The sequence below is a fragment of the Caulobacter sp. FV2ye17ST genome, from assembly GCF_058680955.1.
The window spans coordinates 390,999-444,268 of sequence record NZ_CM178727.1 but is presented as its reverse complement, the minus strand read 5'-3'; the positions used below and the strand labels follow the sequence as shown (position 1 = coordinate 444,268).

61 protein-coding genes and 1 pseudogene (2 of these 62 cut by a window edge) are annotated in these 53,270 nt (G+C 67.1%); 29 read left to right on the top strand and 33 right to left on the bottom strand.

Going from position 1 to position 53,270, the window contains the following annotated elements; all coding sequences use genetic code 11:
* Positions 1-1,787, bottom strand: partial view of an ABC transporter transmembrane domain-containing protein gene (locus tag ACW17V_RS02210; RefSeq protein ID WP_492107267.1) — the 5' portion only. It extends 64 nt beyond the left edge of the window; the window shows 1,787 of its 1,851 coding nt (coding positions 1-1,787); the start codon lies at positions 1,785-1,787; its stop codon lies beyond the left edge, outside the window.
* A gap of 113 nt (positions 1,788-1,900) precedes the next feature.
* Here ACW17V_RS02210 and rpmE point away from each other — a divergent pair, with 113 nt between their 5' ends.
* Complete coding sequence (gene rpmE, locus ACW17V_RS02205; protein ID WP_421739259.1) at positions 1,901-2,125, top strand: 50S ribosomal protein L31; 225 nt, start codon at positions 1,901-1,903, stop codon at positions 2,123-2,125.
* A gap of 136 nt (positions 2,126-2,261) precedes the next feature.
* Here the strand turns inward: rpmE and rcdA are convergent, their stop codons facing one another.
* Both rcdA and ACW17V_RS02195 read right to left on the bottom strand, forming a co-directional pair.
* Positions 2,262-2,771, bottom strand: coding sequence for a protease adaptor protein RcdA (gene rcdA / locus ACW17V_RS02200; protein ID WP_492107266.1), 510 nt, complete (start codon positions 2,769-2,771; stop codon positions 2,262-2,264).
* A 173-nt stretch (positions 2,772-2,944) separates the two neighbouring features.
* Positions 2,945-3,151 carry a DUF1192 domain-containing protein gene (locus ACW17V_RS02195; protein ID WP_492107265.1) on the bottom strand — a complete coding sequence of 69 codons (207 nt, stop codon included), beginning with the start codon at positions 3,149-3,151 and terminating at the stop codon, positions 2,945-2,947.
* Between the two features lie 91 nt (positions 3,152-3,242).
* On the opposite strand from ACW17V_RS02195, the gene ACW17V_RS02190 reads away from it, so the two are divergent.
* The 4 genes from ACW17V_RS02190 to ACW17V_RS02175 all read left to right on the top strand — a co-directional run bounded on the left by ACW17V_RS02190 (position 3,243) and on the right by ACW17V_RS02175 (position 8,094).
* The gene (locus ACW17V_RS02190; RefSeq protein WP_492107264.1) at positions 3,243-4,217 is read left to right on the top strand and encodes an NAD(P)H-quinone oxidoreductase; all 975 of its coding nucleotides are present in this window, start codon (positions 3,243-3,245) and stop codon (positions 4,215-4,217) included.
* 204 nt (positions 4,218-4,421) lie between these two features.
* Complete coding sequence (locus ACW17V_RS02185) at positions 4,422-4,784, top strand: response regulator (protein WP_492107263.1); 363 nt, start codon at positions 4,422-4,424, stop codon at positions 4,782-4,784.
* A gap of 55 nt (positions 4,785-4,839) precedes the next feature.
* Positions 4,840-7,206, top strand: coding sequence for a hybrid sensor histidine kinase/response regulator (locus tag ACW17V_RS02180; RefSeq protein WP_492107262.1), 2,367 nt, complete (start codon positions 4,840-4,842; stop codon positions 7,204-7,206).
* 168 nt (positions 7,207-7,374) lie between these two features.
* Complete coding sequence (locus ACW17V_RS02175) at positions 7,375-8,094, top strand: DUF1013 domain-containing protein (protein ID WP_492107261.1); 720 nt, start codon at positions 7,375-7,377, stop codon at positions 8,092-8,094.
* Positions 8,095-8,179: 85 nt separating this feature from the next.
* On the opposite strand, the gene ACW17V_RS02170 is transcribed toward ACW17V_RS02175, so the two are convergent.
* The gene (locus ACW17V_RS02170; protein WP_492107260.1) at positions 8,180-8,353 is read right to left on the bottom strand and encodes a YdcH family protein; all 174 of its coding nucleotides are present in this window, start codon (positions 8,351-8,353) and stop codon (positions 8,180-8,182) included.
* A gap of 129 nt (positions 8,354-8,482) precedes the next feature.
* On the opposite strand from ACW17V_RS02170, the gene ACW17V_RS02165 reads away from it, so the two are divergent.
* The 3 genes from ACW17V_RS02165 (at position 8,483) to ACW17V_RS02155 (ending at position 9,861) form a co-directional block, all read left to right on the top strand.
* Positions 8,483-9,094, top strand: coding sequence for a UbiX family flavin prenyltransferase (locus ACW17V_RS02165; protein ID WP_492107259.1), 612 nt, complete (start codon positions 8,483-8,485; stop codon positions 9,092-9,094).
* Positions 9,095-9,105: 11 nt separating this feature from the next.
* On the top strand, positions 9,106-9,555 hold the full coding sequence (locus ACW17V_RS02160) for a TIGR02444 family protein (protein ID WP_492107258.1): 450 nt from the start codon (positions 9,106-9,108) through the stop codon (positions 9,553-9,555).
* 66 nt (positions 9,556-9,621) lie between these two features.
* A complete protein-coding gene (locus ACW17V_RS02155) occupies positions 9,622-9,861 on the top strand; it encodes a YdcH family protein (protein WP_492107257.1) in 240 nt (79 codons plus the stop codon).
* A gap of 21 nt (positions 9,862-9,882) precedes the next feature.
* On the opposite strand, the gene ACW17V_RS02150 is transcribed toward ACW17V_RS02155, so the two are convergent.
* The 4 genes from ACW17V_RS02150 to ACW17V_RS02135 form a co-directional block, all read right to left on the bottom strand.
* Positions 9,883-10,413: a YcxB family protein gene (locus ACW17V_RS02150; RefSeq protein WP_492107256.1), complete on the bottom strand. Its 531-nt coding sequence runs from the start codon at positions 10,411-10,413 to the stop codon at positions 9,883-9,885.
* 152 nt (positions 10,414-10,565) lie between these two features.
* Positions 10,566-11,186: a methyltransferase domain-containing protein gene (locus ACW17V_RS02145; protein WP_492107255.1), complete on the bottom strand. Its 621-nt coding sequence runs from the start codon at positions 11,184-11,186 to the stop codon at positions 10,566-10,568.
* 76 nt (positions 11,187-11,262) lie between these two features.
* Positions 11,263-11,625 carry a response regulator gene (locus tag ACW17V_RS02140; RefSeq protein WP_492107254.1) on the bottom strand — a complete coding sequence of 121 codons (363 nt, stop codon included), beginning with the start codon at positions 11,623-11,625 and terminating at the stop codon, positions 11,263-11,265.
* Positions 11,626-11,866: 241 nt separating this feature from the next.
* On the bottom strand, positions 11,867-12,580 hold the full coding sequence (locus ACW17V_RS02135) for a GGDEF domain-containing protein (RefSeq protein ID WP_492107253.1): 714 nt from the start codon (positions 12,578-12,580) through the stop codon (positions 11,867-11,869).
* A gap of 239 nt (positions 12,581-12,819) precedes the next feature.
* Between ACW17V_RS02135 and purE the strand changes: the two genes are divergently transcribed.
* From purE to ACW17V_RS02095, 8 genes are all read left to right on the top strand, one after another.
* On the top strand, positions 12,820-13,329 hold the full coding sequence (purE, locus tag ACW17V_RS02130) for a 5-(carboxyamino)imidazole ribonucleotide mutase (protein ID WP_492107252.1): 510 nt from the start codon (positions 12,820-12,822) through the stop codon (positions 13,327-13,329).
* A gap of 7 nt (positions 13,330-13,336) precedes the next feature.
* Complete coding sequence (locus ACW17V_RS02125; protein ID WP_492107251.1) at positions 13,337-14,428, top strand: 5-(carboxyamino)imidazole ribonucleotide synthase; 1,092 nt, start codon at positions 13,337-13,339, stop codon at positions 14,426-14,428.
* A 49-nt stretch (positions 14,429-14,477) separates the two neighbouring features.
* Entirely contained in the window at positions 14,478-15,020 is a 543-nt protein-coding gene (locus ACW17V_RS02120) for a GNAT family N-acetyltransferase (protein WP_492107250.1), read from the top strand.
* A 63-nt stretch (positions 15,021-15,083) separates the two neighbouring features.
* The gene (locus tag ACW17V_RS02115; RefSeq protein WP_492107249.1) at positions 15,084-15,809 is read left to right on the top strand and encodes an aspartate/glutamate racemase family protein; all 726 of its coding nucleotides are present in this window, start codon (positions 15,084-15,086) and stop codon (positions 15,807-15,809) included.
* 200 nt (positions 15,810-16,009) lie between these two features.
* A complete protein-coding gene (locus tag ACW17V_RS02110; protein WP_492107248.1) occupies positions 16,010-16,324 on the top strand; it encodes an EthD family reductase in 315 nt (104 codons plus the stop codon).
* A gap of 4 nt (positions 16,325-16,328) precedes the next feature.
* Positions 16,329-17,195, top strand: a complete 867-nt coding sequence (locus ACW17V_RS02105; RefSeq protein WP_492107247.1) for an alpha/beta fold hydrolase — start codon at positions 16,329-16,331, stop codon at positions 17,193-17,195.
* On the top strand, positions 17,192-18,055 hold the full coding sequence (locus ACW17V_RS02100; RefSeq protein WP_492107246.1) for a sigma-70 family RNA polymerase sigma factor: 864 nt from the start codon (positions 17,192-17,194) through the stop codon (positions 18,053-18,055). The genes ACW17V_RS02105 and ACW17V_RS02100 overlap by 4 nt, the downstream gene beginning before the upstream one ends.
* A gap of 425 nt (positions 18,056-18,480) precedes the next feature.
* Positions 18,481-19,656: an IS481 family transposase gene (locus ACW17V_RS02095; protein ID WP_492107245.1), complete on the top strand. Its 1,176-nt coding sequence runs from the start codon at positions 18,481-18,483 to the stop codon at positions 19,654-19,656.
* 714 nt (positions 19,657-20,370) lie between these two features.
* Here ACW17V_RS02095 and ACW17V_RS02090 read toward each other — a convergent pair.
* The gene (locus ACW17V_RS02090) at positions 20,371-21,039 is read right to left on the bottom strand and encodes a COQ9 family protein (RefSeq protein ID WP_492107244.1); all 669 of its coding nucleotides are present in this window, start codon (positions 21,037-21,039) and stop codon (positions 20,371-20,373) included.
* 181 nt (positions 21,040-21,220) lie between these two features.
* On the opposite strand from ACW17V_RS02090, the gene rpsU reads away from it, so the two are divergent.
* A complete protein-coding gene (gene rpsU / locus ACW17V_RS02085; protein ID WP_085953736.1) occupies positions 21,221-21,460 on the top strand; it encodes a 30S ribosomal protein S21 in 240 nt (79 codons plus the stop codon).
* Between the two features lie 71 nt (positions 21,461-21,531).
* On the opposite strand, the gene ACW17V_RS02080 is transcribed toward rpsU, so the two are convergent.
* Together ACW17V_RS02080 and ACW17V_RS02075 are read right to left on the bottom strand one after the other, a co-directional pair.
* Complete coding sequence (locus ACW17V_RS02080; RefSeq protein WP_492107243.1) at positions 21,532-22,491, bottom strand: alpha/beta hydrolase; 960 nt, start codon at positions 22,489-22,491, stop codon at positions 21,532-21,534.
* A gap of 45 nt (positions 22,492-22,536) precedes the next feature.
* On the bottom strand, positions 22,537-23,289 hold the full coding sequence (locus ACW17V_RS02075) for a M23 family metallopeptidase (protein ID WP_492107242.1): 753 nt from the start codon (positions 23,287-23,289) through the stop codon (positions 22,537-22,539).
* A gap of 663 nt (positions 23,290-23,952) precedes the next feature.
* Between ACW17V_RS02075 and ACW17V_RS02070 the strand changes: the two genes are divergently transcribed.
* Positions 23,953-24,300 carry a UrcA family protein gene (locus ACW17V_RS02070; RefSeq protein ID WP_492107241.1) on the top strand — a complete coding sequence of 116 codons (348 nt, stop codon included), beginning with the start codon at positions 23,953-23,955 and terminating at the stop codon, positions 24,298-24,300.
* Positions 24,301-24,385: 85 nt separating this feature from the next.
* On the opposite strand, the gene ACW17V_RS02065 is transcribed toward ACW17V_RS02070, so the two are convergent.
* The 8 genes from ACW17V_RS02065 to ACW17V_RS02030 form a co-directional block, all read right to left on the bottom strand.
* Positions 24,386-25,804 carry an NAD(P)(+) transhydrogenase (Re/Si-specific) subunit beta gene (locus ACW17V_RS02065; protein WP_492107240.1) on the bottom strand — a complete coding sequence of 473 codons (1,419 nt, stop codon included), beginning with the start codon at positions 25,802-25,804 and terminating at the stop codon, positions 24,386-24,388.
* The gene (locus ACW17V_RS02060; RefSeq protein WP_492107239.1) at positions 25,801-26,100 is read right to left on the bottom strand and encodes a hypothetical protein; all 300 of its coding nucleotides are present in this window, start codon (positions 26,098-26,100) and stop codon (positions 25,801-25,803) included. The genes ACW17V_RS02065 and ACW17V_RS02060 overlap by 4 nt, the downstream gene beginning before the upstream one ends.
* The gene (locus tag ACW17V_RS02055) at positions 26,097-26,423 is read right to left on the bottom strand and encodes a proton-translocating transhydrogenase family protein (RefSeq protein ID WP_492107238.1); all 327 of its coding nucleotides are present in this window, start codon (positions 26,421-26,423) and stop codon (positions 26,097-26,099) included. Before ACW17V_RS02055 ends, ACW17V_RS02060 begins: the two co-directional genes overlap by 4 nt.
* 22 nt (positions 26,424-26,445) lie before the next feature.
* On the bottom strand, positions 26,446-27,588 hold the full coding sequence (locus ACW17V_RS02050; protein ID WP_492107237.1) for a Re/Si-specific NAD(P)(+) transhydrogenase subunit alpha: 1,143 nt from the start codon (positions 27,586-27,588) through the stop codon (positions 26,446-26,448).
* A gap of 118 nt (positions 27,589-27,706) precedes the next feature.
* The gene (locus ACW17V_RS02045; protein WP_492107236.1) at positions 27,707-27,937 is read right to left on the bottom strand and encodes an aa3-type cytochrome c oxidase subunit IV; all 231 of its coding nucleotides are present in this window, start codon (positions 27,935-27,937) and stop codon (positions 27,707-27,709) included.
* A 53-nt stretch (positions 27,938-27,990) separates the two neighbouring features.
* Positions 27,991-28,941: a glycosyltransferase family 9 protein gene (locus ACW17V_RS02040; RefSeq protein ID WP_492107235.1), complete on the bottom strand. Its 951-nt coding sequence runs from the start codon at positions 28,939-28,941 to the stop codon at positions 27,991-27,993.
* Positions 28,942-28,973: 32 nt separating this feature from the next.
* Positions 28,974-29,918, bottom strand: coding sequence for an alpha/beta fold hydrolase (locus ACW17V_RS02035; RefSeq protein ID WP_492107234.1), 945 nt, complete (start codon positions 29,916-29,918; stop codon positions 28,974-28,976).
* A gap of 2 nt (positions 29,919-29,920) precedes the next feature.
* Positions 29,921-30,394 (bottom strand): PaaI family thioesterase, encoded by a 474-nt coding sequence (locus ACW17V_RS02030; protein ID WP_492107233.1) that lies wholly within the window; start codon positions 30,392-30,394, stop codon positions 29,921-29,923.
* A gap of 106 nt (positions 30,395-30,500) precedes the next feature.
* Between ACW17V_RS02030 and ACW17V_RS02025 the strand changes: the two genes are divergently transcribed.
* Together ACW17V_RS02025 and ACW17V_RS02020 are read left to right on the top strand one after the other, a co-directional pair.
* Positions 30,501-31,028 (top strand): RNA polymerase sigma factor, encoded by a 528-nt coding sequence (locus ACW17V_RS02025; RefSeq protein WP_492107232.1) that lies wholly within the window; start codon positions 30,501-30,503, stop codon positions 31,026-31,028.
* Positions 31,018-31,602 carry a hypothetical protein gene (locus tag ACW17V_RS02020; RefSeq protein WP_492107231.1) on the top strand — a complete coding sequence of 195 codons (585 nt, stop codon included), beginning with the start codon at positions 31,018-31,020 and terminating at the stop codon, positions 31,600-31,602. Before ACW17V_RS02025 ends, ACW17V_RS02020 begins: the two co-directional genes overlap by 11 nt.
* On the opposite strand, the gene ACW17V_RS02015 is transcribed toward ACW17V_RS02020, so the two are convergent.
* The 5 genes and pseudogenes from ACW17V_RS02015 to ACW17V_RS01995 form a co-directional block, all read right to left on the bottom strand.
* The gene (locus ACW17V_RS02015; RefSeq protein WP_492107230.1) at positions 31,599-32,039 is read right to left on the bottom strand and encodes an SRPBCC domain-containing protein; all 441 of its coding nucleotides are present in this window, start codon (positions 32,037-32,039) and stop codon (positions 31,599-31,601) included. The two genes, ACW17V_RS02020 and ACW17V_RS02015, sit on opposite strands and share 4 nt — an antisense overlap.
* 47 nt (positions 32,040-32,086) lie before the next feature.
* Positions 32,087-33,457 carry an ABC1 kinase family protein gene (locus tag ACW17V_RS02010; protein ID WP_492107229.1) on the bottom strand — a complete coding sequence of 457 codons (1,371 nt, stop codon included), beginning with the start codon at positions 33,455-33,457 and terminating at the stop codon, positions 32,087-32,089.
* A complete protein-coding gene (locus ACW17V_RS02005) occupies positions 33,457-35,250 on the bottom strand; it encodes a M3 family oligoendopeptidase (protein WP_492107228.1) in 1,794 nt (597 codons plus the stop codon). Before ACW17V_RS02005 ends, ACW17V_RS02010 begins: the two co-directional genes overlap by 1 nt.
* Before the next feature lie 700 nt (positions 35,251-35,950).
* Positions 35,951-36,072: pseudogene (locus ACW17V_RS02000) on the bottom strand (hypothetical protein); the annotation flags it as partial.
* A 490-nt stretch (positions 36,073-36,562) separates the two neighbouring features.
* Positions 36,563-36,931 (bottom strand): MmcQ/YjbR family DNA-binding protein, encoded by a 369-nt coding sequence (locus tag ACW17V_RS01995; RefSeq protein WP_492107227.1) that lies wholly within the window; start codon positions 36,929-36,931, stop codon positions 36,563-36,565.
* 156 nt (positions 36,932-37,087) lie between these two features.
* On the opposite strand from ACW17V_RS01995, the gene ACW17V_RS01990 reads away from it, so the two are divergent.
* Positions 37,088-38,560: a sigma-54-dependent transcriptional regulator gene (locus ACW17V_RS01990; RefSeq protein ID WP_492107226.1), complete on the top strand. Its 1,473-nt coding sequence runs from the start codon at positions 37,088-37,090 to the stop codon at positions 38,558-38,560.
* Between the two features lie 98 nt (positions 38,561-38,658).
* Here ACW17V_RS01990 and ACW17V_RS01985 read toward each other — a convergent pair whose 3' ends face one another.
* The 6 genes from ACW17V_RS01985 to ykgO all read right to left on the bottom strand — a co-directional run bounded on the left by ACW17V_RS01985 (position 38,659) and on the right by ykgO (position 41,477).
* Complete coding sequence (locus ACW17V_RS01985; RefSeq protein ID WP_492107225.1) at positions 38,659-39,069, bottom strand: hypothetical protein; 411 nt, start codon at positions 39,067-39,069, stop codon at positions 38,659-38,661.
* 341 nt (positions 39,070-39,410) lie between these two features.
* On the bottom strand, positions 39,411-39,887 hold the full coding sequence (locus ACW17V_RS01980) for a hypothetical protein (RefSeq protein WP_492107224.1): 477 nt from the start codon (positions 39,885-39,887) through the stop codon (positions 39,411-39,413).
* A 74-nt stretch (positions 39,888-39,961) separates the two neighbouring features.
* Positions 39,962-40,318 carry a hypothetical protein gene (locus ACW17V_RS01975; RefSeq protein ID WP_492107223.1) on the bottom strand — a complete coding sequence of 119 codons (357 nt, stop codon included), beginning with the start codon at positions 40,316-40,318 and terminating at the stop codon, positions 39,962-39,964.
* Positions 40,319-40,405: 87 nt separating this feature from the next.
* The gene (gapR, locus tag ACW17V_RS01970) at positions 40,406-40,672 is read right to left on the bottom strand and encodes a nucleoid-associated protein GapR (RefSeq protein WP_035047451.1); all 267 of its coding nucleotides are present in this window, start codon (positions 40,670-40,672) and stop codon (positions 40,406-40,408) included.
* Between the two features lie 62 nt (positions 40,673-40,734).
* Positions 40,735-41,352 (bottom strand): HAD-IA family hydrolase, encoded by a 618-nt coding sequence (locus ACW17V_RS01965; RefSeq protein WP_492107222.1) that lies wholly within the window; start codon positions 41,350-41,352, stop codon positions 40,735-40,737.
* On the bottom strand, positions 41,352-41,477 hold the full coding sequence (gene ykgO, locus ACW17V_RS01960) for a type B 50S ribosomal protein L36 (RefSeq protein WP_018061125.1): 126 nt from the start codon (positions 41,475-41,477) through the stop codon (positions 41,352-41,354). Before ykgO ends, ACW17V_RS01965 begins: the two co-directional genes overlap by 1 nt.
* Positions 41,478-41,694: 217 nt before the next feature.
* Between ykgO and ACW17V_RS01955 the strand changes: the two genes are divergently transcribed.
* Positions 41,695-42,987, top strand: a complete 1,293-nt coding sequence (locus tag ACW17V_RS01955) for a lytic murein transglycosylase (protein ID WP_492107221.1) — start codon at positions 41,695-41,697, stop codon at positions 42,985-42,987.
* Between the two features lie 10 nt (positions 42,988-42,997).
* Here ACW17V_RS01955 and ACW17V_RS01950 read toward each other — a convergent pair whose 3' ends face one another.
* Positions 42,998-43,846, bottom strand: a complete 849-nt coding sequence (locus ACW17V_RS01950; protein WP_492107220.1) for an aldose 1-epimerase — start codon at positions 43,844-43,846, stop codon at positions 42,998-43,000.
* A 104-nt stretch (positions 43,847-43,950) separates the two neighbouring features.
* Between ACW17V_RS01950 and ACW17V_RS01945 the strand changes: the two genes are divergently transcribed.
* From ACW17V_RS01945 to ACW17V_RS01925, 5 genes are all read left to right on the top strand, one after another.
* Positions 43,951-45,156, top strand: coding sequence for a winged helix-turn-helix domain-containing protein (locus tag ACW17V_RS01945; RefSeq protein WP_492107219.1), 1,206 nt, complete (start codon positions 43,951-43,953; stop codon positions 45,154-45,156).
* An 82-nt stretch (positions 45,157-45,238) separates the two neighbouring features.
* On the top strand, positions 45,239-46,267 hold the full coding sequence (locus tag ACW17V_RS01940) for an aldo/keto reductase (protein ID WP_492107218.1): 1,029 nt from the start codon (positions 45,239-45,241) through the stop codon (positions 46,265-46,267).
* The gene (locus tag ACW17V_RS01935) at positions 46,264-46,560 is read left to right on the top strand and encodes a UxaA family hydrolase (RefSeq protein WP_492107217.1); all 297 of its coding nucleotides are present in this window, start codon (positions 46,264-46,266) and stop codon (positions 46,558-46,560) included. The genes ACW17V_RS01940 and ACW17V_RS01935 overlap by 4 nt, the downstream gene beginning before the upstream one ends.
* A gap of 3 nt (positions 46,561-46,563) precedes the next feature.
* A complete protein-coding gene (locus ACW17V_RS01930; RefSeq protein WP_492107216.1) occupies positions 46,564-47,763 on the top strand; it encodes a UxaA family hydrolase in 1,200 nt (399 codons plus the stop codon).
* The gene (locus tag ACW17V_RS01925) at positions 47,763-48,491 is read left to right on the top strand and encodes an SDR family oxidoreductase (protein WP_492107215.1); all 729 of its coding nucleotides are present in this window, start codon (positions 47,763-47,765) and stop codon (positions 48,489-48,491) included. Before ACW17V_RS01930 ends, ACW17V_RS01925 begins: the two co-directional genes overlap by 1 nt.
* 22 nt (positions 48,492-48,513) lie before the next feature.
* On the opposite strand, the gene ACW17V_RS01920 is transcribed toward ACW17V_RS01925, so the two are convergent.
* Both ACW17V_RS01920 and ACW17V_RS01915 read right to left on the bottom strand, forming a co-directional pair.
* The gene (locus ACW17V_RS01920; protein WP_492107214.1) at positions 48,514-48,651 is read right to left on the bottom strand and encodes a hypothetical protein; all 138 of its coding nucleotides are present in this window, start codon (positions 48,649-48,651) and stop codon (positions 48,514-48,516) included.
* A 90-nt stretch (positions 48,652-48,741) separates the two neighbouring features.
* Complete coding sequence (locus ACW17V_RS01915) at positions 48,742-50,190, bottom strand: protein adenylyltransferase SelO (protein WP_492107213.1); 1,449 nt, start codon at positions 50,188-50,190, stop codon at positions 48,742-48,744.
* Between the two features lie 259 nt (positions 50,191-50,449).
* Here ACW17V_RS01915 and ACW17V_RS01910 point away from each other — a divergent pair, with 259 nt between their 5' ends.
* Positions 50,450-52,966: a TonB-dependent receptor gene (locus tag ACW17V_RS01910; RefSeq protein ID WP_492107212.1), complete on the top strand. Its 2,517-nt coding sequence runs from the start codon at positions 50,450-50,452 to the stop codon at positions 52,964-52,966.
* 163 nt (positions 52,967-53,129) lie between these two features.
* Positions 53,130-53,270 carry the beginning of a M20/M25/M40 family metallo-hydrolase gene (locus ACW17V_RS01905; protein WP_492107211.1) on the top strand. It continues 2,277 nt past the right edge of the window, so the window shows 141 of its 2,418 coding nt (coding positions 1-141); it begins with the start codon at positions 53,130-53,132; the stop codon falls past the right edge of the window.

Sequence of the window (53,270 nt, the reverse complement as noted above, 5' to 3'; positions counted from 1 at the left end):
AGTTCGGCGTGGGTGCCCTGTTCGACCACGCGGCCGTCTTCCATGACCACGATGCGATCGGCCTTCAGCACTGTGGCCAGGCGGTGGGCGATGACCAGGGTGGTGCGGCCGGCCATGGCGGCGTGCAGGGCCTGCTGGACCAGGCGTTCGTTCTCGGCGTCCAGGGCGCTGGTGGCCTCATCGAGCAGCAGGATGGGGGCCTGGCGCACCAGGGCCCGGGCGATGGCCAGACGCTGGCGCTGGCCGCCCGACAGGGTCTTGGCGCGTTCACCCACCGGGGTGTCGAAACCCTGCGGCAGGGCTTCCAGGAAGCCGGTGGCCTGGGCGGCGGCGGCGGCTTCGCGGGCCTCGGCTTCGGTTGCGTCCTCGCGGCCAAAACGGATGTTGTCCAGGGCCGAGCCCGAGAACAGCGGCGAGTCCTGGGCCACCAGGGCCATGCGCTGACGCACCTCGGAAGGATCCGCGTCGCGCAGATCGACGCCGTCGAGGCGGATGACGCCCTCCTGCGGGTCGTAGAAGCGCAGGAGAAGGCGCAGGACGGTGCTCTTGCCCGCCCCCGAGGGTCCGACCAGGGCGACGGTCTCGCCGGGCCTGACGGTCAAATCAAAGCCTCGCAGCGCCGGCAGGTCCGGGCGGCCAGGATAGGCGAAGGTGACGTTGTCGAAGGACACGGCGCCGGTGGCGGGGGTCGGGAGGGTCCTGGGCGTCTGCGGCGCGGCGATGCCGGGCTCGGAGCTCAGCAGTTCGGCGATGCGCTCCATGGCGCCGGCGGCCTTCTGGACATCGCCCCAGACCTCGCCCAGAGCGCCGATCGAGCCGGCGGCCATGATGGCCAGCAGGGCGAACTGGGCCAGGGTGCCGGGGGTCATCTCGCCCGACAGCACCAGGTGCGCGCCGGACCACAGCAGCAGGGTGATGCCGCCAAAGGCCAGGACGATGACCACGGCGGTCATGCCGGCCCGGGCGGTGATGCGCCGCACCGAGGCCTGATAGGCCATCTCGACCGCCTCGCCGAAGCGGTTGTCCGAGGCCTTTTCGCGCCCGAAGGCCTGGACGGTGTCCAGCGCGTCCAGGCTCTCGCCGGCATAGCCCACGGCGTCGGCGAAGCGGTCCTGGGCCGTCACCGACAGCTTGCGCACCCTGCGGCCCATCAGGAACATCGGGGCCAGGATCACGGGGACCATCAGCACAATGAAGCCGGCCAGCTTGGGGCTGACCACGGCCATGTAGCCTAGGCCACCCACGAGGCTCAGAATGTTGCGAACCGCCACCGAGGCCGAGGTGCCGACCAGCTGCTCAATGATGGTGACGTCGGTGGTCAGGCGCGACAAAACCTCGCCGGTGCGGGTTTTCAGGAAATAGGCCGGATCTAGGGTCAGGGTGTGGCCATAGAGCGCCCGGCGTAGGTCGGCGACGACCCGCTCGCCCAGCCGCGTGATGAAGAAGAACCGCAGCGAGGTGGCGACGGCCAGCACCAGGGCCACGGCCCCCAGGCCGATGAAGGCGCCATTGACGGCCGAGGCCGCGCCGGTGGCGAATCCCTTGTCGATAACGGTCTTGAAGGCCGCGGTCAGGCCCAGGGTGGCGCTGGTGGAGAACAGCAGGAAGAAGCCGGCGGCCAGGGCGTCGCCGATGTGGGCGCGCACGAAGGGTAGCAGATGGGCCAGGGGGCGGATGTCTTTTCGGCGCGGTCGCCGGGCGGCCGCCTCGGCCATGCCCTGAGCCAGTTCAGCACCTGCGCCGGGGCGTCCCTCGACCGAAATCTCTCCGCCCTGTACGTCGGTCATCAACTGTCCCTTGCCAAATTCGCGCGTGTTCTTTATAGCCGCGCCTCTTCGAGGGCCACCCGCAAGGGCGTCCGCTCACCAACTTTCACACCGCCAGTCGGTTGGACCGCCCGATGAAACAAGACATTCACCCCGACTATCACTTCATCACCGTCACCATGACCGATGGCACCAGCTATCCGACCCGTTCGACCTACGGGAAGGAAGGCGCCGTGCTCGCGCTGGATATCGATCCGCGCGTTCACCCGGCCTGGACCGGCGGCAACGCCCACATGCTGGACCGTGGCGGCCGCGTCTCGCGCTTCAACGCCAAGTTCGCCGGCTTCACCAAGAAGTAAGCACTCTCGCCGCAAGGGCGACGAAAAGCCGGCTCCGCGTTCGCGGACCGGCTTTTTCTGTGTCTGGTGTTCAGGCGTCAAAAAAGCCCGCCCTCTCGGCCGAGAGGGCGGGCTTTTTGTGGGATGGGCGAGCGGTCTATCCCCCGAACGCCGCCGCCAGCCGGTCGAACTGGGCCTGCACGGGACGCGGGGCGTCCTCGGCGGCGATCTCGACATACATGCGCTTGTCCAGATGGCGCACGCGCTCGTACAGGCGCTCGGAGCGCTGCAGCAGATTGACCAGGCCGTAGGGCAGTTCCTCGACCGCGGCGCCGGCCACGGCGACCTCCTCGGCCAGGCGATAGCTTTCGGCGCAGGCGGCCTCGGCGGCCATCTCGCCTTCCTTGACCGCGCGCTGCACCAGCAGCCACGAGGCCACCTGCATCAGCCGGGTGGTCAGGCGCATGCTTTCGGTGGCGTAGGCCAGGGCGGCGTTGCGCGAGAGGATCTTGCTGTCATGCCGGCCGGCGCCGTCGAGATAGCCGGCGGTCTCTTCGACCAGCATCATGCCTTCTTCGAACGTGCGGTCGAACAGCTCCGATTTCGCGAAGTCCTGGATGACCCCCGCGCGCCAGGGTGTCGACGCGGATGCGTTCAGATCGGTCATAGGTACTCAATGCCCCTTCGAAAGGCCGCGAGAACGTCTCGCCTGAAGCGGGGACTGCAACCCCCGTGCCAACCGACGCCGTCCCGTTTCGCGACCCGCCCGCCTCGAACCTCGACACATACGCTACGAAGGCGGCTGACCGCCTTTAGACATTGATTAGGGTAAATGAATTCCTAGTCGAGGCGACCAAACAGCGCATTGGCCGCGTCGCGCCCCGCGCGCTTCTTGTCCAGCTGGGCCCGGGTGCGCGCGATCTCGGCCTGCAGCGCCTCGATGCGCTCCTCGAGCTCGGCGACGCCATAGATCTCGAGGTCCTCGTGCGTCGTTTCATTCAGGGCGCGACCACTGAAAGCGCGTGGCTCGACGGGTTCCTCGAACATCGACTGGCTCCCTAAGACCTATGAACGTCCTTTTCGATCGTTCATCTGACGCCTACCTAGGGCGCAAGGCAAGCTTGAGGGATCAGAGACCATGTCGGAAACGATGACCGCGATCGCCATCGAAGGCGGCAAGGGCCCCGCGCAGGCGCTGGTTCCGACCACGCTGGCGCGCCCCGTTCCCGGTCCCGGAGAGATCCTGATCAAGGTCGCGGCGGCGGGGGTCAATCGCCCCGACATCATCCAGCGCCTGGGCTATTACCCGCCCCCGCCGGGCGCGCCGGTCACCCTGGGCCTGGAGGTCGCGGGCGAAGTCATGGCGGCTGCGGGCCGCTGGAACGTCGGCGACAAGGTCTGCGCCCTGCTGGGCGGCGGCGGCTATGCGCAATATGCCGTGGTCGACGCCCGCCACGCCCTGCCCGTGCCCGCCGGCTTCGACATGGTCCACGCCGCCGCCCTGCCCGAGACGGTTTTCACCGTGTACGCGAATGTGTTCGAGCATGGCGCGCTGAAGGTTGGCGAGACCCTGCTGGTTCACGGCGGAACGTCCGGAATCGGAACAACCGCCATCGCCATGGCCAAGGCCGCCGGCGCCCGGGTGATCGCCACCGGACGCGGCGCCGACAAGAAGGCCAGGGCCCTTGAGCTGGGCGCGGATATCGCCGTCGACACCAAGACCGAAGACTTCGCCGAGATCGCCAAGGCGGCCGGCGGCGTCGACGTGGTGCTCGACATGGTCGGGGCCAGCTATTTCGACAAGAACCTGAGCGCCCTCAATATCAGCGGCCGCATCGTCTATATCGCCGCCCTGGCCGGCCCGGTGCTGGAGGTTCCGGTCATGGCGATCATGCAGAAGCGCGCCACGATCACCGGCTCGACCCTGCGCCCCCGCTCGGCCGACGAGAAAGCCCGTCTGGCCTCCGAGATCGAACGGGTCGTCTGGCCCTGGATCGCGGCGGGCAAGCTGAAGCCGATCGTCGACGCGACCTTCCCGCTGGAAGATGCGGCCCAGGCGCATGCGCATCTCGAGGCTGGAGAGCATGTCGGCAAGGTTGTGCTGGTGACCTAGGAAGAACTGTTCCAGCGCACGGCCGAAGGCAAATAATAATTTCGCATGCCAAACGGCGTCTTCATGGATGCTATGAGAGACAAATCTGAACCAGATTCAATAATTCTGCGGCAAACACGCTCATCTGGAACGCCTTGAAATCGCTGACTAGCGCCGATTTCGAGGATGATATTTAATCTTGCAACCGGGATTTATGTCGACCTTATGGCCACTATTCTTGTCGTCGAAGATGAACTGTTCATCCGTCAGGCGGTGGAATGGACCATCGAGGATCTGGGGCATACGCCGCTGATGGCCGAAGATCTGGCCGGCGCGCTGACGCACCTGTCAGCGGCCGGCGGCATCGACTTGCTGTTCGTCGACATCCGGCTCAGCGCCCTGCCGCTGGGGGGCTACGACGTCGCCAATCAAGCCCGGGACCTGCGACCGGGCCTGCGCGTTCTCTACACGTCCGGAAGTCCGCTGACGGCCGACATGTCCGAGCAGTTCGTCGGTGGCGGCCAGTTCCTCCAGAAGCCCTATTCGCCAGAGCAGCTGGAAGCCTCGGTCGGAAAGCTCCTGCACTAGACCGTGGATCCGGACTCAACTGGCGCCCGATCCTGCGCCACGCCCGCTGCATGAATTGGGAAGCGCCATAACCAGCTCGACGACGGCCACGACGCCCGGTCAGACCGAAGAATCCATCGTCAAGGCCGGCGCCCTGCAGAGCGCCATCTTCAACAGCGCCAACTTTTCCAGCATCGCCACCGACGCCAAGGGCGTGATCCAGATCTTCAATGTCGGGGCCGAGCGCATGCTGGGCTACACGGCCGCCGAGGTGATGAACACCATCACGCCGGCCGATATCTCCGACCCCCAGGAACTGATCGCCCGGGCCCGCGCCCTGAGCGCCGAGCTGGCCACCCCGATCGAGCCGGGCTTCGAGGCCCTGGTCTTCAAGGCCTCGCGCGGCATCGAGGACATCTATGAGCTGACCTACATCCGCAAGGACGGCACCCGGTTTCCCGCCGTGGTCTCGGTCACCGCCCTGCGCGACGATCAGGACGGCATCATCGGCTACCTGCTGATCGGCACCGACAACACCGCGCGCAAGCTGGTGGAAGAGGAACAGAAAAAGTCCGACCAGAGGCTGCGGGACCAGCAATTTTACACCCGCTCCCTGATCGAATCCAACATCGACGCCCTGATGACCACCGACCCCTCGGGCATCATCACCGACGTCAACAAGCAGATGGAAGCGCTGACGGGGTGCACGCGCGACGAACTGATCGGCGCGCCGTTCAAGGACTGCTTCACCGATCCCGAGCGCGCCGAGGCCGGCATCAACCGGGTTCTGGCCGAGAAGTCGGTCACCGACTACGAACTGACCGCCCGCGCCCGCGACGGCAAGCAGACGGTCGTGTCCTACAACGCCACCACCTTCTATGATCGCAAGCGCACGCTGCAGGGCGTGTTCGCCGCCGCCCGCGACGTCACCGAGCGCAAGCGGGTCGAGGCCGAGCTGCAACAGGCCAAGGCCGACGCCGAGAGCGCCAGCCGCACCAAGTCCGACTTCCTGGCCAGCATGAGCCACGAGATCCGCACGCCGATGAACGCGGTGATGGGCATCGCCGACCTGCTGGCCAAGACCGAGCTGACGCCGGAGCAGGATAAGTATGTCCAGATCTTCCGCCGCTCGGGCGACAACCTGCTCAACCTGATCAATGACATTCTGGACCTGTCAAAGGTCGAGGCTTCGCAGCTGGACCTGGAGCAGACCGGCTTCTCGCTGAGCGACCACCTGGAAAAGGCGATCGAGATGGTCGCCCCCAAGGCCCAGGAAAAGGGCCTGGCCCTGATCTGCGTGATCGCGCCGGGCGTCAGCAACGACCTGGTGGGCGACCCCACCCGTCTGCGCCAGGTGCTGCTGAACCTGCTGGGCAATGCGATCAAGTTCACCAGCGTCGGCGAGGTCTCTTTGAAGGTCGACCGCGACACCGACAGCACAGCCCCCACCGCCCTGCGCTTCTCGGTGGCCGACACCGGCATCGGCATCGCCAGCGAGCAGTTGGCGCGGGTGTTCGAGCGCTTCACCCAGGCCGACAGCTCCACCACCCGCCGCTTTGGCGGTTCGGGCCTGGGCCTGACCATCTCCAAGCGGCTGGTCGAGCTGATGGGGGGCCGGATCGGCGTGACCAGCACGCCGGGTGAGGGCAGCGTCTTTGCCTTCTCGGTGCCCTTCGAGGTGTGGACTGCGGCCAACCGGCCCGTCAGCGCGCCCGTGGGCTATGGCTCTGACGCGCCCCTGCCCAGCCTGCGCATCCTGATGGCCGAGGACTCGCCCGACAACTGCACCATCGCGCTCGCCTATCTGGAAGACACCCCCTACCTGATCGACGTGGCCGAGACCGGCCTGATCGCCTGCGAGATGTTCAAGACCGGTCACTATGACCTGGTGCTGATGGACCGGCAGATGCCGGTGATGGACGGCCTGACCGCCACCCGCACCCTCCGGGCGTGGGAAAAGTCGCATGACCGGCCGCCGACCCCGATCATCGCCCTGACCGCCTCGGCCCTGAAGGGCGACCGCGAGACCTGTCTGGCGGCGGGTTGCACGGCCTATCTGACCAAGCCCATCAAGCAGGACGTGCTGCTGCAGGCGATCCGCGACTATTCGGCAGTCGCCGCGCCTCGGGCGGATCCGGCGGCGTCCGGCTCGGAAGTCCGGTCGCGGCGCCCCGGCGCCCGGCTGGCCGCCCTGATCCCCAGCTATCTGGACAGTTGCCGCCAGCACGTCATCACGATGCGCGACGCCTTGGACCGGTCCGACTTCCAGCCCGTCACCCTGCTGGGGCACAACATGCGGGGATCGGGCGGGGGCTTTGGCTTCCAGGCCATCACCGACTTCGGCGCCGGCCTGGAGCTGGCGGCGGCGGTTTCCGACGTCGCCGGGTCGCGCACCCTGGTGGACCAGCTGTCGCGCTTTCTGGAAGATCAGCGCCAGGCCTGAATCGGCGGGCAGGCGGGCCAATGAGGGCGCCGAACCGGGACCGCAACACCGCGCGACAACCGGTCTTCACCATGCCCCGTTCCCTTTCGCCCAGAACCGGATTATAGCTCCCCCGTTGAACATCCCGCCCGGCCGCAAGGTCGGGCGCCGTCATTTCTGGAGGACCGCATGTCCGACATCCTGATGCCCAAGGCGACGGCCGTCTGGCTCGTGGACAATACGTCGCTGAGCTTCGAGCAGATCGCCGATTTCTGTAATCTGCACCCGCTGGAAGTGCGCGGCATCGCCGACGGCGAAGTGGCGCGCGACATCCGCGGCGCCGACCCGATCGGCAATGGCCAGCTGACCCGCGAAGAGCTGGACAAGGCGCAAGCCAACGACGCCTATCGCATGAAGGCCCAGGTCAGCCGTCACGCCGAGCTGCTGAAGCCGCAGAAGAAGGCCCCGCGCTACACGCCCGTGTCGCGCCGTCAGGACCGCCCTGACGCCATCGCCTGGTTCCTGCGCCACCACCCCGAAGTGACCGACGCCCAGATCTCCAAGATCCTGGGCACGACCAAGTCGACCATCGACCAGGTGCGTCAGCGCACGCACTGGAACGCGGCCAACATCAAGCCGGTCGATCCCGTGACCCTGGGCCTGATCGGTCAGCTGGAGCTGGACGCCCTGGTCAAGAAGGCCGCCGAGAAGAAGGCCAAGGACGACCTGAAGAAGGGCATCCTGCCGGAAGATCCCACCCTGCGCCCCGCTTCGGAGACCGGCGTCGTCGAGACTCCCGAGGAGGACGAAGAGGCCGATTACCGCAAGTCGCGCGCCGAGCCCAAGGCCGAGGACGTGTTCGGCAAGTCGACCTATGTGGCCGACGACGAGGACGACGACGAAGACTGACCGGTCTCGCGACCAAAGTCCTCGCGACCAGAATGAAAAGGCCCATTCCGCGATCACGGAATGGGCCTTTTCTAATTCAGCAGCTTCAATGGAGCTTTGACCTCAGCCCCTCTATCTCTTCCTTCAGCCTGAGCTTTTGCCGCTTGAGCTCCCTAAGTCGGGTCGCATCGCTGGCGGGACGCTTGGTCTCTTCCTGGATCGAGCGATCAAGGTTCTCGTGGCGGGACCCAAGTTCGCGGATACGGGATTCGATCGCCATGGCTGTCGGCTCCTTGCTGTTGAGAAGAAGAGTGAACACCCGCTGCGCCCGGCTGTCAGATCACATATGGTTGCACGCGGCCCCGCTTGACGTGGGCCATCTTCCTCCCGTGTCGGACGAAAATTTACCATGACGGACTCTTCCAAGACCGCGGACAGACCCCGACTGATCGTCGGAATCTCAGGCGCTTCGGGCGTCATCTACGGAATCCGCGCCCTGGACGCCTGTCGCGAACTGGGGATCGAGAGCCATCTGGTGCTGTCGAAATCCGCGGCCCTGACCCTGTCGCAGGAGACCGATCTTTCGGTCTCCGACCTCAACGCCAAGGCCGATATCGTGCATCGCGCCTCAGATGTGGGCGCCGCCATCGCCTCGGGATCGTTCCGGACCCTGGGCATGATCATCGCCCCCTGCTCGGTGCGCACGATGAGCGAAATCGCCAGCGGCGTAACGTCTTCGCTGCTGACGCGGGCCGCCGACGTGGTGCTGAAGGAGCGCAAGACGCTGGTGCTGATGGTGCGCGAGACGCCGCTGCATCTGGGCCACCTGCGCACCCTGACCAAGCTGTCGGAGATGGGCGCGGTGATCGCCCCGCCGCTGCCGGCCTTCTACGCCAAACCAAAATCCATCGCCGAGATGGTCGACCAGTCGGTGGGCCGGGTGCTTGACCTGTTCGACCTCAACTGGAAGCCCGTCAAACGCTGGGGCGAGGACATCGCACCCATCTCCGGAAAGGACTGAGGGTTAACGCCATGACGCTTTGGGACTGGGCTCTCGCGGCCTATGCGCGACAGGATGTCGCGGCCGCCTGCCTGAACCTGCAGGACGCCCACGGACAGAACGTGCCCTATCTGCTGTGGGCCGCCTGGGCCGCCGGCGAGGGCCGCGTCGCCGACGCCAGGGCCGCCGCCGGGCTAATGAAGCAATGGGACGCCGAGGTCGGGGCCCCGCTGCGCGGCGTGCGCCGGGCGCTGAAGGCCCCCTTCCCCGCCGTCCCCGACACCGCCCGCGAACCCTTCCGCGAGGCGCTCAAGGCCGTGGAGCTGCAGGGCGAGCGGGTGCTGATGGAAAGCCTGGAGGCCATGACCGGCCCGGCCGGCGCCCCCGCCGACGTTCTGGAAGGCCTGCTGGCCGCCGCCGCGGCGTCCGGCGATCCGCCCCGCCGGTCGGCTTTGGAACGTCTGGCGACCGCATTGTCGTGAGCCCCTTTACGCGCGCTCCGCCTTTGCTATCTATCGCGCTTGGCTGCTGGCCAAGGGGAACCCTTCATGACCGATGAACCGTCGACGAACGACGACGATCCGTCGGACGAATCCGACCTCGCGATCGAGCGCCGACTGTCGATCCTGCGCGAAGAGCACCAGGATCTGGACGCCGCCGTCCAGGCCCTGGAAGAACGCCCCCAACCCGACATGCTGCAGATCGCGCGCCTGAAGAAGAAGAAGCTGGCCCTGCGCGACAAGATCGGCCGGCTGGAAGACATGCTGATGCCGGACATCATCGCCTAGGGCGGGCCGAGAGGCACCACTCTATTTCCGTTTCTTGCCGGGCCGGCCTAGGGCAGCGGTCAGATAGCCGCGAATCTCTGCAACCTGATCTTCAGTCAGGCAGCGCTTTGGGAACAGGTTGAGCAGGTTGTCACTCTGAAACAGCACCAAGCTGGTGTCATCTTCCAACCATTTGACAAAGTCGCTCCATGCCAAACGGTTGTTGCCAGTTGCGGCGGTCACCTGAAGTCCGGCCGAGTCCCAAGCGAAAGCGATGTCACCGCCTATACTTTTTTGTTGTTCCAGTAGGCGCTTGGCACGGCGCGGCAGTGTCACTTTATCGACAAGCAGATTCATGGTCGCCAAAAAGACGATCAGAAGCGGCAAGACCGGATCCCATAAGATCACCCGCCACCCATGCTCAAGAATATCATGCCAGTTAGACAGGAAGTATACGGCGGCCAGGAATAGCGGAGCCCACTGGGACAACTTGACGGAGAAGTTGTTCCGGCGCTGAAGCCGCCAGGCGGCAAGCAGGTCTGGCGGGGTCAGTGTGACAGTCGTGGATGACATGGGAACCTCGCGCATAAACCCCTAGACCACTTAACCCGCTGTCCATTTCGAGCCAAGCTTGTCCGCTAACCCACAGACGATTGCCTGGTGGAAATGACGGAGCTTGAGAAACTGGGCTTGGGCGTCCCGAAGCCCTGAACGTCGATCCGCCCCTAAGGCAGCCGCCCCTTAGCAATAACCTCGGCCGCCGGCCGCTTGCGCACCACGAACTCGATGGCGCACTCGGTGGTGGGCAGGCGCGTCTGATCGAAGCGCTGCTGGCCGTGATAGAAGGTGCTGTTGAGGCACTCCACCTTCTGAACCTCGGCCTGCGGCCCCAGGTGGCGCAGCAGATCCAGCACATTGAGCGACCGCTCACTCCACGAGTCCGGCTTGAAGACCGTAAAGGTCCACTTGTGGTCGTCGTTGAAGGTGCTGGGAAACACGCCCTGCTCGTAGAGGTCCTCGTCGGGGACGATCACCACCATGTGCCCGCCGGGCTTGAGCACGCGCAGCCAGTTGCGCAGGCTGACCATCGGATCGACCAGATGCTCCAGGCAGTGGCTGGAATGGACGAAGTCGTAGGTTTCGTCGGCGACCGATTCCAGGACCTGGCCGTCGCCCTGTGGCAGGTCCCAGGTGTCGCATCCCGTCATCAGGGGAAAGAACGGCTTGAAGCTGGACAGGGGATCGGGCGCGCCGCCGACATCCAGGCCCTGCCCCACGAAATAGTGGCTGGCGAACTTGGGGTCGTGCATCCGGCGAACGATCGACTTGGCGCATTCGTGTGTCATGCGGGACCCCTGTGACGAACAGCGTTCATCGCCCAATTCGCCGGCTTTGTCAGGAGGCCCGGCTCAGAGGCCTGGATCAGTGGGCCAGGCAGGCTTCCAGCGCCCGCACGCCGTTCAGCAGCTTGGCCGGGGTGATCGGCTTTTCGAGGCGGGCGTCGGCCCATTCGTCCTCGTGGAGACGGCGGGGATCGATGGCCGAGGCCAGCAGGGTGCTGGTCAGCTTGCCCCGACGCTTGCGGATGGCGCGGATCAGTTCGCCGCCGGTCATGCGCGGCATGTAGAAGTCGGTGATCACCAGATCGGGGGCGAACGTATCCAGCACGTCCAGCGCTTCGACGCCGTCGCGGCAGACCAGGACGTCGAAACCGGCCTCGCCCAGCGTGATCTCATAGATCATCGCCAGGATCGGATCGTCCTCGGCGATCAGAATTCGCTGCATTTATTGCGCCCCACACGCCTGACACCAGTCAGAGCGCTTTTGCTTAACCAACCGTTAAAATTGGTAGCGCGCTGGAGCGGGAAGAGTCCCTGCGCAAAACGTCGCAAGACCCTGAGGCGAGCGGCGGGGGTGCTAAACCCTAGAGCATTTTCGAGCGAAGTGGATTCCGGTTCGCGTGAAGAAAATGCGTTAAAATAGAGATCTAGAGCATCGGACTGACGCAGTCAGGACGGGGAATGCTCTAGGCCTGCTTTCGCTTGCGCACGAACATCGCCGCGTCGGCCTCGGCCAGGGCGACCTCGGGATCCGAACCCGGCGCGATCTCGCGCACGCCCCACGAGATGTGCAGGGGCGCCGACCATTCGCCAAACTCGACCGGCGTATCCTGGATGGCGGCGGCCAGGCTGGCGGCCTTGGACAGGGCGGTTTCCTTGTCGGCCTGGGCCAGCAGCACGGCGAACTCGTCGCCGCCCATGCGCCCGACCACGTCGCTCTCGCGGACATTGGCCAGCAGGCGACGGGCGACGGCCTGCAGGGCCGCGTCGCCGGCCGCGTGGCCAAAACGGTCATTGACGTTCTTGAAGCCGTCCAGGTCGAAGAACACCACGCTGGCGGGCGAGCCATAGCGCTGGGCGAAGGCGGCCACCCGCTTCATCTCGCGCAGGAAGGCGCGGCGGTTCAGCACCGGGGTCAGCACGTCCTGGTCGGCCTGCATCTGGGCTTCGTTGAGCCTAAGCTTCAGCCGCGAGACCTCGCCGCGCAGGTCGTCGATCTCGGTCATCAGGGTGGTGAGCGCTTCCTGCACCTGCGGCGTCAGGTCGGCTTCGCTGAGGCCCAGAAAGGCGGCGCTGTCGGGGGTCTGCGCCTCGCGCACGGCAACCTGGGCCCCCGCACGGGCCAGGGCCCGCTTGCGAATGGCGGCGAAGGGTTCGGTGCGGGCGCCGGAAATCTTCATGGACCAGGGAATCGTTTCTTGCACAGCTTCGCCAAGTGTTAACGGGAACGGGGCCGCGCGCAATCCGGGCGCGTTTTGGTCGCAGCCCCGCAGGGACGCAGGACCCGCGGCGCCCAATTCACAAGCGCCCTGAACGTTTTGGACTTGCACTCGCGCGATTGACGCGCATACGGGGCGGTTTCAGGCCTCGCCCTCGCCGGGCGGAGCCCGCGCGCCGACTTCAGGGGACCTCGACGCCGATGCCCAACGCGATCCTGGACAGCCAGCATGGGGCGCCCGTCGCCATCATCATGGGCAGCCGCTCCGACTGGCCGACCATGAAGGCCGCCGCCGACGCCCTGGCCAGCCTGGGCGTTCCCTATGAAGCCAAGGTGATCTCGGCTCACCGAACCCCCGAGCGCCTGTTCGACTTCGCCAAAGGCGCGCAGGCGGCAGGCTTCAAGGTGATCATCGCCGGGGCCGGCGGCGCGGCCCACCTGCCGGGCATGGCCGCCTCGATGACCAATCTTCCGGTGCTGGGCGTGCCGGTGCAGTCCAAGGCCCTCAGCGGCCTGGATTCCCTGCTCTCCATCGTCCAGATGCCGGGCGGTATTCCCGTGGCCACCCTGGCCATCGGCGAGGCGGGAGCCAAGAACGCCGGCCTGCTGGCCGCCCAGATCCTGGCCCTGTCCGATCCCGCTCTGGCCGAGCGGCTGGCCGCCTTGCGCCAGGCCCAGACCGACAGCGTCGCCGAAAGCGTCGAGGACTGAACCGCACATGACAGACGCCGCTTTCCCCCTCGTTCCCGGCTCGACCATCGGCATCCTGGGCGGCGGACAGCTGGGCCGCATGCTGGCCCTGGCCGCCGCGCGCCTGGGCTTTGACGTCGTGATCCTCGACCCCGAGGAGGGAAGCCCCGCCGGCCGCGTCGCCGCCCGCCAGATCGTCGCCGCCTATGACGACCGCTGGGCGCTGAAGCGTCTGGCCGAGGCCTGCGACGTCGTCACCTATGAGTTCGAGAACGTTCCCGCCGACACCGTCGCCGAGCTGGCGGCCCTGGGCTGCGTGGTCGCGCCGGGCGCCAAGGCCCTGGCCGCCGCCCAGGACCGGGTCGTGGAAAAGAGCTTCCTGGCCGAGATCGGCGTGCCCACCGTGGCCTTCGCCGCCGTCCATGACAGCGACAGCCTGGCCGCCGCCGTCGCCAAGATCGGCGCGCCGTCCCTGCTGAAGACCCGCCGCGAAGGCTATGACGGCAAGGGCCAGGCCTGGATCCAGCGGGCCGGCGACGCCGAGGCCTCGTTCGAGAAGATCGGTCGCCAGGCCGCCATACTGGAAGCCCCCGCCGACTTTGGCCGAGAGCTGTCGGTGATCGCCGCGCGCGGCCGCGACGGCGAGATCGCCTGCTATCCGCTGTCGGAAAACCACCATGAGGGCGGGGTGCTGAAGCGCACCTCCGCGCCCGCCAAGGTCACGCCGGCCACCCGCGACCAGGCCGAAACCATCGTCATCCGTATACTGACGGCCCTCGACTATGTGGGCGTGATCGGGGTGGAGCTGTTCGAACTGGCCGGCGGCAAGCTGCTGGTCAACGAGTTCGCCCCCCGCGTTCACAATACCGGTCACTGGACCCAGGACGGCTGCGAGGTCGACCAGTTCGAGCAGCACATCCGCGCCGTGGCCGGCTGGCCCCTGGGCCCGACCCAGCCGCTCGCCCATGTGGAAATGACCAACCTTTTGGGCGCCGATGTCGAGGCCTGGAAGAAGCTGGCCAGCGAGCCCGAGACCCGCGTCCACCTGTACGGCAAGGGCGAGGCCCGCCCCGGCCGCAAGATGGGCCATGTGAACCGGCTGCGGCCGCTGAAGGACTAGCCGGACGCACCCAACAGCTTAAGGTGGAGCTTCCAGCTTGGAGCTACGCGTGACGCCCTTTCTCGAAACCGAACGGCTGATCCTGCGGGTTCCGGTGCAGGCAGACTTCGACGCCGGCTGGGCCGAGTTTCATGGCGACGCTGAATGCATGCGTTACTTGGGCGGGGCCATGCCGCGCAGCGTCGCCTGGCGGACCTTGGCCCAGGTCGTCGGCATGTGGCCCCTGCGAGATTTCGGAACATTCTCGGTGATCGAGAAGGCCACCGGTCGCTGGATCGGGCGCTCAGGACCCTGGGAGCCTGAGGGCTGGCCGGCGCGGGAGGTGGGCTGGATGCTGCACCGCTCGGCCTGGGGGCAAGGCTACGCCACAGAGGCGGCGGGCGCCGGCCTGCGGTTCGTGTTCGAGACGCTGGGCTGGCCTTCCGTCGCCCACATGATCCATCCCGACAATGTCGGCTCGCAAGCCGTCGCCGCGCGCCTGGGCTCGCGCTTTCTGACGATGGTTGAGCTGCCGCCCCCTATGGATGTAGCCGGCCCGACCCAGATGTGGGGCCAGAGCGCCGAAGAGTGGCTAGCGCGACAGGCCCAGTAGCGCCCTCTCCATCGCCAGGCGAGACGAGCCCGTGCTATGGCCCCGCCGAAGAAAGAGGGCGAAATGACCGACCAAGCGATCATCGGCCTGATCGGCGGCCTGAGCTGGGAAAGCTCGGCCCAGTACTACCGGCTGATCAATGAAGCCGTGCGCGACCGGCTGGGCGGCGTGGCCTCGGCCCGCACCCTGATGTGGTCGTTCGACTTCGCCGAGATCGAGACCCTGCAGCACGCCGGCCGCTGGCCCGAACTGGCCCGCCGCCTGGCCGACGCCGCCCGGGCGCTGGAGGCCGGCGGGGCCGACTTCCTGGTGCTGTGCACCAACACCATGCACCGCGAGGCCGACACGATCGAGGCGGCGGTCCACATCCCCCTGCTGCACATCGCCGATCCGACCGCTGAAGCGATCAAGGCCGCCGGCCTGACGCGGGTGGGCCTGCTGGGCACCGCCTTCACGATGGAGCACGACTTCTATCGCGGCCGGCTGGAGAAGCGCCACGGCCTGGAGGTGCTGGTGCCCGAGGCCGACGACCGGGCGGCGGTGCACGACATCATCTATCGCGAGCTGGTGGCCGGACAGGTGCTGGGCGCCTCGCGCGAGATCTACCGCGCCGTGATCGCGCGGCTGGTCGAGCGCGGGGCCCAGGCGGTGATCCTGGGGTGTACGGAGATCATGCTGCTGGTCGGCCAGGCCGACAGCGCCGTGCCGGTGTTCGACACGACGCAGCTGCACGCCTTGGCGGCGGTGGAGCGGGCGTTGGGCGGCGGCGTGGGGGAGCTGACGCGGTAGGGGGCTGCCGTGGGTGGTGGGCGGACGCGAGTTCTGCTTCATCAGACTGACGTTCCCCAGGATCGGCTATTGCTCGCTGATTTGCCCTGGATCCGGGGGGAGCGTGATCGTTCAACGCATTCTTTGGAAAAGTTTCTGGAGCCGCGATCCGTTTGCCGCCGCCGGTTCGTCCTTGGTCTGTCTGCATAAGGAGAGACCCCATGGCCGCATTGGTCGCCATCTACAAGACGCCTGCCGACGTCGAAGCCTTCGAGAAGCATTACTTCGGCACACACATACCGCTCGCCAAGACCATGCCAGGGTTCAGAAAATACGAGGTCAGCTCCGGACCGATTTCCACGCTGGCCGGGCCAACGGATATCTATCTGATCGGGACCGTACACTTCGACGACTTGGCGGCGATGCAAAGGGCGTTTGCCAGCCCTGAGGGGCAAGCAACCGCAGCGGATCGCCAACTCTATGCGCCCGATCATACGGGTGTCCAAATCTTTGCTTTCGACACTCGGGAAGTCTGAGCTGATGACCGCCCCTAAAGCCACCTATGTCCTCGTCCACGGCGGATGGCACAACCGCTCGCACTGGCACAAGGTAACCCCGATCCTGGAGGCCGAAGGCCACAGGGTGCTGACGCTCGATCTTCCCGGCGCCGGGGCTAACACGATCGCGCCAAAGTCACTCAGCGCCCGCCCGTTCGACCTCGCCGCCTTTGCCGCGGAGCCTTCGCCTGTCGCTGGCGTCACGCAGGAGAAGCGGACCCAAGCGGTTGTCGCTCTGGTGAGAGAAGCAGCCTCGCTTGGCGACAAGGTCATCTTGGTCGGCCATTCGGCCGGCGGCATGACAATTTCGGCTGTCGCTGAGCAAGTTCCTGAGTTGCTAACTGCGGTCGTTTATCTCGCCGGCTTCATGGTTCCGAAGGGCCAGTCGCTACTGATGATGCTCCCGCATGAAACCATGGCCTCCGCCCTGTCTCTTGGTCTGTTCGTCGGCGATCCCGCCGCGATCGGCGCCACCAGGATCAACCCGGGCCCCTCGGATGACGCTTACCGGTCACTCCTGAAAGCGTCCTTCTACGCGGACGTGACCGAGACCGATTTCGCCCAGGCGGCGTCCCAGCTGCATTGCGATGAACCGAGCGGCGGCGCCCTGGCGCCATCTGAAATAACGCCAGGCCGGTTCGGCTCCGTGCCGCGCCATTACATCCGCACGACGCAGGATTGTGCGGTGCCCTTGGCCGGTCAGGACTACATGATCTCAGCGGTGGACGACACGATCGGCGGCGCGACGGTCACGCACACCATGGAAAGCAGCCATTCGCCCTTCCTGTCACAGCCGGCGGCTTTGTCGAAGATCCTTCTCGACATCGGAGGAGCGGGGGTTGATCCATGAGCGCTGACGACTTCGATGATCGGCTGAACGCGCTTCGGCCACGCCTGCACCGCTATTGCGCCCGTATGACGGGCTCGACCTTCGATGGCGAGGACGTCTTGCAGGATACCCTCGTCAAGGCGCTGGCCGCCCGGGCCGAGGGCGCCAACGTCGACAATCTCGAGGGCTGGCTGTTTCGCATCGCCCACAATACCAGCCTCGACCTCCTTCGCCGCCGCTCCCGCAACACGGTCGTTCCGTTGACAGAAGACGTCGGGGCGGCCCCGATGCCCGAAGCAGATATTGTCGCTGTCAGCTTTCAAACCTTCCTGCAGTTGCCTGAGCTTCAGCGCTGCGCCGTGATCCTCAAGGATGTGCTCGGTCATTCGGTCGATGAGGTGGCGAGCATCGCTGACTGCACACCGGCGGCCGCGAAGTCAGCCCTCCAACGCGGCCGCGCCGCGCTGCGTAGCCTCGCTCAAATGCCCGCCGATACCCGGCTGCCGCTCATGCCTGATGCGGCCCGGCAAAAGATGGCCGCCTTTGTCGAACTGTTCCGCAGGGGCGATTTCGATGCGATCCGCGCCACGCTCGCCGACGACGTAAAGCTTGAGCTGGTCAACCGTCTGAAATGGGAAGGCCGCGACAAGATCGTCCCCTACTTCACGCGCTATGCTCAGGAGACGAAATGGCGGTTTTCTTTCGGTGCGGTTGAAGGCCGTCCGGCGATGCTGGTTTTCGACAGTAGCGCGATGGAGCAGCCAGCGCATTTCGTGCTGGTCGATTGGCGGAATGACGAAATCGAGGCGATCCACGACTTCTTGTTCGCCCCGTATGCGCTTGAATCGGTGGATTGGGCGCGACTGGATTCGATGGCCTGAATCCCGATAACGAGCGACTGCCCGGCGCATCTGACGGTCTGCAAGCGGACCCTTTCAACCTCATCCAAGGGTCGGAGGCACGCTTTGCCTTCCCGCCCACAAGCGGACGCCCCGCGTCCCGCTCATCCTTAAATCTCCTGGAGGCTGCAGCGCGCCGGTCTGTCCAGGTCAGTCAAGGACTGGCCTGCGGCCAGCCGCTCCGCGGCGGCGCGGAGCGGCGTCCTTGAGCAACCTGGTCAGACCGGCGATCGTCTCGCCGTGAGATTTAAGGATGGCTCCCTTCGGCGCGAAGGGGGCGGGAGGCCAATCCAATAGATCACCGTCATCCCGGGGCTTGTTGTTCAGACCGGGGACATGCCTGACGGGTGTTCGGGGAGATAGCTGACACATCATTGGCTGGATGAGGCTCTTGAGGAGGGCGGTCCATGCCTTGGCGCGAGGTGTCGGCGATGGAAGATCGGCGAGCGTTCGTGAGGCTTGCGATGCTGGAGGGTGCGAACCGGCGGGAGTTGTGCCGTCGGTTCGGGATCAGTCCGGACGTTGGGTACAAGTGGCTGGCGCGGGCGGCGTTGGGGGATGAGGCGCTGACGGACCGCTCTCGTAGGCCGCACGAGAGCCCGGGGCGCTGCTCGGCGCGGATCGAGGCGGCGGTGGTGGCGGCGCGACAGGCGCATCCGGCCTGGGGCGCACGCAAGCTCAAGGCCTGGCTGGAGGCGCGGGGGACAGCCGCGCCGGCGGTCTCGACGGTGCATGCGATCCTTCGCCGGCACGGGCTAGTCGAGGCCTTTCCGGTCTCGCCGGGCAAGGCCTGGACACGGTTCGAGAAGAGCCAGCCCAACGAGCTTTGGCAGATGGACTTCAAGGGCTGGATCAAGCTGACCAACGGCGAGCGTTGCCATCCGCTGACCATCCTGGACGATCATTCGCGCTTCTCGACCGGCCTGAAGGCCTGCGCCGACCAGCGTGGACCCACCGTCAAGGCCCATCTGGAACAGGCTTTCCGTCATCACGGCCTGCCCCAGGCCTTCTTCGTCGACAACGGCCCGCCGTGGGGCGAGGCCAGCGGCGAGCGCTGGACGCGCCTGGCCGTCTGGCTGCTCAAGCTGGGCGTCCAGGTGCTCTACAGCCGCCCCTATCACCCTCAGAGCCGCGGCAAGATCGAGCGCTTCCACCGCTCCCTGGCCGCCGAGGTCTTCGACCTGCAACCCTTCGACAGCTTCGCCCAGGTCCAGCGCGCTCTGGATCGATGGCGCGAGCTCTACAATCACGAGCGTCCTCACGAGGCGCTCGATCTGGCCTGTCCGGCCCGCCGCTACCGGACAAGCCCAAGGCCCATGCCCAGCCGTCCGCCAGAGCCCCAATACGACAGCGCCGACATCGTCCGCACCGTCTCAACCACCAAGGCCTACGTCCAGTTCAAGGGCCGCCTCTGGCGCGTGCCAAAAGCCTTCCAGGGCGAAACCCTCGCCCCGCGACCGCTCCAGCGCGACGGCCTCTACGGCGTCTTCTTCGCCTCACACCAGGTCGCAACCATCGACTTGACCAAACCAAAATCCGTCAGCCATGTCTCCGAACAGGTGTCCGCTATCTCCCCGGTCTGAACACTTGCCCCCGGGACCCATGGTTCAGCTTCCACGTGAGCACCGGGGTCTGCTCCGCCCTTGCGGCGGACAAATGGGTCCCGGGGACAAGCCCCGGGATGACGGGATTTTTGCAGAAGGGCGGGGATAAGCTGCGCGCAATCCCCGTGCTGTCGCTGATGGAGTTCAGCAAATTCAAAGCCCTAAAAATAAAACGAGCGCGCCCATCAGACGCGCCGAAACCGCCTGCATAATCAATCTCACCTGACAGCACGGGAAGGGCGCACGTACGGCGACCGTTGCGGCTGTCAGGGGTGGTCGAGCGGGAAGCGTCCGTCGGCCGTCGTCTAAAGGCCCGATGGGGTCTGGCGGAGCGGAGCGGTCCTTGCGGGGGCCGAACGTGTCGAGGCCGGGCCCGGACCGCCGGGAACTCCCTTTGGCGACGCCCGTATGATGCGCAACAGGCATGGGCTGAAATCGCCCATGCGGTCTGGACGGGGTCGCTATCCCCTCCACCCGTCGGGGGCCTAACGTCGGAAGCGGGTTAAAACCCCGCGCCCCGAGGGCTCACCGGATAACGGCTGCGCGGAGCGTTCGTCTTCGTCGAAACGGTATTCAACTATCCCATCATCCGGGCGAGGCCCGGACGCTCCGCAGCCCTTCCCACCCACTCGGCGGCTTTCCGCGCGAGAGCGCCAAGCCGTGGCTGCTCCCCCTCCGGAGGCGGATCAATCGCTACCCCCGCCCGTACCGCATCTTCGCCAGCGCCGTGACCAGCTCGCTGGCCAGATCCATCGGCTTGATCCCGGCCTTCCACTTCTCGAAGGCCATGACGTTGTCGATGCGGGCGTCCAGGTGCGTCAGGGCCGACTCGCGGCCCGAGGCCATGTCGACGGCCAGGGTCGAGACCAGGATGCCGGAGAGAATCGCCCGCTTGGAATAATGGTTCTCGTCGGTGGCCGTATCGCCCGCCCAGCGCCAGAGCACGTCGGCGCTTTCCCAGGTCAGGCGCAGGGCCAGGGCCAGGTTGGTCGGGAAGGCCAGGAACGCCGCCAGAGGCCGCAGGACCCCGGCGTCGGCGCCCGCGGCGTCGAGGCGGGCCACCACGCCGGCGCGGATCTTTTCGCGGATCTTCAGCGTCGTGGGATCGAGGGCGGCCAGGGTGCGCAACGCCGCCGCGTCATGGCGTCGCGACAGCAGGGCCGCCAGATCCCTCGCCCCTTCGGGCAGCAGAAGCTGGGTCTCGCCGGGCGACAGGCCCGCCGCCTGGGCGGCGCGCTGCGTCAGAGCCGCGTTCCAGCCCGCGCTCGGCGCCAGGCGCACGGCCTCGTCCAGCACCCGCTGTTCGGCCTCGTCGGCCCAGCTGCTTCCGCTCTCGTTTCCGCTCGGGGCGCTTTTGCTCATGAATCCGAGTCTACACCGTGGTTTAGGCCGCGTCGCGCATGGACAGAGCCCATTCGCTCTGCTATCAGCCGCCCCTCGTTTCCCGGAAGCCCCCCTTCCGGGTTTATCAGGTTTTGTTCGCCCGCCCGGCCCCTGAGAGGGACTCGGGACATTGGTCGGGCCGTCGAATGGAGAGAGACCCCTGGTCCAGATTTTCGTCCGCGACAACAACGTCGATCAGGCCCTCAAGGCCCTGAAGAAGAAGATGCAACGCGAAGGCTCGTTCCGCGAAATGAAGCGGCACGTGCACTATGAGAAGCCGTCGGAAAAGCGCGCCCGTCAAAAGGCCGAAGCGGTTCGCCGCGCCCGCAAGCTGGCCCGCAAACGCGCCCAGCGCGAAGGCCTGATCCCGATGCCGAAGAAGCCGGTCGGCGCGCGGTAGGCTTTAGCCTCACTGCCGAAGACTCTCGAAAGCCGCGCGGCGATCCGCGCGGCTTTCGTCGTTTTGGGCTCCTATTGGGCGGCCTCGCCCGGGCTGGCCACGAAGGCCACGGCCTTGACGATATGGTCGGCGAAGCTCTGGCCCAGCAGCCGGGTATGGCTGGCGGCCTCGACATGGTCGACCAGACCGTGGCGCGAGGCGTTGGCCGGCGCCGCCTGGATCGCCTTCCAGGCCTCGCGACCCTTTACAGGACCGGCGGTGACCACGGCCACCGGCCAGGCGGGATCATAGGGCGGCTGCAGGGCGGCCTGGTCCGAGGCCTGGGCCCACAGCTCCACCTCGTCGGCCGAGGTGCGGTTGTGGCGGCCACTGGCGAAGGCCCAGCGCTTCTCGGCCCCCGCCTCCCGGGGCAGGCCGATCTTGTCGCCCATGCCGGTGTGGACCAGCGGCTTGTACAGCCCGATCGACGCGCCCCTTGCCGCCCAGCGCGAGGCCGCCGCGAAGGCCTTGATGAAGCCGCTCATGCGGGGGTTTTGGGCCGCCTCGGGCGTCGCCGCGTCGACCAGGACCAGGCCCGCGATCTTGCCGGGGTTCTGGCCGGCGTACTGGCGCAACCTCAGCCCCGCCATCGAGTGGCCGACCAGGATGTACGGGCCCGGCTCACCCGAGGCGGCGACCAGCTTTTCAAAGTCGGAGACAATGGCCAGGCCGTCGCGCGGCGCCGGTCCCAGCGGCGAATAGCCCATGCCGGCCCGGTCATAGGCGCAGGAGCGCCAGCCGGCCGTCGTCAGGGCCTCCTGGGTCGCGCCCCAGTCGGCGGCGAAGCCGAAGGCGCCGGCCTCGAGCCAGACCACCGGACGGGCGCTGCGCGGCCCTTCACAGACCAGACGCAGGCCTCGGCCCGCCTCGATCTGGACGATCTCGCCGCGAGGACGAGGCGCGCCTGAAGCGCTCATCACGCCGCCCAGGGCGATATAGGAAACAAGAAAGACTACGACACCGGCGAAACCGCGAACAAGGACCTTAAGCATGGTCCCTACCTTACCGGTCGATCGTGACGCGTCGAGGGCCGTGTCTCAGCTATCGGCGACCGAAATGCGGGTGCGGGCGCGGCCGCCCTTGGCCTTGGCTAGCTTCACGCTCTCTGGCCAGTTGGACACCTGGGCCATCCGCACCTTGCGCGACACCCGCGCGGCGGCGCGCAGCGGCAGGTCGTCGGCCTCGGCGAAGGTCTGTCCCAGGAAGAAGGAGGGGTTGAGAGGCTTGCCCTTGCGGCGCAATTCAAAATGCAGGTGCGCGCCTGTCGAGCGGCCGCTGCTTCCGACATAGGCGATCGTCTGGCCCCGCCGCGCGTACATGCCGGGCTTGACGCCCCGCGCGGTGGCGCCCAGATGGGCGTACATCGTGCGGAAGCCGTCCTTGTGGGCGATCTCCACGAAACGTCCGTAAGAGCCGCTGGCGCCCGTCCGCACGACCATGCCGTCGGTGGCGGCCACGATCGGCGAACCGGTCGGCGCGGCGATGTCGACGCCCTCGTGCAGGCGGCCGTTCTCTTCCCACGGCAGCTGGCGCAGACCGAACGGGGAATTGACCACGCGGCCCGGCAAGGGGGTGTCGAACACGAAGGCCGGCGGCGGCGGCGGGGGAGGCGGCGGAATCTCGACGGGCGGCGCCTCGACCACGGGCGTGGGCGCCGGATCCGGCTCGCCCGCGAAGGCGCGCAGGGCCGAGCCCGCGTTCAGCGCGCAGACCGTCGCGAGCGCGCCAACCAGGGCGAGGAAGGCGGCGCGGGAATAGGCAGGTCGAGCAGCGAGGGTCTGTGACGTCAAAAATCCGCTTCCTCAAAGACGAGCGGTCGATTTTGGGGACCGTGCGAAGGCGCACTTGGTCTCACAACGACCTTTCGTGATCATGAATCCGCGCGCTAGATGACGGCTCTATTGGGCGAAAGCTGGGCGCAGCTTAACCATTCATCCACCTGTAGACAGATGATCCACGGCGATATCGACGCGTACTCTACGCCTGCAAATCTTCACTTGGATCTCGACGACAATATTCACACGGCCCTATCAAGAGTAAGCCCGGCGCGGGTCAGGGACAGACGATGCGGCGCCCGCCCACCCCACTTGGCGATGCTTGACGTTCGCCGGCGCTATCAGCCGCGATGATCCTGAAAACAGAGTCCGCAGACCCCAACGCAGCGCGGGCCAAGACAACCGGCGCTCTCGCCGACACGGCTCTGTCGCGAAGAGGTGCGACACCCTGTCGCGACACCGTGGCGCGGGTAAGGATCGCCACCACCCCACGACGCCGCCGCCGCATTTATCTTTCCAAACATTACTGGAATTTTATTCCGTTAAACGCGTGTAATTCTTTAAATTAAACGTCATGACTGAGACGTAACGGGACTTAACGAACGCTCACAAGTACATCTCTGGACATGGGGCGCAGCAAAGCGCCGGACACAAACCAACACCGAGGGATTACTTCAAATGCGCAAGTTCATCATGAGCCTGACCACTGTCGCCAGCATCAGCCTGGCCGCCATTCCCGTCCTGGGCCTGACCCAGGCCGCCAACGCCGGCGAACTGCAAGCCCGCATCGCGGTCAGCGACCTGAACCTGTCCAACCCCGCCCAGGCCGCCGTGTTCAAGGCTCGCGTCGACAACGCCGCCCAGACCCTGTGCCGCGCCAAGGTCCGCAACAACCCCGCCCGCCTGTCCTACGGCGCCTGCATCGTCAGCGTTCGCCACGAAGCCTCGAACCAACTCTCGAGCACGCAGCGCAAGGCCCTGAAGTTCGCCGCCCGCGCCACGTCGGTCGAGATGGCCGCCCGGTGAGTTCAGCCCAGGCGACACCCGGAAACGACAAAGGCCTCAGGATCACCTGAGGCCTTTGCTTTATCCAGGATGAGTAGGGGAAAGATCAGAGCCCCTTCACGATTCCTTCGACCATCTTCTTGGCGTCGCCGAACAGCATCATCGTGTTGTCGCGGAAGAACAGCTCGTTCTCGACCCCGGCATAGCCCGAGGCCATGCCGCGCTTGATGAACAGGACCGTGCGGGCCTTTTCGACGTCGAGAATCGGCATGCCGTAGATGGCGCTGGTCGGGTCGGTCTTGGCGGCCGGGTTGGTGACGTCGTTAGCGCCGATCACGAAGGCCACGTCGGCCGTCGAGAACTCGCTGTTGATGTCTTCCAGCTCGAACACCTCGTCATAGGGGACATTGGCCTCGGCCAGCAGCACGTTCATGTGGCCGGGCATGCGGCCGGCGACGGGGTGGATGGCGTACTTCACCTCCACGCCCTCTTCCTTCAGCTTGTCGCACATCTCGCGAAGGATGTGCTGGGCCTGGGAGACGGCCATGCCGTAGCCGGGGACGATGATGACCTTGCTGGCGTTCTTCATGATGAAGGCCGCGTCGTCGGCGCTGCCCTGCTTGACCGGACGGCTCTCGACCTTGCCGCCGGGCCCCGCCACGGCGTCGGCCGCGCCGAAGCCGCCGAGGATCACCGAGACGAACGAGCGGTTCATCGCCTTGCACATGATGTAGGACAGGATCGCGCCCGACGAACCCACCAGGGCGCCGGTGATGATCAGGGTGGTGTTTTCCAGCGTGAAGCCCAGGGCCGCAGCCGCCCAGCCGGAATAGCTGTTCAGCATCGAGACGACGACGGGCATGTCTGCGCCGCCGATCGGGATGATCAGGGTCACGCCGATGATCAGGGCCAGGGCGAAGATGCCCCAGAAGGCCCAGATGGCCGCGCCGCCGGAGATCACCAGCACCACGATCAGGGCCACGATACCCAGACCCAGGGCGATGTTCAGGAGGTGGCGGGCCGGCAGCATGATCGGCGCGCCGCCCATATTGCCGTTCAGCTTGGCGAAGGCGATGACCGAACCGGTGAAGGTGATCGCGCCGATGGCCAGGCCCAGGGACAGCTCGATCAGGCTGTTGAGGTGGATGTGACCATCCTCGCCGACGATACCGTAGGCGGCCGGCGTATAGATGGCGGCCACGGCGACCAGACAGGCGGCCATGCCGACCAGCGAGTGGAAGGCGGCGACCAACTGCGGCATCGAGGTCATCGGCACCTTGCGGGCGATCACCGCGCCGACGCCGCCGCCGACGGCGACGCCGCCGAGGATCAGGCCCAGGGTCACAACGTCCAGCGCGCCCTGGCTCCACAGGGTGGCCAGGGTGGTGCCGACCGCGATGGCCATGCCGATCATGCCGTTGCGGTTACCCGCCTGGCTGGTGACCGGGCTGGACAGGCCGCGCAGGGCCAGGATGAACAGCACCCCGGAGATGATGTAGAGGATGGCGGCGATATTGGCGTTCATTCGGAGGTCCCCCCGGACGGCGGCGGCGCCTTGTCGGCGCGCAGATTGGCGAGCAGCAGAGCCACGCCCATGCCGACGGCAAAGGGCGAGAGCCAGCGAAGGATGTCGGCGCCGCCGCTGGTCCCGGCCTGCAGGCCGATGGCGTTGGCGCTAAGGCCGATGGCGATCAGGACGAAGGCAGGCGCAAAGGCGGCGCCGTTGCCGGTGGCCTTCTTGCGCGGCAGCACCATCGAGACGCCGGCGGCGATGATCAGCAGGATCAGGGCGGCCAGGGTCAGCGTTGCGAAGCCGCTCACTTGGCCTTGTCCTTCTTCTTGTACATGGCCAGCATCCGGTTGGTGACCAGGAAGCCGCCGAAGATATTGACCGCCGCGAAGGCTGCGGCGATCGCGCCGGCCCCTTTGGAAATCCACACCGAACCGGTGGTGGCCTCGCCCGCCCCGCCATGGGCGGCGGCGGCCAGCAGGGCCCCGACGATGATCACGGAGGAGATGGCGTTGGTCACGGCCATGAGCGGCGTGTGCAGGGCGGGCGTCACGCTCCACACGACGTAATAGCCCACGAAGATGGCGAGCACGAAGATCGCCAGACGGAACACGGTGGGGTCGACGGCTTCCATGGGAGCCTCCCTTTCTATGCGCTTAGGCGGTCTTCAGAGATGGGTGAACGATTGCGCCGCCCTGGGTAACCAGGGCCGCCTTCAGGATCTCATCCTCAAAGTCGGGGGCAAAGCCGCCCTCCTTGTTCAGGAACAGACCCGACAGGGCGAACAGGTTGCGGGCATAGAGCGCCGAGGCGTCGGTGGCGATCCGGCCCGGCAGGTTGGCATGACCGAGGATCTTGGCGCCGTTGGCCGTGACCACGGTCTCGTTCAGCTTGGCGCCGACGACATTGCCGCCCTGTTCGATGGCAAGGTCCACCAGGATCGAGCCGGCGCGCATCGAGGCCACCTGTTCAGCGCTAACCAGCTTGGGCGCCGGGCGCCCAGGGATCAGGGCCGTGGTGATGACGATGTCCTGCTTGGCGATGTGCGAGGACACCAGTTCGGCCTGCTTGGCCTGGTACTCCTTCGACATTTCCTTGGCGTAGCCGCCGGCGGTCTGGGCGTTCTTGAATTCCTCGTCCTCGACGGCGAGGAACTTGGCGCCCAGCGACTCGACCTGCTCCTTGGTGGCCGGGCGAACGTCCGTGGCGGTGACCACTGCGCCCAGACGGCGAGCCGTGGCGATGGCCTGCAGGCCGGCGACACCGACCCCCATGATGAACACCTTGGCCGCGGCGATCGTGCCGGCGGCGGTCATCATCATCGGCAGGGCCTTGCCATAGGCCTCGGCCCCTTCGATCACGGCGCGATAGCCGGCGAGGTTGGCTTGCGAGGACAGCATGTCCATCACCTGGGCCCGCGTGATGCGCGGGATGAATTCCATGGCGATGGCGCTGGCGCCGGCCTTGGCCAGGGCGGCCAGCGTGTCCTTGTCCTGATGAGGATTAAGGGCGGCGGCGACGATCGCGCCGCTCTTCAGGGCCGCGATTTCGGCCGCTTCCGGCGCGCGCACCTTGAACAGCACATCGGCGCCGGTGATCGCGGCTTTCGCCGTCTTGGCCAGCTTGGCGCCGGCCGCCTCATAGTCGGCGTCAGGGTAGGAAGCAGCGACGCCCGCGCCGGCTTCGATCACCACCGAGAAGCCGGCGGCGATGAGTTTCTTCACCGTTTCAGGCGTGGCGGCGACCCGCGTTTCACCCCCGCGGGTTTCTTTCGTCACGGCGACGACGGCCATCGGCATACCCCTCCCAGAGCGCTGCTATCCCAGTCAGCTTGCGCTGCTGTTTAGGGGATAGTCTTGCCTCTTGTCGAGGCGTTACGCGCACGTCAGGGAGAAATTATGCCGATGTCCACCGGTGTCAGTGTGAGGAAGCGGGCTTTTCGCGAAGAAACACAATGCCCGCGACAGCCAGCACGAATCCGGAGATCGCGCCGGCGAGGAAGCCAGCCGGCGTGCAGAACCACAGGGTGATCGTCAGCAGCAGCACGGCGATCGCCAGCGAGCCCCACTTGGTCATGCCGCCAAAGGCGGCGTAGGTCGCAGCTTGTTCCTGGATGTCCATTTCACCGCGGTGGTAGTCGCCGGCCATGTCGTCGTCCTCGTTGGGGAAGAAAGATAGTCCAGCCGCTTACAACGGCGGGCCTAAAGGCTCAAGCGGGCTATGCCCGCGACACTTTCGACGGTCAGGGCCGTCATGCCGCCTCGCGGACCCACAATCGGCCGCAGAAAGCGCGAATAGTCGAGCGGCGGGCTGTCGCCAAACAGGCCGATCGAGGTGACGCCCACCGAAGCGGCCAGATTGAGCGGCCCCGAATCATTGCCGATGAAAAGATCGGCGCGCGACAGCAGGGCCGCGCCGGCATCCAGCTTCAGGTCGCAGACATTGACGTTGATGCAGCCGCGGTCGGCGCGTCTGAGTTCTGAGTCGACCGCGGCGCTGTCACCCGGTCCGCCCAGCCAGAAATGGGCGCCGCCAAGGTCCGACAGGGCGGCGCTGAGGCCCGTGAAGCGATCCAGCGGCCAGCAACGACGCGGTTCGCTGGCGCCGACGCCGTAGACGATCCAGGGTTTGGGCAGATGTCCGAAGCGCTGCTCGACCATTTCCAGAGCGGCCGGAACGGGAAGCAGGGCTGGTTCGCGGCTGGCGACTTTCAAACCGTGGGCCGCCTCGAAAGCCGCCAGCTTCTCGATCCGGTGGGCCGAGCGCATGGCGCGTGGCAGGAACGGGCCGTGGGTCAGCCAGCGTTCCTGACTGTGGCCCAGACCAAAGCCGCGCCGCTCGCGCACCCCGGCCAGGGCGGCGCCGATCGCGGGACGGTCGATCTTTTCCAGGATCCACACCGCCCGCGGCCGGCGCAGGCGGCAGAGGCGATAGAAGTCGATGATCTCGGCAAGGTGGCGAAGAGCCCCGGCGCGATAGTCCAGATAGTCAACGACCTCGACACAGGGCTCGCCGGCCAGCAGTTCCCGCGCCCGGCTGGACGGGCGGGCAGCCAGCAGCACCTTGCCCTCAAGCGCCCGAGTGGCGATGGCCCGCAAGGTCGGCAGGTGCCACATCAGATCGCCCACGCCCCGGTCGGGCATGTAGACCATCACCAATCCGGCCGGCGCCCCCCCAGGCTGCGTCATCGCCAGGCGGCGAGCAGGCCGCGCAGCCCGGCCACGAAGGCCAGCGGCTGATCGATCATCACATGGTGGTCGGCGTCTGGAAGGGGCACGAGCAGCACGTCCTTGGGCATCTGGTCGATCATATAGCCCAGGGTTTCGTCGTGCATAAGGTTGGACCGCTCGCCCCACATCAGCGCGGCGGGACAGGCGATGCGGGTCAGCAGCTCGCCGAGGTCGGGCATCGAGAACCGCTGCCAGATGGCCGGATCGAATTTCCAGGTCCAGCCGCCGTCCACTTCCTTCAGCGAGCGGCGGGCGATGTAGTCGGCGATGTAGAGGTTCTCGCAGGCCTGGGGCGGCGCCAGGCGGAAGCGGGCCAGGGCCTCGGTCAAGGTCTCGTAGACCTTGTTGCCGAACCCGGCGCGCGGCGGCGGCCCCTTCCAGCGCTTTTCCGGCGGCTGGATGCTGGAATCGACCATGATGATCCCGCGCAGGCGGTCGGCGTGCTCGACGCCGCAATAGAGGGTGGGAAAGCCGCCGAACGAGTGGCCGACCAGGATCGGCTTGACCCCGCCCGCCTCCAGCCCCGCCGCCTCGACCGCGGCGAACACCTCGGCCGCGAAACTCTGGGCCGAATAGGCCTCGCGCCAGCCCGAACCGCCCATGCCGGCCCAGGAAATCGCCGCCACCCGCCAGTCTTTCGCGAACCAGGGCGCGATGAAACTCCACCAGTCGGCGTGGGCCCCGTTGCCATGCAGGAACAGCAGGCCCGGCTTGCCGACCTCACCCCAGGTCAGGAGCTCGATGTCGACGCCGTCGACCGGGATTGTGGAGCGCTCGGGTTCAATGGCCAGCGCCGCCTCGAACCAGGCCGGCGCGGGCGGGGATTCACCGTTGAACGCGACCAGCGGCGCGGGCAGGGGCGGCGGCGTGCGCGCCAGTTGCTGTTGATCGTCAGCCATGCTCAGCCCTCGTCCTTGAAGGCCAGTTCGCCGGGGCGTGGCTTGCGGGGGCTGAGGCCCTTGAAGACGCCCGTGCCGGTGATCAGTGTCCGGTCGCCCGACCAGATGCGCCCCCGCACGGTGAAGACCATGTCCTCCTCGCCGATCAGCTCGCCCTGCCCCTCGACCCAATCGCCGAGCTTCGCGCCGGACATGAAGTCGCACATCAGCCGCACCGTCACCCAGCTGTAGGACTTCTGCAGCGAGATGATCCGGCCCCAGGCCATGTCGGCGAAGCTCATCAGCATGCCGCCGTGGCAATTGCCCAGACCGTTGGTGTGATGCTCCTCGACGCGGAAGCCCAGGCAGGCCTCGCCCGGTCCGGAGCGCTGCTCGAACAGCGGCCCGATCTGCCGGCCAAAGCCTCGCGACCAGTTGAGTTGGCTGTAGCCATCCGGAATGGCGGCGGTCTGGGCGTCGGTAAGATCGTCGGACATGGGACAAATCCTAACGATCGTTTGAACAAAGCGGAACCCTTCCCTGACGGCGTGTAAGGACGGGGCTTCGGTCGGCGTCTAACCTTCTCGAACACGGGATGGGGCCATGGCCGCGGATCAGCATCAGAAGCGACGGGGGGACGCGGCGTTCGCCGACTGGCTGGCGCCGCATCTGGGCGCGCTGCGCCGGATCAGCCGCGCCTTCGCCGAACCCGCCGACCAGCACGACCTGATGCAGGAGCTGATGCTGGCGGTCTGGAGCGCCCAGCCCCGCTTTCAGGACCGCAGCGCGGCGGCGACCTTCGTCTACCGCGTCGCCCACAACGCCGCCCTGACCTGGAAGCGCGGCGAGACGCGGCGGCGCAGGCGACGCGAAGGGATCGAGGCCGAGATGGCCCTGCGGGTCGAGCACGACAGGGCCGAACCAGAGGCCGGCCTGCTGGAGCGGCTGTATGCGGCGATCCGCACCCTGCCGCCGGTGGACCGCTCGCTGATCCTGCTGTCGCTGGACGGCGTCGCCTATGGCGAGATCGCCCAGCTGCATGGCCTTTCCGAAACCAATGTCGGCGCGCGGCTGACCCGGATCCGCGCCCGCCTCTCAACCCTCGTGAAGGATGACGGCGATGGAGTTTGACCGTCTCGAACAGGCCTGGCGCTCCGACGCCAACACCCCGACCGATGAAACCCAAGCCCGCTTGAAGGAGCAGCTGATGCATACCCTGAAAACCCGTCGCCGCGCCGAGCTGTTGCTGACCGGCATCCCGCTGACGACCCTGACCCTGTTCACCGTGATCGCCCTGGCCGCCGTCCTGAAGAACGAGGGCGCGGGATGGCCGGGCATCGCCATGCTGGCCATCTGCTGGGTGGTGATGATCACGGTCTTCTGGAACGGGTTCAGACATCGTTCGCGCGATGTCGGCGCGCCCCTGCGGGACACGGTCGCCGGCCTGCTGGCCGCGAACCGCCGGGCGCGGGCCAATTGCCATGTCTTCTGGACCATGCTGCCGGTGTTCATGGTTCCCCTGTTCCTGGCCTTCCAGCGGCTCCAGCAGGACGGACGGATGAATACCACCGAAGGCTGGCAGGCCATGGCTGTCTGCGGCCTCGGGCTGGCGGCCAGCGCGGGATGGAACGCCCTGCGCTATGTCACGGTGCTGAAGCCCGAGCAGAAGCGACTGGAAGCCCTTTTGGCCGAGTACGCAGGTTAGAAGGCCCCGCCGGCGCGCAGGTTGATCCCGTATTCGAGCGAGCCCTTCATGGCCGCCAGCATATGCATCCAGCCGCCGGCGTTGCCCTGCGAGGCCGTTATCCCGGCCTGGGTCTCCGGCCAGCCGGCCTCGCTGATCTGGACCAGGGTGTTGCCGCCATCCAGCGGCTTGAACACGATCTCCACGGTGTTGACGCCTTCGCCGGCCGCCGAACCCCACTCGAAGACCACGCGCTCGTCCTTGACCACCTCGCGGGCGGTGACCGGAAAGCTCTCGTCGAACTCCGGAAACTTCCACATCACCGTCACGCCGGGCGCCAGCGGGCCGGTCGCGGTCTCGATGAAATAGCCGGCCAGCTTGCGCTGATCGACCACCGCGTCGAACACCTGGGCGACCGGCTTGCGGATCTTCAACTGCACCTGGAATTTCAGATCCATGGTCTGGGCCTCCGTTGAACGCGGCGAGTTCACACCGAAAATCGCGACTAGGCCACCCCCGCCGCCGCCAGCACCGCCGCCTGGCGCTGGGCCAGACCCTCCTCCGAGAAGCCCTCGAGCGAAGCCTCGAACAGCGCCTTCCAGTTATGGCGGGCGCCCAGGTGCAGGAAGGCCGCGCCCAGGCCGATGGCGGCGCGGTCCATGAACACGAACTCGCGCGGAATGGTGATCGGACCCTTGGACTTCAGGGCCTGGCGCACCCGGAACGCCTCGCGGCGGCCGTACTCGCCGGGCGGCACGTCGTCGGCCACGGTGCGCACGCGGTCGTCCAGCAGCGGCCCGTAGATGAAGCGGGCCCAGACGTTCAGAACGTCGACCAACTCGTCATTCAGGTTGTCGAAGCCCCAGCTGCGATAGGCCTCGAACTGCTCGGCGCGGTCGTCATTGGACAGGGCGCGATAGAGGCGCACCACCCCGGCCACGAAGCGCGGCGGGAAGATGCGGATACAGCCGAAGTCCAGCAGGTTCAGATGCGCGGCGCCGTCGCCGCCCTCGGGCCCGCCGAAGGTGTAATTGCCCAGGTGCGGGTCGCCGTGGATGATCCCCAGATGGGTCATCGGGCTCCACCAGGCCTCGAACAGCAGGGCGGCGATACGGTCGCGGGTTTCCTGCGGCGCGTCCTTGAAGGCCAGCAGGCCCTGCCCGTCCATCCAGGTCATGCTGAGTAGGCGCCCCGTGGACAGCGACGGCACGGGCTGCGGCACCCGGATATCGTCGCGCCCCGAGAAGAAGCCGCCGTACAGCGCCATCAGCTTGGCCTCGCGGCCATAGTCCAGCTCCTCGCGCAGGCGGTCGCCGATCTCGACGATCATCTGGGTCGGGTCGATCGAGCCGTCCATCCGCTTGAAGAGGGCGAACAGGGTCTTCAGCTGGCCCAGATCGCTTTCGACGGCGCTCTGCATGTCCGGATACTGCAGCTTCACGGCGATGGCCCGGCCGTCGGGGGCGACGGCGCGGTGCACCTGGCCCAGCGACGCGGCGGCGCAGGCCTCGTGCTCGAAGCTCTGGAACTTGCTCTGCCAGTCAGGGCCAAGCTCGGCGGCCATCCGCCGACGGACGAACGGCCAGCCCATGGCCGGGGCGTTGGTCTGAAGCTCGGCCAGCTCGGCGGCGAATTCCGGCGGCAGCAGGTCGGGCACGGTCGCGAACATCTGGGCCGCCTTCATCAGCGGCCCCTTCAGTCCGCCCAGCGCCGCGCGCAAAGCCTTGGCGTTGCGGGCGTCGGCGCTGTCGCCGCCGAACAGGCTGTTGGCGCCGTAGCTGACGGCCGCGCCGGACAGCCCCGCCCCGACCTTGGCGAAGCGGCTCAGGCGGCCCGACAGGCGGTCGCGTTCGGGGTCGCGCGGATCATCGGCCATCAGGTCACCAAAGCCTCGAACTCGTCGACCAGCCGTTCCAGCTGCGCGCAGCCCGCCGTCCAGAACGCCTTGTCGCGCGGGTTCAGGCCAAAGGGCTTGAGCGCCTCGACATAGGTCTTGGTCCCGCCGGCCGCGAGCAGCTCTTCATACAGCGGCGCGAAGCCTTGCGGATCCTCGCGGCGCTTCTCCATCAGGCCGCGCACCAGCAGGTCGCCGAAGGCGTAGGCGTAGACATAGAACGGCGCGTGGCAGAAGTGGCTGACATAGGCCCAGTAGTGCTCATAGCCGGGATTGAGCCGCACGGCCGGGCCCAGGCTCTCGCCCATCACCTCCAGCCACAGGCCGCCGATCTCCTCGGGCGACAGCTCGCCCTCCTGGCGGGCCTCGTGGAAGCGGCGCTCGAAGCGGTGGAAGGCGATCTGGCGGACCACGGTGTTGAGGCCATCCTCGATCCGGCCGGCCAGCAGCTTGCGGCGGTCGTCCGGCGTCGCCTCGGCCAGCAGGCGGTCGAACACCAGACCCTCGCCGAAGATCGAGGCGGTCTCGGCCAGGGTCAGGGGCGTGTCGGCCAGCAGGGTGCCCAGCGGCGCGCAAAGGGTCTGGTGCACGGCGTGGCCCAGCTCGTGCGCCAGGGTCAGTACATCGCGCCGCTCGCCCATGAAGTTCATGAACACGTAGGGGTGCCGGTCGGCCGTGACCGGATGGGCATAGGCGCCCGACTGCTTGCCGGCCCGGGGCCGCGCATCGATCCAAGGCTGGGTGAAGAAGGTGCGCGCGGCGTCGGCGAACTTCGGCGCCAGGGTCTGGAAACTGTCCAGCACCACGCCTTGGGCTTCCGCCCAGTCATAGGTGCGCGGCGCGGCGGCATCCAGCGGGGCGTTGCGGTCCCAGTAGTCGAGGGCCTCGACGCCCATGATCTTCGCCTTCAGCGCATAATAGCGATGCGACAGGCGGGGATAGGCCTCGACCACCGCCGCCTCCAGGGCGTTGACGGCGTCGGCGTCGACCTCGTTGGACAGGTGGCGGGACTGGGCCGGCTCGGCATAGTGGCGCCAGCGATCCTCGACCTGCTTTTCAAAGGCCAGGGTGTTGAGCGCCAGGGCCTGGGTGGAAACGATGGCTTCCAGCGCCGTGGCCAGACCCCCGGCGGCGGCCTTGCGGCGCGCGACGTCGGAGTCCGACAGTCGGTTGAGCACCTCGGGCAGGGTCAGGCTCTCGTCGCCGACCCTGGCCTTCAGCTTGGCCAGGGTCTCGTCATACAGGCGCACCCAGTTGGCGACGGCCGGGCTCTTGTCGACGATAAAGCGCTCCAGGTCCGGGGACAGCTCGTGCGGACGCGACAGGCGCACCCGGCGCAGCCATGGCGTCCAGCGGACGCCCAGCGGATAAGCTTTAAGAGCCGCCTCGATCTCGCTGTCTTCCAGCCTGTTGAGCTCCAGTGAGAAGAACAGGCTTTCGGCGGCGATCTGCGACGAGCGGGCCCGCAGGTCTCCTTCGAACTTGGCCCAGGCCGGGTCGTCCTTGGCGATGGAGCCCGACAGGCTGGCATAGGCGCCGACGCTCCACAGGCCGTTGGTCGCCTGCTCGTACAGCCGGATGCCGCGATCGATCAGCAGGCCCAGCCGCTCGGGCTCGCCGCGCGCCTGCAGGAACAGGCCCTCCAGTGACGCCAGCTCGTCATTGGCGGCCTTGGCGGCGGCCAGGTCCAGCTCGATGCGGGGATCGTCGCGACCGGCATAGAGGTCGGCGAGGTTCCATTCGGGAAGGGCGTCGGTCTTGAAGGGGGCGTTCATGATCACAGGGATATGGCCCCTGCGGGGTGGGGCGCAACGGCGCATGGCGCTTGGGGGCGACATTCGTCCTGCGGCGCATTGCCCCCCTGCGTCACTGGCTCTCTCCACCCTTCCCCCATCAAAGGGGGAAGGGAGAGGACACGGCTTCTCAGCCTCACGCGGCATCAGCCACTGAAGGGGTTGGGGAGGCGCGAAGCGGCCGGGGCGAACCCGGATGACCGTGATGTTGTTTGTGCGTTTCGGCTCGACCTGTCCGCTTCGCAGAAGCTGTTCTTGCGTGAGGATCGGGCCAAGCGAGCGTCTTTCAGCTCTGATACCCGAGAGCCCCCGTACGGGCGCGCATCCCGTCGATCGGCTAACCGTCTCGACGCCGACGATGCGCGATAGGCGGGTTTACGATCCCTCGCCCTCTTCGACCCGCGCTCGCCCGGCCGACAAGCCACTCAGCGTTTGGTCCGTCCTTCTGAGACAGCCCGCACACCTCGACCCGCCTTCCAGAGCGTCGCGGCCCCGCTCAGCTCCATCCCCATCGCCGCCTTGGGCCGGTACCACGCGCCCTCCCCTTGCGACGGGGACAAACTCAAGAATACGGGAGGTTTCGGCGCGTCTGATTGGCGCGATCAACTATTTTACAAGTGATTGATCTTGTTGGACTCTACCCTGGAAAGTATGGGGATACAGCACCGTCTATCCCCATGCTCGCCCAAAAACGCTTGTCATCCCGGACGCGCCTTGGCGCGAGCCGGGACCCAGGGGCCGACGCACTGCGGTTGCCCCTGGGTCCCGGCGCTCCGCTGCGCTACGGCCGGGATGACAAGAATTATTGCAGTTTGAAGGTCTTCTCGCTCGCGAGAGGGAGCCATCCTTAAATCTCACGGCGAGACGATCGCTGGTCTGGAAAGGTCACTCAAGGACCGCCCTCCGGGCGGCCGCTCCGCGGCGGCGAAGCCGTCCTTGACTGACCTTTCCAGACCAGCACGCTGCAGCCTCCAAGAGATTTAAGGATGACCGGGACGCCGGGGCGTCCGCTTCCTCACGGATGCCAAAGACTGCGTCCGACCCTAGTGAGACGTTCAGTTTGCCCGGAAAGACGGCCGACGCCGGACGCCCCCTCCGTCACGATGCGTATTCGCATCGCGCCACCTCCCCCGTTTCACGGGGCAGGAGGGTGATGATGTTCTTCTCCTGCCCCGTAGCGAAGCGTGCGGGGGAGGTGGCGCGGCGCCGATAGGCGACGTGACGGAGGGGGCGCTGCTGAGCCTGACGTCCACTCTCCACCCATAGCCGCCCCTCCGCCCGTCCGCTTCCGCCCTCAAACCTCCCACCGCCGCGCAACCGCCTTCGGCGCCACGATCCGCCACGCCTCGCGCAACAACCCCGCCAACTCATCGGCGTCGATCTCCGCCAACCGCACCAGCACCGCCGGGTATCCCCGATAATGATCGTCCGTGAAGAACCGATCCGGCGCGGCCGCGATCAGCATTTCCTTGGTCTCGTTCCGGCAGCGTACGGCGATCACGCCCGGAACCAGCACCCGCTTTGCCTTGGGCGCGGGCCGGGCCACATAGCCCCAGGCAAGGCCCTTGCCGCCAACGGAATAGGCGATCTGGGCGCCGTTCGCCCCCGCTTCCACCTCCGGCAGGGCCATCGCCAGGGCGCTCAACTGATCCTCGGTGACCATCCTCAAACCCCTTGCTGGCAAGGCCTTGTTAAGCCTGAACCTTAAGGTTGCCGACACCTCTCCGAAAGCCGGTGTTTACCCGGCTGCTGTATCACTCTGAACCAACAAGAGCCCTGCTCCATGTCGAGCGCGGCCGGTTATGGTGGGTGTCTTCCTATGTCCAAGACGGTTCTCGTCGTCGATGACGATCCGACTCAGCGTCGCCTGATCCAGGCGGTGCTGGAACGTGACGGGTTCGCGGTTTCGCATGCCGAGAGCGGCGACGCGGCGATGGGGCACCTGAACTCCGGCGCGCCCACCGACGTGGTGCTGCTGGACCTGGTGATGCCCGGCCTGAACGGTCAGGACACCCTGAAAGAGATGCGGTCGCGCGGCTTCAATCAGCCCGTGATCGTGCTGACCGCCAGCGGCGGCGTCGACACCGTGGTCAAGGCCATGCAGGCCGGCGCCACCGACTTCTTCATCAAGCCGGCTTCGCCCGAGCGGATCACCGTGTCGATCCGCAACGCCCTGTCGATGGGCGACCTGAAGGGCGAGGTCGAGCGGCTGACCAAGCGCACGGCCGGCAAGACCACCTTCGCCGACCTGATTGGTGCGTCGCCCGCCATGACCCTGGTCAAGCGGATGGGCGAACGCGCCGCCAAGAGCGCCATCCCGATCCTGATCACCGGCGAAAGCGGCGTCGGCAAGGAGCTGATCGCCCGCGCGGTGCACGGCTCGTCCGACCGCGCCGGCAAGCCGTTCGTGGCCGTCAACTGCGGCGCCATTCCGGAAAACCTCGTGGAGTCGATCCTGTTCGGCCACGAGAAGGGCTCGTTCACCGGCGCCACCGACAAGCACCTGGGCAAGTTCAAGGAAGCCGACGGCGGCACCCTGTTCCTCGACGAGGTGGGCGAGCTGCCGCTGGACATGCAGGTCAAGCTGCTGCGCGCCCTGCAGGAAGGCGAGATCGATCCGATCGGCTCCAAGCGCTCGCAGAAGGTGGATGTGCGCATCGTCTCGGCGACCAATCGTGACGTGGCCCACGCCGTGTCGCAGGGCCGGTTCCGTGAGGACCTGTATTATCGCCTGAACGTCTTCCCGATCGAGGCCCCGTCCCTGCGCGAACGCCGCGAGGACGTGCCGGCCCTGGTCGAGGCCTTCATCCGCCGCTTCAATGTGGAAGAGGGCAAGCGGGTCATCGGCGCCTCGCCGGAAACCCTGGCCCTGCTGACCGCCTTCGACTGGCCGGGCAATGTGCGCCAGCTGGAAAACACGGTCTATCGCGCCATCGTTCTCGCCGACGCGCCCTATCTGCAGCCCTATGACTTTCCGGCGATTTCCGGCCTGCAGGCGCCGATCGAGGCCATGCCGTCGGCCAGCGTCACCGGGCCCGACCTCCCGTCCGTGCTGCAGGCGACGCATGCCGCAATGGCCAGCGCCCCGGGCGACGCGCCCGTGCGCATCCTCGACGATCGCGGTCATCTGCGGACTCTGGAAGAGATCGAGCGCGACCTCATTCAGCACGCGATCGACGTTTATGCCGGCCATATGAGCGAGGTGGCGCGCCGCCTCGGGATTGGCCGCTCGACCCTCTATCGCAAGGTGCGTGAGCAGGGCATCGATGTCGACATGAAGGAAGCTGGCTGATGACCATCGTTTTGCGCCCGGTCTCGCGCGAGCAGCGCCTGAAGACGCTGATAAAGCCTTGGAAGGCGCCCCGCCAGGCGCCCCGCCAGGTCTAGAAGTCAAGCCACCCGGGCGACTTCGCTGTCGTCGGAATGGTCGGGATCGACCGTTTCGGCGTTACAGGTCCAGCCCGCCGCGCCACGCGTCACCGCGCCGTCGGCCTCCAGCTGCTGCAGTTCAAGCGTGATGGCCGTCACCGGCACCGAGCGGTTCCAGCGTCGTTCCAGCTGGAGCGCGATATCGGTCGCCGCCAGGCCGGCGCCGCCATGCTGAAGCGCCATCAGGATCATGTCGCCGATCGAGCGGCTGCGCCGTCCGCGGCGGCTGGGAGCCGGGCTGGAGAAGGCCGACGCTTCGGCCGCCAGGCGGTCCTCGCTGAGACCGGCCCTTTCGATCGCGCTAAGGGCCAGACTGATCGCTCGCAGCTCACCCTCGAAAGGCGCCAAAGCGCGCTTCTGGGCCTCAACCATGCGGACCTCTAGGTCCGCCTTTCTTCGCAATAGATACTCATACGTCGTCGCCATGGCGCTTGTCCGTTACCGTTAGCGTTGATCCTGCGCCGATGCAGATGGAGGTCCGCGCGCGCTGGAATGGGCGAACGTCGCCCCCACCGGACGAAGCGTTCCTTACTGTGAGGATCACGAAGACCCTGCGCCATAATGTCTCACCCCGCAGGTTACCGCGACCTTAATGAAGTTCGCTGAACCCTGTTTTCCGGTAAGCTTTTGGGACTTTATTTCAGCAAAATCAGCCAGAAAACCTTTACAGTGAAGTTTGCGGGCCATACCGGACGTTCCAACAGGTTACCGCCCTAGCCCGCCTTCGGCTTTTCGCCCCCAAGACTCCAGCGGGCGGCCAGGGCGATCGGCACGCCGACGGCCAGCACGTGCGCCAGAATTCCGTCCAGGAAAACGGGCCAGCTGAAGCGTCCGGACGTCGCCATCGACAGCGGCACGACCCCGTAGGTCATCACGCCATACAACCCCAGGCCGTACAGGCTTCCCATCAGCCATGGGCGCCGGATCAGGACCTCCAGCCGGCGGGCGGCGAGGACATAGACCGTCGCCATCAGCAGGGTCATGGCGAAGTGCAGGCCCAGCCCCAGCGCGGCGGTCGACACCCCGCCGCCGAACGAAGCCTTGCCCAGCAGTCCCGAGGCCACGGATTGCAGGATGCGGATCGGCTCGACGCCCCGCAGGGCGTAGAACAGCATGACCTGGATGATATCAAAGGCCCCGGCGCAGACCCCGCCGACGGCGATGGCGACCAGTTCCGTCTTCGAGACCATGGCTATTCCCGGCATGGCGGTTCCCCTGCGACCGGGGCGAACCTAACTCGAAGAACATCGTTATTTCAAATACCTTAGGCGTCGTCTTCGGGCTCGGCCGTGACCGGCGCCGGCGGCGCGCGGCGGCCAAAGCCTCGGCCGCGCTTCATGGGCTTCTTCTCGCCCTTGGCCTTGGCGACGATTTCCTTGAGCTTGATCGTCTGGTTGCCCGACAGGGCCTGGTCGCGACCGCCCTTTTCGGGATCGCCGAAGGCCCGGCCATAGGTCTCGACGCGCTGGGCGACGGAGGTCAGGAACTCGCCCTCCCAGTCCGACAGCTCGACGCCGGCCTTGTCGGCCATGCGCTGCGCCCGCTTGAGGGCGTTCAGCGCCGCCTTCTTGGCTTGAGCCCTGGGGTCAGGGGTTTTGCGATCAGGGGGCTTGGCGCGCATCGAGGGGGACTATCCCCGAACACGCGCCAAGACGCACCCGCAAAAACACCCAAGGCGCGCGTTCGCGCGCCGACCAAGAAGGGCGCTTTAGATCGCGCCGACGGCCGACAGATAGAGGTCGAGGATGGCGTCCTCTTCCTGGCGCTTGGCGCGGTCCTGCTTGAGGATGCGGACCACCTTGCGCAGGATCTTGACGTCGAAGCCGTTACCCTTGGCCTCGTTATAGACTTCCTTGATCTGCTCGGAGATCTCGGCCTTCTCGACCTCGAGGCGCTCGATGCGCTCGATGATGCTCTTCAGCTGGCCTTGGGCGGTGGAGTTCAGAACGTCGGCGTGGGCGGCGTCGTCGGCCATGACGGAAAGCTCTCAGTCGGAGTGGAAATTGGGTCGCGGACCATAGTCGGGCCGCCCTTCCCTCACAACAGCCCGTGCGCCTGAATCATCGGCCGCAGGGCCGCCGGATCTGTGAACAGATGTGTATGGAATCCCATCGCATCGGCGGCGGCGATATTGGCGGCGTTGTCGTCGACGAACAGCAGGTCGCCGGGGTTCAGGCCCGTCCGCTCCAGCACGATCTGGTAGATCCGCGGCTCGGGCTTGATGACCCTTTCCTCGGCCGAGACGATCACATCCTGGAGGTGGCGAAACACCTGGCTCATCGCCTGGACGCCGGGCCAGGATTCGCTGGACATGTTGGTCAGGCCAAACTGCGGGACGCCCCGCGCGGCCAGATCGTCCATCACGCCTTCGGTCTCGGCGATCGCGCCCGAGAACATTTCCGGCCAGCGGTCCCACCAAGCGGCGATCTGCTCGGCGTAGTGGGGATACAGCGGCGTCAGCCGCGCGATGTTGTCGGCGAACGTCAGGCCCCGGTCGGTCTCGCCGTGCCAGTCCATGGTGCAGACATGCGAAAGGAACCCGTCGAGTTCGGCGGGTTCCCTGAAGATTTTCGCGAAGAGCGTGCGCGGATTCCAGCGCACGATGACATTGCCGACATCCCAGAGCAGAGCCCTGGGAGGCGCGGCAGCGGTCATCAGCCCTGCTTGGCTTTGAAGCGCGGGTCGGTCTTGTTGATGATGTAGATGACGCCCTTGCGGCGAACCATCTTGCAGTCGCGGTGACGCGACTTCAGCGACTTCAGCGAGCTACGAACCTTCATGACCGTCTCTATACTTCAGCGGAGAGGTTCGGCGCCGCCAGATGGCGACCGGAACATCCGGGGTGTTTCGGAGGGAGGGCGTATAGGCAAGGGCGCCGCCTGAGTCAATGCGGACCTTCGCTTCAAAGCCCAGCAGCGCGGCGAGTTTCGCTGGAACTTCACCGCTCTGTCGGCCTTGTGATTGAAGAGTTCACCCGGATGCCGGTAGCCTGCGCCCATGGATCGTCGCTTTTTTCTCGTTCTCCTGCTGGCCGGCTGTGCGGATACGTCTCCGCAGGGCCCGCTGACCCCGCTGGCCTCGGCGCTGCCCACGCCGGCTCCGGCCCCGACCAGCAGCGCGCCCCCGCCCGTGACCGCCACGCCCGTCCCGGCCGGCGAGCTGAGCTTCGACACCTGGCTCGCCGACTTCATGGTCCGCGCGCAGGCCGCCGGCCTGACCCGGCAGCTGCTGGAGCGTGAACTGGGCGGCGTGACGCCTGATCCCAAGGTCATCAGCCTGGACGGCCGCCAGCCAGAATTCTCCAAGCCCGTCGGCGACTATATCAAGGGCGTGATCAGCGACGACCGCGTCGCCGTGGGCCGCCGCAAGCGCGACGAGCTGGCCTTCCTGCCGGGCGTCGAGAGCCGCTATGGCGTGCCGCGCGACATCCTGCTGGCCGTCTGGGCCATGGAATCGGCGTTCGGCCAGATCCAGGGCAATTTCGACGTCGTTCGCTCGATGGTCAGCCTGGCCGCCGACGGCCGCCGTCGCGGCTGGGCCGAGGGCGAGCTGATCGCGGCCCTGCAGATCATCGATTCGGGCGAGGTGCCCCGCAGCCAGCTGAAGGGCTCCTGGGCCGGGGCCATGGGCCAGACCCAGTTCCTGCCCAGCAACTATCGTAGCACCGCCGTCGACGCCGACGGCGACGGCAAGCGCGACATCTGGGGCTCGGACGCCGATTCCCTGGCCTCGGCCGCCAACCTGCTGGCCAAGGGCGGGTGGAAGCCCGGCGTGGGCTGGGCCAGGGAAGTGATCCTGCCGGCCGGCTTCGACTACGGCCTGTCGGAAGGTCCGCGCGAGATCCCGTCGTGGTGGGAAGCCCGGGGCGTGCGTCGCGCCGACGGCCTGCCCTGGACCGCCGCCGACGCCGCCTCCCCCGCCGGCCTGATCCTGCCGGCCGGCGCCTCGGGCCCGGCCTTCCTGGCCCTGCCCAACCACTTCGCGATTCGCAAATACAACAACTCGACCTCGTACGCCCTGGGCATCGGCCTGCTGGCCGACCGTTTCGGCGGCGGCGGACCGATCGTCGGGACCTGGCCGGTGGACGCGCCGCTGTCGTTGTCCGACCGCATGGCCGCCCAGATCGCCCTGGCCCGCCTGGGCTTCGACCCCGGCGCGCCCGACGGCGTGATCGGCGCCGGCACCCGCAAGGCCCTGCGCGCCTGGCAGCAGAGCCGCCAGCTGCCGGCCGACGGCTACATGTCGATGGACATGGTCCAGCGGCTCAAGGCCCAGGCGGGGCTGAGCTAGAGGGCCGCTTTCAGCCCGTCGCGATCTCCATCCAGACCGCGTGAGTCTGCCCCGGCGCCAGCGTCACCATGCCGGTCTCCCCCTCGCCGAACGGATTGGGCCGGCTGGCGCAGGGTTCGACGCAGTAGAAGTCATGGCCGGGCGGCGCATAGATGTGCAGCCAGCGGCACTCGGGCGACGCGGTGATCGTGGTGGTCGGCAGACCGGGCGCGGTGAGCTCGGCGCGCTGGTTCCAGCCGGTGTAGCAGTGGTCGATCAGGGTCGCGTGGCCTTCGACGCCCGCGCCCTGGGCCCAGTCAGGACCCCAGACGCCCTGGTGATGCACCGTCGGCAGGACGTCCTGATCGATCATCCAGACGCCATCGACGGAGGCCTTAAGCCCCTCGCCCGGACGCAGCGGGAAATAGGGGTGGAAGCCCAGGCCGGCGGGCATGGCGGCCTCGCCCGTATTGGTCACCGACAGCTCCAGACGCAGACGGTTTTCGCCCAGGACGAAACGCTGCTCGGCGCGATAGGCCCACGGCCAGTCGGAGGGCACGTGGTCATAGGACAGCAGCGCCTGAGCGCCCTTGGCGGCGTCGACGGCCCAGGGGTGGCGCCAGCCCTGGCCATGCAGCGGATGGGGATGATCGCCAAGGTTCGGCTGCAGAACGCGCTCCTGGCCCTGGAACGTGAACCGTCCGTGCGGAATGCGGTTGCAGAACGGGACCAGCGGAAAGCTGGAGACGTCCAGCGGATCGGTCGCGCCCCGCGCCATCGGCCGCAGGATATCCCGGCCCGCGACGGTGAATCCCGCGACGGCGCCGCCGACATCCGGGAACAGCTCAAGGCGCGCCGCGCCGTTTTCAAGAACGATCATGAGCCCATCGGTATGGCGTTTTCCGGATCGCGCCAAGCCCGATGGGTAGCGCTCCCATCAGCATCGGCTTGCACGATCCCGCCGTGCGATGCTCAAACTTGGCCATGACCGAAAAGCTCTCCGCCAGGACGGCGCGACGCATGGCGCTGGCGGCGCAGGGGTTTGGCAAGGCGCGTCCCGCCGCGCCGGGCCGACGCCATGTACTGTCGACGATCGAGACCCTGGGCCTGCTGCAGATCGACTCGGTCAATGTGGTGTCGCGCTCGCACTATCTGCCGCTGTTCTCGCGGCTGGGCGACTATCCCCGAACGCTGCTGGAAGACGTCGCCTGGGGCAAGAAACCCGCCCTCGTGGAGTACTGGGGCCATGAGGCGTCGCTGATGCCGCGCGACCTGCACCCGCTGTTTCGCTGGCGGATGGCCGACGCCCGGGCCGGGGTCGGCGTCTGGAAGGGCGTGGCGAAGTTCCTCGACAGCCATCCCGACCTGATCGCCAGCGCCCTGGACGAGATCCGCCGGCGCGGCCCCCTCTCGGCCGGCGAGCTTGAGACCGGCGCCAAGAAGGGTCCCGGCGGCTGGTGGGGCTGGAGCGAGTCCAAGCGCGCGGTGGAGTGCCTGTTCTGGATCGGCGAGCTGACCACCGCCACCCGCCGCGCCGGCTTCGAGCGGGTGTATGGCACGCCCGAGCAGGTGCTGCCGGGCTCCCTGATCGACACCCCCACTCCGCAACGCGAGGACGCCCACCGCGCCCTGATCGCCCGCGCCGCCGGGGCCATGGGCGTGGCCACCGAACGCGACCTGCGCGACTATTTCCGCATGGGGCCCGCCGAGAGCCGCGCCCGCATCGCCGAGCTGGTCGAGGATGGCGTCCTGATCCCCGCCCTGGTCGAGGGCTGGGACCAGACGGCCTATGTCGCCGCCGGCGCCGCGCGTCCCCGCAGGATCGAGACCACCGCCCTGCTCTCGCCGTTCGACAACCTGATCTGGTTTCGCGAGCGCACCGAGCGGATCTTCGACGCCCGCATCCGGCTGGAAATCTACACCCCCGCCCACCTGCGCACCCACGGCTACTATGTGCTGCCGTTCCTGCAGGGCGAGACCATCACCGCCCGGGTCGACCTGAAGGCCGACCGCAAGACGGGCCGGCTGATGGTCCAGGCCGCCCACGCCGAGCCCGCCGCCAACGGCGAGACGGCGGCGGCCCTGGCGCGGGAACTGCGGCTGATGGCGGGGTGGCTGGGCCTGTCGGACGTGGTCGTCGCCGAGCGGGGCGACCTCGCCCAGTCCCTGGCCGCCGAACTGAGGGTCTGAACCGCGCGGTTGACAGGCCTGACCCGTTGCGGGATTTTACCAGAGATACGTTTTTCACATATAATAAATCGGGGCGGAAAAGGTGAGCGCGACGCCATCGGCCAGCGGATCAGGCGGAGCGGCGCTTTCGCGCCTGCCGTCGCTGGGATTCGGCGGCGGACCGATCGGCAACCTCTATGCCGCGATCAGCGACGCCGAGGCGGCCGCGACGGTCGCGGCGGCCCTGGACGCCGGACTGCGCTATTTCGACACCGCCCCCCACTACGGCTTTGGTTTGAGCGAGACACGGCTGGGCCAGGCCCTGGCCGGTCGACCGGACGTCATCGTCTCCAGCAAGATCGGCCGCCGGCTGGTTCCCACCGACGCCGGCCCGGGCGAGCGGCATGGCTTCGTCGACGCCGCGCCGTTCGAGCCGGTGTTCGACTACGGCTATGACGCCGTCATGCGCTCCTTCGAAGAGAGCCTGAAGCGCCTGGGTCGCGAGCGGATCGACATCCTGCTGGCCCATGATCTGGGTCGCCGCACCCATGGCGAGGATCACCCCGCCCGGCTGCGCGCGTTCTTCGAGGGCGGCTATCGGGCGATGCGCGATCTTCGCGACAGCGGCGCGGTCGGGGCCATCGGGCTGGGCGTCAACGAGCAGGCGGTCTGCGAAGAGGCCCTAGAGCATGGCGACTTCGACGTCTTCCTGCTGGCCGGCCGCTACACCCTGCTGGAACAGACCGCCCTGGACGGCTTCCTGCCGCTGTGCCTGAAGCGGGGTGTCCGGATCATCGTCGGCGGGCCGTTCAATTCCGGCGTTCTGGTCGAGGACGCGGCGGGCGCCCATTACAATTACCGGCCGGCGCCGGCGGAGATCCTTGATCGGGTGAGCCGACTGCGGGCCGTGTGCGCCGCCCACGCCGTTCCCCTGTCGGCGGCGGCGTTGCAGTTTCCGCTGGCCCATCCGGCGGTCGTCAGTGTCATTCCCGGCCTCGGCAGCCCCGCCCAGGCGGTTCAGGCGGCGGGCTGGATGCGGACGCCGATCCCGGGCGCCCTGTGGGACGACCTGCGGACCGAGGGCCTGCTGCATCCCGACGCGCCGACGCCAGAGACACCGGCCGCCGCATGAAGCTGGTCCTGCTGCATCCCGACGACAATGTCGTGGTCCTGGCCGCGCCGGTCCAGGCGGGCGAGGTCCTGCCCCTCGACGGCGGCGCGGTGACCGCCTCGGCCGATGTCGGGGTCGGCCACAAGCTGGCCCGCCGCGCCCTGGCCATCGGCGACAAGGTGTTCAAGTACGGCGCGCCGATCGGGTCGATGACGGCGCCGGCCATCGCCGGCGAGCACGTCCATCTGCACAACATGAAGAGCGACTATATCGCCAGCCATAGCCGGCAGGCGGTCGGCCCGGGCGAGGCCTGAGCGATGCGGGGCTATCTTCGCGCCGATGGCCGCAAGGGCGTCCGCAACGTGGTGGCGGTGGCCTATCTGGTCGAGTGCGCCCACCACGTGGCCCGGACCATCGTCAGCCGGAGCGACGACCCCGACGTCCATCTGATCGGCTTCCCCGGCTGCTACCCCAATGCCTACGCCCTGAAGGTCATGCAGGCGATCGGCGTGCATCCCAATGTCGGCGGCGTGCTGCTGATCTCGCTGGGCTGCGAGAGCTTCAACCGCGAGGCGCTGCGCGCGACCATCGAGGCCAGCGGCCGGCCCGTCGAGACGCTGGTGATCCAGGAGACCGGCGGCACCGCCTCGACCATCCAGAAGGGCCGCGAGGCCGTGGCGCGGCTGAAGGCCGTGGCCGACCAGACGCCGCGGGTGTCGATGGCGATCTCCGACCTGGTGATCGGCGCGATCTGCGGCGGCTCGGACGGCTCCAGCGGCATCACCGCCAACCCCGCCGTCGGACGGGCCTTCGACCGCCTGGGCGCGGCGGGCGCGGCCTGCATCTTCGAGGAGACCGGCGAACTGGTCGGCTGCGAAACGATCATGGCCGACCGCGCCATCACCCCGGAACTGGGCCGCGAACTGGAAGCGGCCGTCCGCAAGGCCGAGGCCTATTACACCCTCATGGGCTACGGCAGCTTCGCGCCCGGCAACGCCGAGGGCGGGCTGACCACCCAGGAAGAAAAGTCGATGGGGGCCTATTCCAAGTCCGGATCGGCCCCGATCGTCGGCGTCCTGAAGCCCGGCGACCAGCCGCCGTCCGGGGGACTCTACCTGCTGGACGTGGTGCCCGATGGCGAGCCGCGCTTTGGCTTTCCCAACATCTCGGACAATGCCGAGATCGTCGAGCTGATCGCCTGCGGCGCCCACATGACCCTGTTCACCACCGGACGGGGCTCGGTGGTCGGCTCGGCCATCTCGCCGGTGATCAAGGTCTGCGCCAATCCCGAAACCTGGCGCAAGCTGGCCGACGACATGGACATCGACGCGGGCCGGATCATGGAAGGGCGCGGCACGCTGGAAGAGGTCGGCGACGAGATCTTCGATCTGGTCGTCGCCGTGACCGGCGGCCAGCGCACGGTGTCGGAAGTCCTGGGCCATCAGGAATTCATTCTCACCTACAAGGCCTTCGACCCCATTGGTCCGGCCTGCCTGCCGCTGCGGCGGGCCGGCTGATGGGCCGGCTGGCGGGCAGGACCGCCCTGGTGACGGCGGCGGGCCAGGGCATCGGCAAGGCCAGCGCCGAACTGTTCGCCCGCGAAGGCGCGCGGGTGATCGCCACCGACATCAACCCCGACCTGCTGCCTGAGGTGCAAGGCTGCGAAACCCGGCCGCTCGACGTGCTGGATCCCGCGGCGATCCAGACGCTGGCCGCAGAGCTTGGCGCGGTGGACGTGCTGTTCAACTGCGCGGGCTTCGTCCATTCCGGCACGATCCTGGACTGCGACGAGGCGGCCTGGGCCTTCTCGAACGATCTGAACGTGGGGGCCATGTACCGGATGATCCGCGCGTTCCTGCCGGCCATGCTCGAGGCCGGCGGCGGGTCGATTGTCAACATGTCGTCGGTGGCCAGCTCGATCAAGGGCGTGCCCGGCCGCTTCGCCTATGGGACCACCAAGGCCGCCGTCATCGGCCTGACCAAGGCGGTGGCGGCCGATTTCGTCGCCCAAGGCGTGCGGTGCAACGCCATCTGTCCCGGCACGGTCGAGACGCCGTCACTGAATCAAAGGCTGGCGGACACGGGCGACTACGCCGCCGCGCGGGCCGCCTTCACCGCCCGGCAACCCATGGGGCGTCTGGGTCAGCCGGACGAGCTGGCGCAGCTGGCGCTCTATCTGGCCAGCGACGACTCGTCCTTCACGACAGGTCAGATCCACATCATCGACGGCGGCTGGATCAACTAGATCCGCCCCGAACCGAGGTGACTCAGGCGGCCTCGCGGCCCTCGCTGAGGCATTCGCCGATGGCGCGCGCGCAGCCCGGCAGGCCCAGCGCGCCGATGAACGACATGGCGACGGCGCCGACCAGCATCACGGGCTGAAAGATCGATTGGAAGAAGCGCATGGAGTCTCTCCGTAAAGCCTCACCGTTCGGCACGATGCAGGAGCAGTAAGCCCGAACCGTGACAATTGTTCCGGACCCGCACGGAAAAGTTCAGACGGCGTTGTTTTTGTCACCGGAGCCCGCAAACCCGTAGGCCTGCCTGGCCGCCTCGATCCGGTCGAGCTTGGCGTTTAGAAGAGACCAATCGTCGTCCGACGCGATCGGCGCCCACAGGGCTTCGACCTCCTCGATCAGCAGCTCCTCGGGTTCCGGACGGGCGAACACCGCATGGTCGAGGCGCTCTGGCCGATCCGGCTCGAAGTCGGCCAGACGACGGCGGAAATCGGCGAAGGCGTCCTGCCCGTAGAGGCCCGCGCGGGGGCCGGCCAGGGCGCGGCCCTCCGACGCGGCGCCGCCGAACCAGTCGAAGAAGAACGGCTCCCACCGCAGGTCGTCGCCGCCCCCGGCCAGCGCCTTGAAGGCTGAGCTGACCAGCGCGATATCGGCCTGGGGATCGCGCGGCTTCAGGGCCAGACGTCGCAGCATCGCCGCGCGCAGGGCGTCGCGATAGGCGTCGGAAAAGCCGTTCAGCGCCTCCAGAAGCCCGGCCTGATCGGTCACCAGGGTGAGGCAGGCGGCCAGCTGCTGCAGGTTCCAGAACACCGCTTCCGGCTGACGCCCGAAGCTGTAGAGGCCGTTATGGTCGAAATAGGCGGCGGTGAAGTTCGGATCGTTGCGCGGCAGGAACCGCCAGGGGCCGTAGTCGAAGCTCTCGCCGGTGACGACCATGTTGTCGGTGTTGAGCACGCCATGCACGAAGCCCGCCGACATCCAGCCGGCCAGAAGCCGGGCGCTGGCCGCGACCACGGCGCGCATCAGGGCGGCGGGACGGTCGGGCGCGTTCGCCAGATCGGGATAGTAGGTCTCGACGGCATGGTCGACGAGCACGGTGATCAGGTCAGGCCGTTCGAGATAGGCCTGCCGCTGGAAGGTGCCAAAGCGGATATGGCTGTGCGACAGGCGGGTCAGCACCGCCGAGCGGGTCGGGCTGGGCTCGTCGCCGCGCTGCAGGGCCTCGCCGGTCTCGACCAGCGAGAAGGCCCGCGAGGTGGGAACGCCCACCGCTTCCAGGAAACTCGCCGCGAGGATTTCGCGCATGCCGCCCTTCAGGGTCAGCCGGCCGTCGCCCTGCCGCGACCATGGGGTCTGGCCCGAGCCCTTGGTGGCCAGGTCCAGCAGGCGATCTGTTCCCGCCTCCCGAAGCTGGGCGAACAGGAAGCCGCGGCCATCGCCCAGGTCGGGATTGTAGCTGCGGAACTGATGGCCATGATAGCGCATGGCCAGCGGCTGGGGCTGATTGTCGGGCAAGGGCTCGAAGCGTCCGAACGCCGCCAGCCATTCGGCCTCCGACAGGCCGTCCAGCCCCACCGTGGCCGCCGCGCGATCATTGCGGAAGCGCAGCCGGGTCATCGGAAAATCGGCGGGATCGACCGGATCGGCGAAGTCTCGCCCCAGGGCCATGAACTTCGGATCGGGGCGATAGGCGGGCGACACTGTCATGGGTCGCAAATGAGCCCGCCAGCCCCGTCTGGCAAGACTGGCCTGTAACCTCCTTGCAAGGTTGGGAATGGTGACAGACCCGTGTCGCTTCTGGGCAACAGGCCTGTCAGATCCTTTTGTCTGCAAGGGTTTTCACTTGCTCTGACCGTTGGTGCTCCATAACCGTAAGCTGTCCATTCGAACACTCGTTCGGGTGAGTCCAACCAAAAACAGCCGCAGGCGATGCAAGCGCTCGTGGCATAACGAACCGAGGTAGGAAATGCGCTTTACCCAGGTGCTTTGCGGCACGGCGTCCGCCGTCGTGCTTGCCGGTCTGTCCACCGCTGGCGCCGTCTCGGCCCAGGAAGCTGACATCCCCACCGTCGACAGCATTGTCGTCACCGCCCAGAAGCGCGAGCAGAACCTGCAGGACGTGCCGGTCGTGGTGACCGCCGTCGGCGCCAAGCTGCTGCAAGACACGGGCGTCAAGGACATCAAGGATCTGACGATCCTGACCCCCGGCCTGACCGTGACCTCGACCACCTCGGAAGCTTCGACCACCGCCCGCGTGCGCGGCGTCGGCACCGTGGGCGACAACCCCGGCCTGGAAAGCTCGGTCGGCGTCGTGATCGACGGCGTCTATCGTCCCCGTAACGGCGTCTCGTTCGGCGATCTGGGCGAAATGGACCGCATCGAGGTCCTGAAGGGCCCGCAAGGCACCCTGTTCGGCAAGAACACCTCGGCCGGCGTCATCAACGTGGTGACCAAGGAGCCTGAATTCGGCTTCGCCGCCAACGCTGAAGCCACCCTCGGCAACTTCAACGCCAAGGGCGTCTCGGCCTCGGTCACCGGTCCGCTGTTCGGCACCGAAACCCTGGCCGGCCGTCTGTACGTCGCCGCCCGCGAGCGTGACGGCTACAACGACGTCTTGACCGGCAAGGGTCCCAGCAAGCGCGACCAGGACCAGGACCAGGGCTTCTATACGATCCGCGGCCAGCTGCTGTTCGTGCCCAATGATGAAGCCACCTTCAAGCTCATCGGCGACTACACCAAGCGCGACGAGAACTGCTGCGGCGCCGTACAGATCCGCACCGGCGCAACCGCCGGCATCCTGAACCTGGTCAGCGGCGGCGTCGCCCTGGCCCCGACCGCCAAGCCCTATGACCGGGTCGCCTATTCCAACCGCGGCGCGCCGTCGTCCATCGAGGACAAGGGCGTCTCGCTGCAGGGCACGATCGACCTGCCGATCGGCGAGCTGACCTCGATCAGCGCCATCCGCAACTGGCGCACCGACAACGGCCAGGACAGCGACTTCACCACCGCTGACCTGGCCTATCGCAACAAGGACGGCACCAACTACAGCGAGTTCACGACCTTCACCCAGGAACTGCGCCTGGCGGGCAAGACCGGCAACCTCGACTGGCTGGTCGGCACGTTCCTGGCCGACGAGAAGCTCGATACCAAGGCCAACTTCCTCTACGGCAATGACTACGAGCAGTATCTGGGTCGCCTGCTGTCGCGTTCGGCCGCCAACCCGGCCGGCGTCGCCAACTTCATCGCCGCCCTGACCGGCCGCGCGCCGAACACCACCTTCACGCCCGGCCAGGGCCTGCGGGACAGCTACAACCAGCGCGCCAAGACCATCGCGCTGTTCACCAGCAACACCTACCAGTTCACGGAAGCCTTCGGCATCACCGCCGGCCTGCGCTACAGCGCCGACAAGAAGGACCTGGACACCTATCAGACCATCACCGACGGCGGCGTCGGCTGCGGCATCGCTTTGACGCCGGCCGGTCAGGCCCGCATCGCCGGCATCGTCGGCGCGGCGGCCACCCCGACCATCGTCGGCAACCTCTGCCTGCCCTGGGCCAACCCGCTGTTCAACAACCGCGGCACCCACCAGTCGCGCACCGACAAGGAATGGTCGGGCACGATCAAGGCGGCCTATCGCTTCTCGCCGGAAGTGTTCAGCTACGCCTCGTTCGCGCGCGGCTACAAGGGCGGCGGCTACAACCTGGACCGCACCCAGTCGTCCAACGGCCTGCAAAGCGGCGGCCAGGGCGTGCTGCCGATCTACGACACCTCGTTCGAGGGTGAATTCGTCGACAGCTACGAAATCGGCCTGAAGAACACCCTGTTCAACCGCTCGGTCCTGCTGAACTTCACGGGCTTCTATCAGAAGTTCACCGACTTCCAGCTGAACACCTTCCTGGGCACCTCGTTCGCGGTGCGTTCGATCCCGGAAGTGACCTCGCAGGGCGTCGACGCCGACTTCCTGTGGTTCACCCCGGTTCGCGGCCTGACCGTCCAGAGCGGCTTCACCTACGCCAAGACCGAATACGGCAACCAGAAGATCCCCAACGATCCGACCAACGCCCTGGCCCTGCTGCCGGGTCAGCGTCTGTCGCTGGCTCCGGAATATTCGGCCTCCGGCTCGCTGACCTATGAGCGTCCGGTGGGCGACAACTACAAGGCCCGCTTCAATGTCGGCGCCAAGTACTCGTCCGACTACATCACCGGTTCGGACCTGTTCCCGCCCAAGACCCAGGACGCCTTCACCGTGGTCAACGCCCGCGTCAGCTTCGGCGCCGCGGACGAAGCCTGGACCATGGAACTGTGGGGCCAGAACATCCTGGACGAAGAGTACACGCAGGTCGGCTTCAACGGCTTCCTGCAGGGCTCGTCGGGCCTGAGCGCCACCAACACGACCTACGTGCCGGCCAACGACACGATCACCTACGACGCCTTCCTCGGCGCGCCGCGCACCTACGGCGTGACCCTGCGGGCAAGGTTCTAACCGGGAGGGGATCCGGGGGCCCGCTTACCAAAGCGAGCAGGGCCTTCGGCTTTCGGATGAGGAAAGGGCGATCGGGGCAACCCGGTCGCCCTTTTTCTTTTGGCCTTTCGGTCGCCGCCAAGCCGACGCACCCTGTGCAGGGGATTCGATCGCGAGGCAGGCCGTGAAGACGATCAGGATACTGGGCTTCTGGATCTGCCTGGCCATCGGGGTCGCCGTGGGCGCCTTCGCCCAACGAACGCCCCAGCCGGTCGACGCCTCGGCCCCCGCCGCCGCTTTCTCGGCCGCCCGCGCCATGCACGAT

Excerpts from the sequence above, each read along its gene's own strand:
- rpmE (WP_421739259.1), top strand. The coding sequence starts at position 1,901 with ATGAAACAAGACATTCACCCCGACTATCACTTCATCACCGTCACCATG.
- rcdA (WP_492107266.1), bottom strand. The coding sequence starts at position 2,771 with ATGACCGATCTGAACGCATCCGCGTCGACACCCTGGCGCGCGGGGGTC.
- ACW17V_RS02195 (WP_492107265.1), bottom strand. The coding sequence starts at position 3,151 with ATGTTCGAGGAACCCGTCGAGCCACGCGCTTTCAGTGGTCGCGCCCTG.
- ACW17V_RS02190 (WP_492107264.1), top strand. The coding sequence starts at position 3,243 with ATGTCGGAAACGATGACCGCGATCGCCATCGAAGGCGGCAAGGGCCCC.
- ACW17V_RS02185 (WP_492107263.1), top strand. The coding sequence starts at position 4,422 with ATGGCCACTATTCTTGTCGTCGAAGATGAACTGTTCATCCGTCAGGCG.
- ACW17V_RS02175 (WP_492107261.1), top strand. The coding sequence starts at position 7,375 with ATGTCCGACATCCTGATGCCCAAGGCGACGGCCGTCTGGCTCGTGGAC.
- ACW17V_RS02170 (WP_492107260.1), bottom strand. The coding sequence starts at position 8,353 with ATGGCGATCGAATCCCGTATCCGCGAACTTGGGTCCCGCCACGAGAAC.
- ACW17V_RS02165 (WP_492107259.1), top strand. The coding sequence starts at position 8,483 with ATGACGGACTCTTCCAAGACCGCGGACAGACCCCGACTGATCGTCGGA.
- ACW17V_RS02160 (WP_492107258.1), top strand. The coding sequence starts at position 9,106 with ATGACGCTTTGGGACTGGGCTCTCGCGGCCTATGCGCGACAGGATGTC.
- ACW17V_RS02155 (WP_492107257.1), top strand. The coding sequence starts at position 9,622 with ATGACCGATGAACCGTCGACGAACGACGACGATCCGTCGGACGAATCC.
- ACW17V_RS02150 (WP_492107256.1), bottom strand. The coding sequence starts at position 10,413 with ATGTCATCCACGACTGTCACACTGACCCCGCCAGACCTGCTTGCCGCC.
- ACW17V_RS02145 (WP_492107255.1), bottom strand. The coding sequence starts at position 11,186 with ATGACACACGAATGCGCCAAGTCGATCGTTCGCCGGATGCACGACCCC.
- ACW17V_RS02140 (WP_492107254.1), bottom strand. The coding sequence starts at position 11,625 with ATGCAGCGAATTCTGATCGCCGAGGACGATCCGATCCTGGCGATGATC.
- ACW17V_RS02135 (WP_492107253.1), bottom strand. The coding sequence starts at position 12,580 with ATGAAGATTTCCGGCGCCCGCACCGAACCCTTCGCCGCCATTCGCAAG.
- purE (WP_492107252.1), top strand. The coding sequence starts at position 12,820 with ATGCCCAACGCGATCCTGGACAGCCAGCATGGGGCGCCCGTCGCCATC.
- ACW17V_RS02125 (WP_492107251.1), top strand. The coding sequence starts at position 13,337 with ATGACAGACGCCGCTTTCCCCCTCGTTCCCGGCTCGACCATCGGCATC.
- ACW17V_RS02115 (WP_492107249.1), top strand. The coding sequence starts at position 15,084 with ATGACCGACCAAGCGATCATCGGCCTGATCGGCGGCCTGAGCTGGGAA.
- ACW17V_RS02110 (WP_492107248.1), top strand. The coding sequence starts at position 16,010 with ATGGCCGCATTGGTCGCCATCTACAAGACGCCTGCCGACGTCGAAGCC.
- ACW17V_RS02105 (WP_492107247.1), top strand. The coding sequence starts at position 16,329 with ATGACCGCCCCTAAAGCCACCTATGTCCTCGTCCACGGCGGATGGCAC.
- ACW17V_RS02100 (WP_492107246.1), top strand. The coding sequence starts at position 17,192 with ATGAGCGCTGACGACTTCGATGATCGGCTGAACGCGCTTCGGCCACGC.
- ACW17V_RS02095 (WP_492107245.1), top strand. The coding sequence starts at position 18,481 with ATGCCTTGGCGCGAGGTGTCGGCGATGGAAGATCGGCGAGCGTTCGTG.
- ACW17V_RS02090 (WP_492107244.1), bottom strand. The coding sequence starts at position 21,039 with ATGAGCAAAAGCGCCCCGAGCGGAAACGAGAGCGGAAGCAGCTGGGCC.
- ACW17V_RS02080 (WP_492107243.1), bottom strand. The coding sequence starts at position 22,491 with ATGCTTAAGGTCCTTGTTCGCGGTTTCGCCGGTGTCGTAGTCTTTCTT.
- ACW17V_RS02070 (WP_492107241.1), top strand. The coding sequence starts at position 23,953 with ATGCGCAAGTTCATCATGAGCCTGACCACTGTCGCCAGCATCAGCCTG.
- ACW17V_RS02065 (WP_492107240.1), bottom strand. The coding sequence starts at position 25,804 with ATGAACGCCAATATCGCCGCCATCCTCTACATCATCTCCGGGGTGCTG.
- ACW17V_RS02055 (WP_492107238.1), bottom strand. The coding sequence starts at position 26,423 with ATGGAAGCCGTCGACCCCACCGTGTTCCGTCTGGCGATCTTCGTGCTC.
- ACW17V_RS02050 (WP_492107237.1), bottom strand. The coding sequence starts at position 27,588 with ATGCCGATGGCCGTCGTCGCCGTGACGAAAGAAACCCGCGGGGGTGAA.
- ACW17V_RS02045 (WP_492107236.1), bottom strand. The coding sequence starts at position 27,937 with ATGGCCGGCGACTACCACCGCGGTGAAATGGACATCCAGGAACAAGCT.
- ACW17V_RS02040 (WP_492107235.1), bottom strand. The coding sequence starts at position 28,941 with ATGGTCTACATGCCCGACCGGGGCGTGGGCGATCTGATGTGGCACCTG.
- ACW17V_RS02035 (WP_492107234.1), bottom strand. The coding sequence starts at position 29,918 with ATGGCTGACGATCAACAGCAACTGGCGCGCACGCCGCCGCCCCTGCCC.
- ACW17V_RS02030 (WP_492107233.1), bottom strand. The coding sequence starts at position 30,394 with ATGTCCGACGATCTTACCGACGCCCAGACCGCCGCCATTCCGGATGGC.
- ACW17V_RS02025 (WP_492107232.1), top strand. The coding sequence starts at position 30,501 with ATGGCCGCGGATCAGCATCAGAAGCGACGGGGGGACGCGGCGTTCGCC.
- ACW17V_RS02020 (WP_492107231.1), top strand. The coding sequence starts at position 31,018 with ATGGAGTTTGACCGTCTCGAACAGGCCTGGCGCTCCGACGCCAACACC.
- ACW17V_RS02015 (WP_492107230.1), bottom strand. The coding sequence starts at position 32,039 with ATGGATCTGAAATTCCAGGTGCAGTTGAAGATCCGCAAGCCGGTCGCC.
- ACW17V_RS02010 (WP_492107229.1), bottom strand. The coding sequence starts at position 33,457 with ATGGCCGATGATCCGCGCGACCCCGAACGCGACCGCCTGTCGGGCCGC.
- ACW17V_RS02005 (WP_492107228.1), bottom strand. The coding sequence starts at position 35,250 with ATGAACGCCCCCTTCAAGACCGACGCCCTTCCCGAATGGAACCTCGCC.
- ACW17V_RS01995 (WP_492107227.1), bottom strand. The coding sequence starts at position 36,931 with ATGGTCACCGAGGATCAGTTGAGCGCCCTGGCGATGGCCCTGCCGGAG.
- ACW17V_RS01990 (WP_492107226.1), top strand. The coding sequence starts at position 37,088 with ATGTCCAAGACGGTTCTCGTCGTCGATGACGATCCGACTCAGCGTCGC.
- ACW17V_RS01985 (WP_492107225.1), bottom strand. The coding sequence starts at position 39,069 with ATGGTTGAGGCCCAGAAGCGCGCTTTGGCGCCTTTCGAGGGTGAGCTG.
- ACW17V_RS01980 (WP_492107224.1), bottom strand. The coding sequence starts at position 39,887 with ATGGTCTCGAAGACGGAACTGGTCGCCATCGCCGTCGGCGGGGTCTGC.
- ACW17V_RS01975 (WP_492107223.1), bottom strand. The coding sequence starts at position 40,318 with ATGCGCGCCAAGCCCCCTGATCGCAAAACCCCTGACCCCAGGGCTCAA.
- gapR (WP_035047451.1), bottom strand. The coding sequence starts at position 40,672 with ATGGCCGACGACGCCGCCCACGCCGACGTTCTGAACTCCACCGCCCAA.
- ACW17V_RS01965 (WP_492107222.1), bottom strand. The coding sequence starts at position 41,352 with ATGACCGCTGCCGCGCCTCCCAGGGCTCTGCTCTGGGATGTCGGCAAT.
- ykgO (WP_018061125.1), bottom strand. The coding sequence starts at position 41,477 with ATGAAGGTTCGTAGCTCGCTGAAGTCGCTGAAGTCGCGTCACCGCGAC.
- ACW17V_RS01955 (WP_492107221.1), top strand. The coding sequence starts at position 41,695 with ATGGATCGTCGCTTTTTTCTCGTTCTCCTGCTGGCCGGCTGTGCGGAT.
- ACW17V_RS01950 (WP_492107220.1), bottom strand. The coding sequence starts at position 43,846 with ATGATCGTTCTTGAAAACGGCGCGGCGCGCCTTGAGCTGTTCCCGGAT.
- ACW17V_RS01945 (WP_492107219.1), top strand. The coding sequence starts at position 43,951 with ATGACCGAAAAGCTCTCCGCCAGGACGGCGCGACGCATGGCGCTGGCG.
- ACW17V_RS01935 (WP_492107217.1), top strand. The coding sequence starts at position 46,264 with ATGAAGCTGGTCCTGCTGCATCCCGACGACAATGTCGTGGTCCTGGCC.
- ACW17V_RS01930 (WP_492107216.1), top strand. The coding sequence starts at position 46,564 with ATGCGGGGCTATCTTCGCGCCGATGGCCGCAAGGGCGTCCGCAACGTG.
- ACW17V_RS01925 (WP_492107215.1), top strand. The coding sequence starts at position 47,763 with ATGGGCCGGCTGGCGGGCAGGACCGCCCTGGTGACGGCGGCGGGCCAG.
- ACW17V_RS01920 (WP_492107214.1), bottom strand. The coding sequence starts at position 48,651 with ATGCGCTTCTTCCAATCGATCTTTCAGCCCGTGATGCTGGTCGGCGCC.
- ACW17V_RS01915 (WP_492107213.1), bottom strand. The coding sequence starts at position 50,190 with ATGACAGTGTCGCCCGCCTATCGCCCCGATCCGAAGTTCATGGCCCTG.
- ACW17V_RS01910 (WP_492107212.1), top strand. The coding sequence starts at position 50,450 with ATGCGCTTTACCCAGGTGCTTTGCGGCACGGCGTCCGCCGTCGTGCTT.